This is a genomic window from Bifidobacterium pluvialisilvae, from assembly GCF_019331695.1.
Taxonomy (GTDB): Bacteria; Actinomycetota; Actinomycetes; order Actinomycetales; family Bifidobacteriaceae; genus Galliscardovia; species Galliscardovia pluvialisilvae.
On sequence record NZ_JAHBBI010000004.1, the window covers coordinates 173015 to 230685 of the forward strand.

General features: G+C 63.5%; 36 protein-coding genes (2 of these 36 running past the window's edge). 33 read left to right on the top strand and 3 right to left on the bottom strand.

The genetic code is table 11. The features are described from left to right. From KIH77_RS04835 to KIH77_RS04910, 16 genes are all read left to right on the top strand, one after another. Nucleotides 1–1062, top strand: partial view of a PD-(D/E)XK nuclease family protein gene (locus KIH77_RS04835; protein ID WP_219099974.1) — the 3' portion only. 3420 nt of this gene lie to the left of the window's left edge; the window shows 1062 of its 4482 coding nt (coding positions 3421–4482); its start codon lies off the left edge, out of view; the stop codon is at nt 1060–1062. Beyond that, nucleotides 1059–5138, top strand: a complete 4080-nt coding sequence (locus KIH77_RS04840) for a UvrD-helicase domain-containing protein (protein WP_219099975.1) — start codon at nt 1059–1061, stop codon at nt 5136–5138. The genes KIH77_RS04835 and KIH77_RS04840 overlap by 4 nt, the downstream gene beginning before the upstream one ends. A 139-nt stretch (nt 5139–5277) precedes the next feature. Beyond that, entirely contained in the window at nt 5278–6624 is a 1347-nt protein-coding gene (locus tag KIH77_RS04845; RefSeq protein ID WP_219099976.1) for an MFS transporter, read from the top strand. A 1142-nt stretch (nt 6625–7766) separates the two neighbouring features. Beyond that, nucleotides 7767–9074 carry an MFS transporter gene (locus KIH77_RS04850; RefSeq protein ID WP_219099977.1) on the top strand — a complete coding sequence of 436 codons (1308 nt, stop codon included), beginning with the start codon at nt 7767–7769 and terminating at the stop codon, nt 9072–9074. A 62-nt stretch (nt 9075–9136) separates the two neighbouring features. After that, complete coding sequence (gene dapB / locus KIH77_RS04855; protein WP_219099978.1) at nt 9137–9883, top strand: 4-hydroxy-tetrahydrodipicolinate reductase; 747 nt, start codon at nt 9137–9139, stop codon at nt 9881–9883. A gap of 502 nt (nt 9884–10385) precedes the next feature. Further along, entirely contained in the window at nt 10386–11291 is a 906-nt protein-coding gene (dapA, locus tag KIH77_RS04860; RefSeq protein WP_219099979.1) for a 4-hydroxy-tetrahydrodipicolinate synthase, read from the top strand. Between the two features lie 57 nt (nt 11292–11348). Next, on the top strand, nt 11349–13148 hold the full coding sequence (locus KIH77_RS04865; RefSeq protein WP_219099980.1) for a ribonuclease J: 1800 nt from the start codon (nt 11349–11351) through the stop codon (nt 13146–13148). A gap of 160 nt (nt 13149–13308) precedes the next feature. Continuing rightward, the gene (gene pepN / locus KIH77_RS04870; RefSeq protein WP_219099981.1) at nt 13309–15906 is read left to right on the top strand and encodes an aminopeptidase N; all 2598 of its coding nucleotides are present in this window, start codon (nt 13309–13311) and stop codon (nt 15904–15906) included. Nucleotides 15907–15945: 39 nt separating this feature from the next. Next, the gene (locus KIH77_RS04875) at nt 15946–17619 is read left to right on the top strand and encodes a PucR family transcriptional regulator (RefSeq protein ID WP_219099982.1); all 1674 of its coding nucleotides are present in this window, start codon (nt 15946–15948) and stop codon (nt 17617–17619) included. A 357-nt stretch (nt 17620–17976) separates the two neighbouring features. Continuing rightward, nucleotides 17977–18915, top strand: coding sequence for an ABC transporter permease (locus tag KIH77_RS04880; RefSeq protein ID WP_219099983.1), 939 nt, complete (start codon nt 17977–17979; stop codon nt 18913–18915). Nucleotides 18916–18931: 16 nt separating this feature from the next. Next, nucleotides 18932–19825 carry an ABC transporter permease gene (locus KIH77_RS04885; RefSeq protein WP_219099984.1) on the top strand — a complete coding sequence of 298 codons (894 nt, stop codon included), beginning with the start codon at nt 18932–18934 and terminating at the stop codon, nt 19823–19825. A 1-nt stretch (nt 19826) separates the two neighbouring features. After that, nucleotides 19827–20702 (top strand): ABC transporter ATP-binding protein, encoded by an 876-nt coding sequence (locus KIH77_RS04890; protein ID WP_219099985.1) that lies wholly within the window; start codon nt 19827–19829, stop codon nt 20700–20702. 24 nt (nt 20703–20726) lie between these two features. After that, on the top strand, nt 20727–21659 hold the full coding sequence (locus tag KIH77_RS04895) for an ABC transporter ATP-binding protein (protein ID WP_219099986.1): 933 nt from the start codon (nt 20727–20729) through the stop codon (nt 21657–21659). Beyond that, nucleotides 21656–23212 (top strand): ABC transporter substrate-binding protein, encoded by a 1557-nt coding sequence (locus KIH77_RS04900; protein ID WP_219099987.1) that lies wholly within the window; start codon nt 21656–21658, stop codon nt 23210–23212. Before KIH77_RS04895 ends, KIH77_RS04900 begins: the two co-directional genes overlap by 4 nt. Before the next feature lie 24 nt (nt 23213–23236). Further along, complete coding sequence (locus KIH77_RS04905; protein ID WP_219099988.1) at nt 23237–24295, top strand: phosphotransferase; 1059 nt, start codon at nt 23237–23239, stop codon at nt 24293–24295. Nucleotides 24296–24305: 10 nt separating this feature from the next. Beyond that, nucleotides 24306–25676, top strand: a complete 1371-nt coding sequence (locus tag KIH77_RS04910) for an aspartate aminotransferase family protein (protein ID WP_219099989.1) — start codon at nt 24306–24308, stop codon at nt 25674–25676. Between the two features lie 20 nt (nt 25677–25696). On the opposite strand, the gene KIH77_RS10665 is transcribed toward KIH77_RS04910, so the two are convergent. Then, nucleotides 25697–25771: a DUF7723 family protein gene (locus KIH77_RS10665; RefSeq protein WP_443623252.1), complete on the bottom strand. Its 75-nt coding sequence runs from the start codon at nt 25769–25771 to the stop codon at nt 25697–25699. Further along, complete coding sequence (locus tag KIH77_RS04915) at nt 25764–26066, bottom strand: DUF7724 family protein (RefSeq protein ID WP_219099990.1); 303 nt, start codon at nt 26064–26066, stop codon at nt 25764–25766. The genes KIH77_RS10665 and KIH77_RS04915 overlap by 8 nt, the downstream gene beginning before the upstream one ends. Before the next feature lie 170 nt (nt 26067–26236). On the opposite strand from KIH77_RS04915, the gene KIH77_RS04920 reads away from it, so the two are divergent. The 5 genes from KIH77_RS04920 to thiC all read left to right on the top strand — a co-directional run bounded on the left by KIH77_RS04920 (nt 26237) and on the right by thiC (nt 38527). Next, nucleotides 26237–29488, top strand: a complete 3252-nt coding sequence (locus tag KIH77_RS04920; RefSeq protein ID WP_308283246.1) for a helicase-related protein — start codon at nt 26237–26239, stop codon at nt 29486–29488. After that, entirely contained in the window at nt 29485–30198 is a 714-nt protein-coding gene (locus KIH77_RS04925; protein ID WP_219099992.1) for a DUF4391 domain-containing protein, read from the top strand. The genes KIH77_RS04920 and KIH77_RS04925 overlap by 4 nt, the downstream gene beginning before the upstream one ends. Before the next feature lie 110 nt (nt 30199–30308). Next, the gene (locus KIH77_RS04930) at nt 30309–32279 is read left to right on the top strand and encodes a site-specific DNA-methyltransferase (protein ID WP_219099993.1); all 1971 of its coding nucleotides are present in this window, start codon (nt 30309–30311) and stop codon (nt 32277–32279) included. Next, a complete protein-coding gene (locus tag KIH77_RS04935) occupies nt 32279–35518 on the top strand; it encodes a type III restriction-modification system endonuclease (protein ID WP_219099994.1) in 3240 nt (1079 codons plus the stop codon). Before KIH77_RS04930 ends, KIH77_RS04935 begins: the two co-directional genes overlap by 1 nt. Nucleotides 35519–35794: 276 nt before the next feature. Next, nucleotides 35795–38527 carry a phosphomethylpyrimidine synthase ThiC gene (gene thiC / locus KIH77_RS04940; RefSeq protein ID WP_308283249.1) on the top strand — a complete coding sequence of 911 codons (2733 nt, stop codon included), beginning with the start codon at nt 35795–35797 and terminating at the stop codon, nt 38525–38527. A 1185-nt stretch (nt 38528–39712) separates the two neighbouring features. Here thiC and KIH77_RS04945 read toward each other — a convergent pair. Continuing rightward, entirely contained in the window at nt 39713–40921 is a 1209-nt protein-coding gene (locus KIH77_RS04945; protein WP_219099996.1) for an ATP-binding protein, read from the bottom strand. Between the two features lie 199 nt (nt 40922–41120). On the opposite strand from KIH77_RS04945, the gene glmM reads away from it, so the two are divergent. From glmM to carB, 12 genes are all read left to right on the top strand, one after another. Further along, nucleotides 41121–42491, top strand: a complete 1371-nt coding sequence (gene glmM / locus KIH77_RS04950; protein ID WP_219099997.1) for a phosphoglucosamine mutase — start codon at nt 41121–41123, stop codon at nt 42489–42491. 131 nt (nt 42492–42622) lie between these two features. Continuing rightward, nucleotides 42623–43279, top strand: coding sequence for a peptide deformylase (locus KIH77_RS04955; protein ID WP_219099998.1), 657 nt, complete (start codon nt 42623–42625; stop codon nt 43277–43279). Nucleotides 43280–43716: 437 nt separating this feature from the next. After that, nucleotides 43717–46341 carry a transglutaminase domain-containing protein gene (locus KIH77_RS04960; protein ID WP_219099999.1) on the top strand — a complete coding sequence of 875 codons (2625 nt, stop codon included), beginning with the start codon at nt 43717–43719 and terminating at the stop codon, nt 46339–46341. Between the two features lie 337 nt (nt 46342–46678). Further along, nucleotides 46679–47050, top strand: a complete 372-nt coding sequence (gene rpsL, locus KIH77_RS04965; RefSeq protein ID WP_100510868.1) for a 30S ribosomal protein S12 — start codon at nt 46679–46681, stop codon at nt 47048–47050. 5 nt (nt 47051–47055) lie between these two features. Next, nucleotides 47056–47526: a 30S ribosomal protein S7 gene (gene rpsG, locus KIH77_RS04970; RefSeq protein WP_100510869.1), complete on the top strand. Its 471-nt coding sequence runs from the start codon at nt 47056–47058 to the stop codon at nt 47524–47526. Between the two features lie 28 nt (nt 47527–47554). After that, nucleotides 47555–49684 (top strand): elongation factor G, encoded by a 2130-nt coding sequence (gene fusA, locus KIH77_RS04975; RefSeq protein ID WP_219100000.1) that lies wholly within the window; start codon nt 47555–47557, stop codon nt 49682–49684. A 197-nt stretch (nt 49685–49881) separates the two neighbouring features. Then, nucleotides 49882–51081, top strand: a complete 1200-nt coding sequence (gene tuf, locus KIH77_RS04980; protein WP_100510872.1) for an elongation factor Tu — start codon at nt 49882–49884, stop codon at nt 51079–51081. 207 nt (nt 51082–51288) lie between these two features. Then, nucleotides 51289–51645: an endonuclease domain-containing protein gene (locus tag KIH77_RS04985; RefSeq protein ID WP_219100001.1), complete on the top strand. Its 357-nt coding sequence runs from the start codon at nt 51289–51291 to the stop codon at nt 51643–51645. A gap of 305 nt (nt 51646–51950) precedes the next feature. Further along, nucleotides 51951–52514 carry an elongation factor P gene (gene efp / locus KIH77_RS04990; RefSeq protein WP_219100002.1) on the top strand — a complete coding sequence of 188 codons (564 nt, stop codon included), beginning with the start codon at nt 51951–51953 and terminating at the stop codon, nt 52512–52514. 36 nt (nt 52515–52550) lie between these two features. Further along, the gene (nusB, locus tag KIH77_RS04995) at nt 52551–53012 is read left to right on the top strand and encodes a transcription antitermination factor NusB (RefSeq protein ID WP_219100003.1); all 462 of its coding nucleotides are present in this window, start codon (nt 52551–52553) and stop codon (nt 53010–53012) included. Between the two features lie 67 nt (nt 53013–53079). After that, nucleotides 53080–54315 (top strand): glutamine-hydrolyzing carbamoyl-phosphate synthase small subunit, encoded by a 1236-nt coding sequence (carA, locus tag KIH77_RS05000; RefSeq protein ID WP_219100004.1) that lies wholly within the window; start codon nt 53080–53082, stop codon nt 54313–54315. Continuing rightward, nucleotides 54308–57671, top strand: partial view of a carbamoyl-phosphate synthase large subunit gene (carB, locus tag KIH77_RS05005; RefSeq protein ID WP_219100005.1) — the 5' portion only. 8 nt of this gene lie beyond the right edge of the window; the window shows 3364 of its 3372 coding nt (coding positions 1–3364); the start codon lies at nt 54308–54310; the stop codon falls past the right edge of the window. The genes carA and carB overlap by 8 nt, the downstream gene beginning before the upstream one ends.

Below are 57671 nucleotides of genomic sequence, written 5' to 3' on the forward strand. Positions count from 1 at the left end.
GCCGAACGCGCCAGCGCGGAGCGTCTCGACCTGCCGGGAACGTGGGAGCATCTGATGCGTGACGACGCCGTGCGCATGATTCACGAGCGGATGATGGAACTCTACCGGGAACTGCGCATCGACCCCGACGACGCCGTCACCGTGGCCGACCGATACGCCGCCCTGCGCAAGGACCGCTCCGCCCCCGGACTGCTCCGTCACATCGCCGAATACTTCGTCGACAGCAACGACGTCGCCTACGCGTCGTCGCGGAAGGCGACCGTGGAGGTCGGCACGCTGGTCGGCGCCGAATGCGAGAAGCCGTTCGTCGCACGATTCAGTCTTGACGACATCGTCGCCGCCTACAACGCCGTCCCGGACGCCGAGCCGGTGGGCCGCGGCGACCTGTACGCCATGATAGGGACGCTCGTCGGAGGCTGGCCCGAAGGCATGAGCCCCGACCTGACGGTCCGCATCTCCGGGCGCATGGACCGCGAGGAGATACGCGAACTGCCGGATGGCACACGGCATATACGACTCATCGACTACAAGACCGGCCGCGGAAGGACCGCCAAGCAGTCGTTCAGCGATTTGCAGCTCGTATGCTATCAGCTCGGACTCGTCTTCGACGAGACGAAGGAACGGCGGATGGCCGCCGACCTACCGGACATCGCACAATCCGGCCTGTTCTTCGTGGCCGAACACGCGTGCCCCTCCCACCGTTCCGGACCCGAGGGATGCCACCAGCCGGCATTGTTCCACGACGGGCATCTCAATGCCGAACCGTTCCTGGCGCGCAACGGCGTCCCCGCGCTCTCCCGGCTGTTCGACGATCCCGAACTGCCCGCCGCACGACCCGCCGGCATCGGCGAGACGGCCTGGCGGCGGCTTCTCGGAGAACGCGGCACGCAGACCATGTGGGCGCTGACCATGGTCGCCCGAGTGTTTTACGCGGCGGGCGCCGTCGAATCCCGACGGCTCGTCGCCCACCCCGACCCCGCACACGTCGGCGGCTGCTGGCACAAGGACAGCTGCCCCGCCTGCGCCGACGACATCACATCCGTACTGGAGGTCCGTTCATGACAACATTCACCGACACTGCGGAACAGGCGGCGGTCATCAACGCCCCCGCCGGAGAGAACGTGCTCGTCGTGGCCGGCGCGGGATCAGGCAAGACCTACACCATGACCCGTCGCATAATCTCATTGATCGAACGCGGTGTGCCCGCCGAGCGCATCCTCGGGCTCACCTTCACCCGCAAGGCCGCCTCCGAACTGCTGTCCCGCGTCTCCGCCGCCGTCATGGAGCATTCGGCACAGACGCATGGCACGTCCGACGGTTCCGGCGATGCGTACGATCCGGACCGGGCGTTCCTCAAACCCGACATCTTCACCTACGATGCGTTCTTCCAATCCATCGTGCGGCAATACGGGCTGCTGGTCGGCATGGACCAGAACACGCAGCCGCTGAGCGAGGCCGGCGCTTATCAGCTCGCCGGCGACGTGGTGGGCAGGCACATGACCACGCTGTTCGGCGCGGACGACGACACCGCGGATGATTCCGCGGATGATTCCGCGCCGACCGTGGACGACGGTGCGGATCTCGGCGCGTTCCCCACGCTCACCGGCCAGCTCATGACGCTCTCCCACGCCATATCGGATGCCATGATCGGCGGCGACGTCATGACCTTCCACGACGCCGTCGAACGGGTGCGCCGATGGGACGGCGCCTTCGTCGCACGGCTGACGGCGGTCATCGGCGACGAGCCGGTGCCGTCGGAGAAACCCAAGACGGGCAGACCGCCGCGGCGGCTCAAGAAGGACACCGACGAAAGCTACGCGAAGAAACTCGCCGAATACGAGGCGCGATGCCGCGAAGCCACGCACCAGCTCGCGCTGCACCACTGCGGAAGGCTGCTCGCGTCCACACGACGCCGCGAACTGCTGCTCACCCTGGCCGAGGAGTTCCACACGGCCAAGCGGCAGGCGAACATGGCGGAATTCAGCGACTTCACCATCGCCGCGTTCCAGCTGGTGCGACGGTTCCCCTCCATCGGCGAGGAATACCGGCGTCGCTACTCGCACGTGTTCCTCGACGAATACCAGGACACCTCCACCACGCAGGCCACGCTGCTCGCGGCGTTGTTCCACGTGGAACACGGCGACGACGCCGACGGTCCGCACACGGCCGTCAACGCCGTGGGCGACCCGTTCCAGTCGATCTACGCCTGGCGCGGCGCCAGCCCCGGCGCGTTCCGCATGTTCCAGCGGGATTTCGACATGGACGAGCATCGCCGCCCGTACGCGCTCTCGCAGACCCGACGCAACTCGCGCATCGTGCTCGAGGCCGCCAACGACCTGACCATCCCGCTCCGACGCGCCCCCGGAAGACCCGGCAGCTCGCTCATGCGCGAAGTGGACGTGACGCCCCTGCACCCCATGGACGACGCCCCTCTCGGCACCCTCGGCGTGCAAGGCTACACGAACCTCGGCCAGGAGATCGACGCCGTGGTGCGGTTCGTACGCCAGGCCATCGCCCTGCACGGCGTGGACGCCACGACCGGCGAGCGCAGACCCGGCACCCACGTGGCCGTGCTGTTCCGCTCCAAGATCCCGTTGCCGCTCTATCGTGACGCGCTGGAAACGGCCGGACTCACCTGCGAGGTCGTCGGATACTCCGCGCTGCTCGAACGACCCGAGATCCGTGACCTCATGGCCCTACTGCACGCCGTGGCCGACCACACCGACACCGCCGCGCTCATGCGGCTCATGGCCACGCCGCGCTTCGCCCTCGGCGCCGACGACCTCAAGGCCGTGGCCGCGCTCGCCGACCGGAGGAACCTCGAATACCGGTATCGTGCGCTCGTCGAGGCCGGTCTGGCATCCGGCGACGAGCCGCGCGGCGAATGGCCGGCGGTCGTCAAGGCCCATCGCAACGACGTGCCCAACGGCGTGTTCCTCGCCGACCTGCTCATGACGGAGGGCGTGGAGCGGCTGCTGGAATCCGCCGCGGGCATCTCCCGCCGCGGCGTATCGCTGCTCGTCGAGGTCTCGCGCATGCTGCGGTCCGTCGAATCGGCCACGCATCGTCCGCTCGCCGACGTCCTCCATGTGGCGGTCGAGGCGCTCGGCCTCGACATCGACTGCGTCGTGGCCCAGTCGATGTCCGGCGGGACCGGCCGCAACCCAACCGACGCGCGCGCATCCATCGACGCCATCATCGATTTGGCGAACACCTACCTGCAGGAGCTGCCCGACGGCATCGCCCCGTCCCTGCGGGGATTCGTGTCCTGGGTGGACGCCCTCGGCACGGTGCCGGAGGCGTCGCAGGGGATGAGTTCGGGCAAGGCCGGCGTCACTCTGATGACCATCCATCAGTCGAAGGGCCTCGAATGGGATGCCGTCGCCGTCGTCGGACTCAAAAAGCGCGGTTTCCCGAGCTCGCAGGGCGATAACCTCAACGTCGGCATCGACGGGGAGCGCCTCGGCGGCGTCGTCACGTCGTCCGATGGCCATCGTGTCTGGGATCCGCCGGAATACCATGAGACGGCCCGCACCTGGCTGATGAACCCCACCGCGGTGCCGGTCCCGATGCGCGTGGATGCGGCGATCCTGCCGCGCTTCCCCCACGACATGGACATCGCATCCGATCCCGTGGCCGCGTTGGATGCGATGGGCACGGCCGAACGCGTGGCGGCGGAGGCGTTCGCACCCGAAGTCCCTGACTCAGATTCTGCCGCCGACCGGTCTGCGCGCTTCCTCAGCCAGGAGGAGGAGTATGGCCGGCGGCTGCATGCCGACGAGCGGCGGCTCATGTACGTGGCGCTCACCCGCGCCCGGTACGACGCCCTGCTCACCTTCAGCTCGTGCGGCGACATGGCATGCGTCCCCGACGACGATGCCAAGCCGCTGGACGCGGAGAAGACCGCTTCGAACTTCTGGATGGAGGTGCACGAGGCGTTCGCCACACACGCCGACGCCGTCAGCCGACCGTCGAACGTGGACCCGAAGGCCGACGGCGTCGCGGCATCGCTGCCGGAATCGGCCGTGGGCCTGTTCATCGGCGACCATGCGCGGGAATACGAGAACGCGGTTGTCGGCGAGGCATGGCTGTTTCCGAACACTGACGGCGATGACGAGGGCGACGTGCCCTGGCCACGGCCGTTGGACGCCACCGTATCGGCGGCGCTGCGCCGCAGCGCGCAGGCGGTGGAACATGCACGACGGCGCGCCGCCTCGGAACCCGCGGACGGCCAAAATCCCGAAAACACCCGAAACCCCGGGGCCGCGCTGGACGGCACCCTGCTCGCCCACGCCCGGCGCCTCGTCGAATCCGGTCTGGCGGGGGAGCGGGGCCACGGCGATGCGGAACCGGACGGCATCGCCCGGCTCCGCGCCGAAGGCGAACGCATCCTCGCATCCGGCCGCCAGAACGTCACCGCCATCCAGGCGCGTTCGTCGGCGATGGAACATCACGACGATCCGGAGGCCGAACGCCGGCTCTGGGCCGGCATCGTCCGGCCGATTCCGCGCATCGCCTCGCCGAGCGCGCAGGCGGGCACGATCTTCCACGACTGGGCGGCGCGGTTCATCTGTCCCGATGGCGGCGACGCCATGACCATGTCGATGCGCGACGACATCGCCGCGTCGCGCGCCGCGATGATCGACGACGTCCGTGCGGCGGCGTCGGCATCGGATGATTCGGCGACGCCGTCCGACCGCCGACTGCTCGTCTGGAAACGACGGCTCATCGAATCGCCATGGGCGGCGCGTCGCGCCGCATGGGCGGAACGGTCCATCGTCGCCGCCATCACAGGCCCCGACGGTCGCCGCCGCATCATCAACGGCAAGCTCGACGCCGTGTTCCACGGCGGGCTCGACCAGGACGACCCGTCCAAACGGTTCACCGTCGTCGACTGGAAGACCGGCCGCAAGCCGCACGACACGCAGGACATCGCCAACAGACTTGCCCAGCTCGACATGTATCGGCTACTGTTGTCGCGAATCGAGGGAGTGCCGCTGGCCAGCATCGACGCCACGCTGTACTACCTCAGCGTCGACGACGCCGGGGCGCGAGAACTGCATGCCCTGCCCAAGGAGGAGGCCGAGATCATCGGCGAACTCGACGGCGGCATACCCCCGCAGTCGGACGACGACTAAGCGAGCGGAAGCCAGGCCGCCCCATACGGACGCGTCGCGTACGACGGCCGTCCGGAGGGAATCCCTGCCCATCGGATTGGACGCGGGGCGGCTGGTTCGATGGCGACTCATCCGTATGATCGCATCCGAGGAAACGATTATGTCGAATTCGCAGCCGAACGCATCGCGCCAGACCATCCGCAGGAACCCGTCGGGCAGGCGGCGTTCCCCCTACGCAATCATCTTCCGCACCCCCGGGGCCAAGGCGTTCTCCGCGGCCGCCGCCGTGGCCAGGCTGCCCATCTCGATGATGGGGCTGGGCATCGTGCTGGCCCTCAATCACATCTACGGCAACTGGACCACCGCCGGCGCCATGAGCGCCGTGTACGTGCTGTCGGCCGCGGTGGTCACGCCGTTCTACGCGCGACTGTTCGACCGGTTCGGACAGCGTCGCGTCGGCCGCGTCGCGCTCATGCTCCAGGTCGTGGCCATGCTGTCGTTCGCCTTGGGGGCGTTGCTGCGCGTCCCCATCCCCACACTGTTCGTGCTGGCCGTGCTCATGGGCGTCACCCAGTTCGCGTTCGGGGCGCTCGTGCGCACCCGGTGGGCGTGGGCCCTGCGTGGCGAGAAGGACGATACGCTCCTCAACGCCGCCTACGCCTTCGAATCGGCCGTCGACGAGACGGTGTTCGTGCTCGGGCCTATTTTGGCCGCGTTCCTCGCCACATCGGTGCATCCCGTCTCGCAGCTGGTCGTGCCGGCGTTGTGCGCGCTGTGCGGCGGCATGGCGTTCTTCTCGCTGAAGTCCACGCAGCCGCCGGTGATTGCCACACCGGCCGAAGTGCCGCAGAGCGGCGAGGGCGGCGTGGTGTCGGACGGCGGCAACGTCCGCGACGGCGTCGCCACGCGCAGGATCGGCACCCGCCGCCACGTGCGGAGCGCGCTGCTGTACCCCGGGATCGCCCTGCTCGTCCTCGTGTTCGTGGCGTTCAACATGAGCTTCTCCGCGTTCGACGTGTCGGTGACGGCCATCACCAAATCCATGGGGCTGGAGAGGATCGTCGGCCTGCAGCTGGCCCTGTTCGCCGTCGGATCGCTCGTCGGCGCGCTTGTGTTCGGCTCGCTGCGGCTCAAGGGGTCGCATTGGAGCCACATGGTGATTCTGCTCGCCGTGCTGTCCGTATGGTATGTGGGATTCCGCCTGAGCGCCGACAACCTCGTCGTGCTCGGCATCCTCGAGGTGTTCGCCGGCCTGTTCGTGGCCCCGTCATTCGCCACCGGCAATCTCATCGTCAAGGACATCGTGCCCGACGAGTCCCTGACCGAGGGGCTCTCATGGCTCAACACCGGCAATTCGGTCGGCGTCTCCCTCGGCTCGTCGGTCGCCGGCGTCGTGCTCGACGCCTTCGGCCCCCATGCCGGCATGTGGATCCCGTTCGCCGCCACCGCCTGCTCCGTGCCCCTCGCCGCCCTCGCCTGGCTGCTCGCCCGCCGTCGCCGCCGATAATCGCGCTCGTCACCGTTTTCACCGCGATTGTCGGTTGTTCGTCGAAATCGGACGCAACACGCCGGTGAAGCCCCCTTGTTCGCGGTGAAATCGGCGAACAACCGCAATACGGTGAAAACGGCGAACGATGATCGGTGGCGGTTATCCACATTCATGAGGCGAGGGTGGTCCGTTCGTTCACATCACCGTAGCATCCGTCTGCGCCCGTGCGAACGCATATATGGTTGCCGTATGAGACGCAATGAGGCAGTGGACCGGCTCGTCGACAGGTCACATCGGGAACGACGGTGCATGTATGGTCGCGACGATGCGGAACGCAAACGGCTGCGGAGACGATTGCAGGTCGGGGACCTCATCTCCCCTTTTCCGAAGTTCTATGCGGAGCCACGGTATTGGCGAAGTCTGACGTATCGGGAACGGATACTGCATGTGTTGCGGACCGATGCCTTGTGCCATCCCGGACGAACATACTGCGGTCCTTCCGCCGCGGCGGTATGGGGACTCACCGATTCGATGTCCGTGTGCGAATCCATCCATATCGTCGACGGCCGACGCAGGCGCAACGGTGCCGGCGGACGATACCGCTTCCACTACCGGAGACGATATACCTCGCTGCCATACGACGGCATGCAGGTCACGTCGTTGCCGGAGACGCTGTTCGACTGCATTCGGTATCTGGATTTTCCACAGGCGTTGGCGATATTGGATACGTCGCTTCGCCGGTATCCGACCGACATCGCGCATATCCGTGACATCTTCCGATCATATGGGCATCGCAAGGGGATCCGGTATGCCGTACTGGTGCTTGAATATGTCGACGGACGGAGCGCGAACGGAGGGGAGTCCGTCCTGCGTGGCCATCCACACCACCATGGCCGAGGTGTTCGACGGGACGTTGCGTACCAAGCTTGAGTTGGCCGGCGTGCCACGTGTATCGGTTCCGGAGCCGCTCGCCCGGCGTTGGCGTCGCCGGTAGTCCCGTCTCGTCCGTCACTGTTTTCACCGCGATTGTCGGTTGTTCGTCGAAATCGGACGCAACACGCCGGTGAAGACCCCTTGTTCGCGGTGAAATCGGCGAACAACCGCAATACGGTGAAAACGACGAACGATGATCGGCCACATCGCGTGCGTAGGATGGGCGTATGGAGCAGAATACGAGCGTTGCCGCGGGCGTGACGCGCAAGGGCGGCGCGAAGGCGTACGCGATATGGGGTGCCGCCATGCTCGGCTACGTGTTCGCCGTCACCTGCCGGTCGTCGATGTCGGCCACCGGCATCACCGCGGCCGAACACTTCCACACCACCAGCACCGCGCTGTCGATGTTCCTCTACCTGCAGCTGTTCGTCTACGCGATCATGCAGATACCGGCCGGCGTGCTGCTCGACCGGTTCGGCGCGCGGAAGCTCATCGCCAGCGGCGGCTTCCTCATGGCGTTCGGACAGATGATGATGGCCGTCGCGCCCATCACCCCTCTGGCGATCATCGGCCGCGGCATCGTCGGCATGGGCGACGCCATGACGTTCATCTCCGTCATCCGACTCGTCTCCGCATGGTTTCCCCTCACCCAGGTGCCGCTCATGAACCAGCTGACCTCCATGCTCGGCGGCATAGGGCAGATCATCTCCATCTACCCGTTCGTCTGGCTGCTGGACCTCACCGGCTGGCAGGCGGCCTTCCTCTCCCTCACCGGCGTCGGCATATGCATCGCATCCTGCGTGCTCCTCGGCGTACGCGACGACCCCCGGCAGCGCGGACGCCGGCACGAGCGGCCCCAAGGCGGCATGAGGGCCGCGCTCGACGGCCTGCGCGCCGCGGTGAAGACCCCCGGCACCTTCTGCGGATTCTGGGTGCACGCCACCACATGGTTCTCCATCAACATGATGAACCAGCTCTGGGGATTCCCGTTCCTGCTCGCCGTCGAACACTGGTCCAAGGCGCAGGCCAGCGCCTACCTCGCCATCGGCATGGTCATCAACGTCGCCTGGGCACTCATCATGGGCCGCGTCGCCGGACTCCACCCCATCCACGGCCGCGCCGCCATCGTCTACACCACCGTCGGCGCGCAGATCGTCTGCTGGACGATACTCCTGCTCACCCCCGGACCGCATCCCGCATGGTTCATGTGGGTGCTGCTGCTCGCCATCTCCAGCGGCGGCCCCGCCTCGAACATCGCCTTCGACTTCGCCCGTGACACCAACCGTCCCGAAAACCTCGGCGCCGCCACAGGATTCGCCAACACCGGCGGATTCCTCTCCTCTGCCATCGTGTTCCTCGGCGTCGGACTCATGCTCGACGCGCAGGGCGCCACCGATCCCGGCCTGTACACCGACCATGTGATGCGCGTGGCCGTGCTCATCCAATACCCGCTCTGGGCGTTCGGGCTCATCGCCTTCACCGTCATGCTGCCGCGCACCATGACGGTGTTGCGCCGGCGCTTCCACCGCGACTAATCGTGGTCTTCGGCCATACTGGTACCCAGAACGAAAACAGAACCATATATAAAGGAGCTGTCATGATCAAGGTTTCCGTAGTCGGCGCCAAAGGCCGTATGGGAGGCAACGTCGTCAACGCCGTCAACGACGCCGCCGACACCGAACTCGCCCTCGCGCTCGACGCCGGCGACGACCTCACCCGCATCACCCCGGAGAACACCGACGTCGTCGTCGAATTCACCGTGCCGTCCGTCTCATTGAACAACGTGCTCGCCCTCATCGGCCAGGGCGTCGACGTGGTCGTCGGCACCACCGGCTGGACCGACGAGAAGCTCGACCAGGTGCGCGCCGCCCTCGCCAAGGCCCCGCGCAAGGACCAGGCCGTGTTCATCGCCCCCAACTTCGCCATCTCCGCCGTGCTCACCGACTACTTCGCCGGCATCGCCGCCAAATACTTCGAATCCGCCGAAGTCGTCGAAATGCACCATCCCAACAAGGTCGACGCCCCCAGCGGCACCGCCATCCACACCGCGCACACCATCGCCGAGGCGCGCAAGGCCGCCGGGCTCGCCCCCGTGCCCGACGCCACCGAAACCGATGGCGGCTCCCGTGGCCAGGTCGTCGACGGCATCCACGTGCACGCCGTACGCCTCCGCGGCCTCAACGCCCACGAGGAGGTGCTGCTCGGCAACCCCGGCGAACAGCTCGTCATCCGTTCCGACTGCTTCGACCGCGGCTCGTTCATGCCCGGCGTCCTCCTCGCCGTACGCAACGTGAGCTCCCATCCGGGGTTGACCATCGGACTCGACAACTTCCTCTCCCTGTAGTCGGAGAACAACGGAGCGTCGTCGGCGCTGCGGGGGACTCGACGTATGGCATACGCCTTCGTCCCCTGCGCCTTGACGCCGCACGCGGTATTCTCCGACTAGGCTGTGGAGCGGTCGCGATGGGGTTACTGCGGCGTCAAGCTCTGATTGAGGCGAGAAGGTATCGGAACCACCCCCAGTCCGCCTTGCGGCGGACAGCCCCCGCCAGCGGGGGCGGGCACCATGCTCCCGCTGGCGGGAGCTGTCATGCGCAGCATGACTGAGGGTGGCGGGACACATCCACAGCTCGCAGACCTCGATTCGTCTGACCGTTGGAATGAGGATGCGTTGCTCAAGCGTAGGCAACGGGGAAGTCTGCCAGGCTATGCCAAGCAGACTCCGGAGTGAGGCCGAACGGCCTTGAGCGTCTTGAGCAACGCATACCCCCATCCCCTCCCGCTGCGCATGTTCGCAATGCGGAAACATCGCGTGCTCGTCTTCGGCGGTAGCTAAGTTGAGCAGTATGAGTGACGGTACTATGCATCTCCTTGACCCCGCCCCGTTCGGGCGCATCCTTCCCGCCATGGTCACCCCGATGACCTCCGACGGCAGCGTGGACTACGAGGCCGCGCAGAACCTCGCCAGGCATCTGGTAGCCGACGGCGCGGACGGTCTGGTGGTCAACGGCACCACGGGCGAGTCCCCGGTGACGCATATGGACGAGAAGGTGGCCCTGGTCAAGGCCGTCAAGGAGGCCGTCGACGTGCCGGTCATCTCCGGCGCGGGCTCCAACGACACCGCGCATACCGTCCGCATGGTGGAACAGACCCAGGAGGCGGGCGCCGACGCGGTGCTCGTCGTCATGCCGTATTACTCGCGTCCAAGCCAGGACGGCATCGTCGGCCACTACAAGGCCGTGGACGAAGTGGCCGAAAAGCCCATCATCGTCTACGACGTGCCCGGGCGCACCGGCCTGAAGGTCTCCATCGAGACCTACGACCGTCTGGCCGAACTCGACCACGTCAAGGCCGTCAAGGACGCCACCGGCGACCTCGCCGCCGCCGTGGAGAAGCAGCAGCGCACCGGCCTCGCTTGGTATTCCGGCGACGACGGCCTGTTCCTCCCCTTCCTGTCCATCGGAGCGGTCGGCATCATCTCCGTCATCGCGCATGCGGCAGCCAACCCGATGCGCCGGCTCGTCGAAGCGTTCGACTCCGGCGACATCGCCACGGCGCGCCGCCTCGCCAACCAGCTGGCCCCGCTCGTGCACTCCCTGAACGGCGACGGCTACCAGGCCGTCATGGCCAAGGCCGCATGCAAGATCAAGGGCTACATCCCCAACACCACGATGCGTCTGCCCAACATCGGTCCCAACGCCAAGCAGATGGCCAAGGCCGAGGAGGGCATCCGCGCCGCCGGCCTGCTCTAGGCCGAACCAGCGTCGTCTTCGCAGAGGCGAAGGCAAGAAAACAAGAAAACAACAAGAATGGCAAACGAAACAACAAAGAAGAAAACGAATTCACGCAACGGCCGCCGAGGCGGCTCCCGCCGCGGAGGCCGCCGAGGCGCCCCGCAGAACACCCAGCCGCAGGAGAAGAAGCTCGTCGCCCCGCCGAAGTACCGCAAGGGCTCGATGCGCATCACGCCGCTCGGCGGCCTCGGCGAAATCGGTCGCAACATGAACGTGATCGAATACAACGGCCACCTGCTGCTCATCGACTGCGGCGTGCTCTTCCCCGAGGAGGAGCAGCCCGGCGTCGACCTCATCCTCCCCGATTTCAGCTATATCAAGGACCGTCTCGACAAGGTCGAGGCCCTTGTGCTCACCCACGGCCACGAGGACCACATCGGCGGCGTGCCCTACCTGCTCAAGCTGCGTCCCGACATCCCGCTCATCGGCTCCAAGCTCACGCTCGGCTTCGTCGACGCCAAATGCAAGGAGCACCACCAGAACCCCACCAAGGTGGAGGTCGAAGGCCGCGACCGCCTCAAGGTCGGTCCCTTCAACCTCGAGTTCGTGACCGTCACCCACTCCATCCCCGACGCGCTCGCCGTCATGGTGAAGACCCCGGCGGGCAGCCTCATCGACACGGGCGACATCAAGCTCGACCAGCTGCCGCTCGACCACCGCATCACCGACCTCGTCGAATTCGGCCGTCTCGGCGAGCAGGGCATCGACCTGCTCATGATGGACTCCACCAACGCCGAGGTGCCCGGCTTCGTCAAGCCCGAGACCTCCATCGGCCCCGCCCTCGACCGCGTGTTCTCCGAAGCGAAGCGCAAGATCATCGTCGCCAGCTTCTCCAGCCACGTGCACCGCGTGCAGCAGGTCGTCGACGCCGCCCACAAGTACGGTCGCAAGGTCGTGTTCGTCGGCCGTTCCATGGTGCGCAACATGGGCATCGCCTCCGACCTCGGCTACCTGCACATCCCCGAGGACACGGTCATCGACCTCAAGCAGGCCAACGACGTGCAGGACGACAAGCTGGTCTTCATGTGCACCGGTTCGCAAGGCGAGCCGATGGCCGCGCTCGGCCGCATCGCCGACGGCAACCACCCGTACATCAAGGTCAACGAGTTCGACACCGTCATCCTCGCCAGCTCCCTGATCCCGGGCAACGAGCACGGCGTGTACAAGGTCATCAACAAGCTCGTGCAGATGGGCGCCCGCGTCGTCAACCGCGACAACGCAGCCGTGCACGTCTCCGGCCACTGCAACGAGGGCGAGCTGCTGTACATGTACAACATCGTCAAGCCCAAGTGCGCCATGCCGATCCACGGCGAGAACCGTCATCTCGTGGCCAACGGCCTGCTTGCCGTCAAGACCGGCGTGGACCCGCAGAACGTCGTCCTCGCCGAGGACGGCGACGTCGTCGACCTCTACCATGGCCAGGCCGCCATCGTCGGCTCCGTCCCCTGCAACTACGTGTACGTGGACGGCGACTCCGTCGGCGAACTCACCGACGAGGAGCTCGAGAAGCGCCGCATCCTCGGCACCGAGGGCTTCGTCTCCAGCTTCGTCGTCGTCGACACCGAGGCCCGCGAGGTCGTCAGCGGCCCGAAGATCTACCTCAACGCCGTCGCCGAGGACGAAAGCGAATTCGAGCACGTGCGTTCGCAGATCGTGCAGAACCTCGAGGACGCCATGATGCAGGGCACGAAGAACACGCACCAGCTGCAGCAGATCATGCGCCGCACGCTGGGCAGCTGGGTCGCCCGCAAGCTGCACCGCCGTCCGATGATCGTGCCCGTCGTGGCCGACATCGCCGACGACATCGAAAACTGAACATCATGATTCAAGCCCCCGCCGGCGGGGGCTGGCACGGCAAACGCCGTGACTGGGGGCGGAGACTCCTTCAATGGACGCCACCCCCAGTCGGATTCCATCCGACAGCCCCCGCCGGCGGGGGCGAATTGCAATACAGCACACCAACAGGGGGTAGCAAATGCCGGGAGCAAATCTCACGAAGACGGAGGCCGCCGAACGCGCGGCCATCATTGCGAACGCGAAATACACGGTCGACCTCGACCTGACGAAGGGGGCGAAGACCTTCGGCTCCGTCACGACCATCGAATTCGACGCCGAGGCCGGGTCGTCCACGTTCCTCGACCTGATCGCCGACTCCGTCTCGTCGATCGTCGTCAACGGCGAATCCGTCGACACGGCCGCATACGACGACTCGCGCATCGCACTGGCCGATCTCAAGAAGCGCAACACCGTCGTCGTGAAGGCCCTGTGCGACTACTCCACCACCGGCGAGGGCCTGCACCGCAGCGTCGACCCCTCCGACGGCAACGTCTACCTCTACACGCAGTTCGAGGTCCCGGACGCCCGACGCGTCTACGCCGTGTTCGACCAGCCCGACATCAAGGCCACGTTCGACTTCACCGTCACCGCGCCGAAGTCCTGGGACGTCATCTCCATCGGCACCGTCGACGACGTCGAGGACGTCGACGTGACGACCGAGCCGGGCACGCTCGGCGACAAGCCTGCAGAAACCGCCCGCCGCTGGACGTTCGCCACCACGCCCGTCATGAGCTCCTACCTCACCGCCCTCGTCGCCGGCCCGTACGCCAGCTGGCACACCGAATACGCCAACGAGGACGGCCGCACCGTGCCCATGGGCATCTACTGCCGCCAGGCGCTCAAGGACGCCATGGCCAAGGACGTCGACTACCTCTTCGACATCACCAAGAAAGGCTTCGCCTTCTACGACGAGCAGTGGCAGGTGCCGTACCCGTACGCCAAGTACGACCAGCTGTTCGTGCCCGAATACAACGCCGGCGCCATGGAGAACATCGGCACCGTCACCATCCGCGACTCCTACGTGTTCGAATCCAAGGTGACCGACGCGCTCGCCAACCGCCGCGTGGAGACCATCCTGCACGAGCTCGCCCACATGTGGTTCGGCGACCTCGTCACCATGAAATGGTGGAACGACCTGTGGCTCAACGAGTCCTTCGCCGAATTCATGTCCACGCTCGCCACCGCCGAAGCCACCGACTGGCCGAACGACTGGGCCACGTTCTGCGCCGGCGAGAAGAGCTGGGCGCTGCGTCAGGACCAGCTGCCCACCACACACCCGATCGTCGCGCCCATCAACGACCTCAACGACACCTACGTGAACTTCGATGGCATCACCTACGCCAAGGGCGCCTCCGTGCTGAAGCAGCTCGTGTTCTACGTGGGCCGCGAGAAGTTCTTCCAGGGCATCCACAACTACCTGACCGCCCACTCGTACGGCAACGCCACCCTCGCCGACCTGCTCGGCGAACTTGAGAAGACCAGCGGCCGCGACCTGACCGCGTGGAGCCGCCAGTGGCTCGAATCCGCCGGCATCACCACCATCGCCACCGAGCTGGAGACCGCCGACGACGGCACGATCACCCGGCTCGCCCTGAAGCAGACCGCCCCGGAGGACCATCCCGTGTTGCGCGTGCACCGTCTCGCCGTCGGATTCTACGACGTGGACGACGCCGGCAAGGTCGTGCGCACCAAGCGCATCGAACTCGACGTGGACGGCGAGACCACCGAGGTCGCCGAAGCCAAGGGCCTCAAGCGTCCGGCGTTCATCCTCGTGAACGACGACGACCTGACCTACACCAAGATTCGCCTCGACGAGGAGTCGCTCGGCTTCGCGCTGCGCCGCCTGCCCGACTTCACCGACGCGCTCACCCGCGCCGTCGTATGGCTGGGCCTGTGGGACATGACCCGCGACGGCGAACTGCCCGCCGAGGACTTCATCGACGTGAGCCTGCGCGCCCTCGCCTCCGAAACCGAATCCACCACGTTCCGCTACGCGCTCGCCCAGGTGAGCACGAGCGCACACCACTATGTGGCGGCCCCGCACCGCGACAAGGTGCTCAAGCAGGTCTCCGAGGGACTGTGGCGACTCGCCAACGCCGCCGCCCCCGGCTCCGACAACCAGTTCCAGCTGCTCAAGGCATACCTCGGCTACGGGCACGACGACGCCTTCGCCGGCAACGTGCACGCCCTGCTCGACGGCACGCTCGCCCTGCCCGGCCTCGCCATCGACAACAACCTGCGCTGGTCGCTCGTCCACGCGCTCGCCGACCACGGACTCATCGACGCCGCCGGCATCGACGCGGAGCTCGCCCGGCGCGACACCACCGAGAACCGCGAGTTCGCCGTGGGCGCCAAGGCCGCCATCAACACCGAGGAGGCCAAGCGTCGCGCCTGGGATCAGGCCCTGCACGACGACGACCTGACCAACTCGCAGATCGAGGCCGTGGCCTACGCGTTCTCCGGCACCGACAGCCGCGAACTGGCCGACCCGTACGTGGACGAATACTTCGGCGTCATCGACTGGGTGTGGAAGAACAAGACTTACCACATGGCCGAAACGCTGCTCAACGGACTGTACCCGGGCTACGCCGATCCGGCCGCGCTCGTGGCCTCCGGCGACGCATGGCTCGCCGCCCATGAGGGCGCGGACCGCGCGCTGAAGCGGCTGGTCGTGGAGAACCTCGCCGGCTCCCGGCGCACGCTCGCCGTCCAGCGCTACAACGCCTCGCTGCTGTAGGCAGGGAACGGACCGTAGGCACAGGCACGGGCAACAGACATGATCATGCGCCACGCCTCGTTCTCGCAGCGTGACGACCCCGGCGAGGGCATCACGCTGGAGCAGCTGCTCGCCGCCCCGGCGCTCAGGCTCCGACTGGTATGCCCTGGCGCCCCGGGGGCGTTGAAACGGCACATCTCCTGGGTGCACCCCGCAGAGATCTCCGACATCGCCATGTGGAGCGAACCGGGGGAGGTGCTGCTCACCACCGGCACCAACTTTCCCACGGAATCCATGGACGCCGATGACGACCATGCCCTGCTCGTCAAGGCGCGCAAGGCCGTCGGCCTGCCGGGCCGGTTCTCGTCCGCGTCGGCCGCCTACCGCGAATGGTGCGACGCCTATGTGACGCAGCTGGGACAGGCCGGCGTGCTCGCCATCGGCTTCGGCGTGGCCGTCAAGCATCCGGCCACGCCCATGGCGCTCATCGATGCCGCCAACCGTGCGGGGCTGCCGCTGTTCGAAGTGCCGTTGGAGATTCCGTTCTCCTCGGTGTCGAAGACCGTCTCGCGCGCGCTCAACGATCGTCACGACGATGCGCTGCGCCAGTCGTCGCTGCTGCAGCGGCAGGTGCTCAAGGCCGCGGTGGGCGAGGACTCCGTGCACGGCACCATATCGGGGGCCGCGCGTCTGGTCTCCGGGTGGGCGGCCTATGTGGCCGCCGACGGCACCGTGCTCGACATCTCCAACCGCACATTTTCCAAGCAGGCGCAGGACTGGGCCATGAAGCTCGCCGCCAGGGTGGCCGAGGCGCGGTCCAATCCCGCCATGACCACCGTGTTCGGGTCCGAGGCCGGCAGGGACTATTGCGCCGGCGTCGTCCATGACGCCGAGACCGGGCACGACCGTCTCGTCGGCATCGTGGTGACGTCGTGCGTGAAGGACGACCGGTCCGATGTGCTGCTGCGTTCGGTGACCATGGTGGCCGCCGACGTGCTGTCGCTCATCGTGCCGAAGCTCACGGCCAACGACCGCCGTCTTCGTCGGCTGCGCGACGCCTGCGTCGGTGCGTTCGCCCAAGGGCACGGGGACGCCATGTTGTCCATGGCCGACGAATTGTGGCATGCCGTCCCCCGGCCGCCGTTCCGTCTGATATGCGTGGAGGGGGAGTCGCAGACGCTGGAGCGGCTGTACGGCGAACTGTCCTCCGACGGCATCGTCGGGACGGGCGCGGTGATGTTCGGAGCCTACGATCACCGTCTGTGGATCATCGTCGCCGAGAACGCATCCGAGACGGTCGAGGGGGAGCTGCTCACCCGCGACGGCATTGATTTCGGCTCCTGCTCCTGCTCGTCATGGCAGGCGATGGGCGACCGGTTCCCCGAGGCCGTGCAGGACCTCCACCTGCGGCGTCTGAACGAGGATGGCCGCTCCTTCTCCGACATGTCGGTGCATGAGCTCATCCGCCCCGACCTGGCCGTCGTGTACTCGCGCGAATTGTTGAAGCCGCTGCGGCGCCTGCCCCGGCAGGAGTCCGACGCCCTGCTCGCCACCATGCGCGAGTTGCTGGCCACGTCATTCAACGTGGGTGCGACGGCGAAGCGGCTGGGCGTCCACCGGCACACGGTCGAGAACCGGCTGAACAAGATCGAGCGTCTGCTCGGCATCGACCTGTCCCAGGAGGCGTCAAGGGTGCGGTTGTGGATCGCGTGTTCGTTCATCCGCAGTGAGTAAGTGGGTACATAATTCACGAATCGCGAGATAGGGCAGATTTTCCGCCCAAAACGGCCCTATCTCGCGATTCGTGAACAGAAAACTCGGAATCCCGTTTGTAAATTTCGCGTTATGTTATGCGATTTCCCATGTATGCCGTATGTTACGACGATTATGTGCGACATTGATGACGGCATGACGGTTTTCGTTGGAATTCCAACGAACTTGAACAATCAATGTCGATTGTTTCGTAATTTCGTTACCGTTCGTCGATAGCGGACAATATATCCAACATTATCGAAATATTGGATATATTGTCCATTGTTGGGTTCCGTGAAAACGAGGATATTCCCGTATAGAGAAACGGGGAGGTACCCAATGAACAAATGGCTGTATATCGGCAAGCGGCTCCTGCTGCTGATTCCGACGGTGTGGGGATGCGCCACGCTGACGTTCTTCCTGCTGAAGCTCACGCCGGGCGATCCCGCCGTGCAGGCGCTCGGCCCGAAGGCCAGCAAGCAGGCGCTCGACGCGCTGCGCGAATCCTGGGGGCTGAACGATCCGCTGTGGCAGCAGTACCTGCGGTTCCTCGGCGACCTGTGCACCGGCAACCTCGGCACCTCATATTCCGCGAAGGCCCCGGTGGCCGAGCTCATCGCCTCGCGCCTGCCGGTCACGCTCATCATCATGGTGCTCGCCGCAGTGTTCGCCGTGGTCATCGCCCTGCCATTGAGCGTGTGGGTCGCCACAAGCGGCAACCGCGTCGTCACCGAATTCGTCCGCATCCTCAACGCCGTGGCGCAGGGCTGGCCGACGTTCTTCCTCGGCGCGATCCTGCTGCAGGTGTTCGCCATCCAGCTCGGCTGGTTCCCCATCGGCTCCGTGTCCGGCGGCGTGGACGTGGCCGCGCTCGTGCTGCCGTCGCTCGCCGTGGCCGTGTCGATCGCGCCGATCATCGTCCGCAGCCTCACCCAGTCGCTGCAGGACTCCGTCAACAGCGAATACGTGAACTTCGGCAAGGCCAAGGGCCTGAGCTACCGCAAGGTGCTGTTCGGCTACGCGCTGCGCAACGGATCCATCTCGGCCGTCTCGGTGCTCGGCATCCAGGTGGGCTTCCTCGTCGGCGGCACGCTCGTCGTCGAGAACGTGTTCGCCGTGCCCGGCCTCGGCCAGCTGCTCATGGACTCCGTCATGAAACGAGACCTTCCCGTGGTGCAGACGCTCACCGTCGTGTTCGGCATCATCGTCGTGCTCGTGTACCTGATCACCGACCTCGTGTACGGCGCGCTCGACCCGCGTGCGGCCAAGCGCGGCTGAGAAGAGGAGAGAGACAATGCCCGAAACCAAGAAGATTCCCGTGGCGCAGGCCAGCAAGGACTACGCCAAGATCAAGCTCACCGGATCGAAGCCGCGCAAGCGCAAGCATGCCAACGCCGAGATCGTCATCGGCTGCGTGATGCTCGGTATCATCGCCCTGATGATCATCTTCGCCCCGCTGCTCACGTCCTACGACCCGACGCACCAGAGCCTGCGCGAGGCCATGCTCGGCTCCTCGCCCGCCCACCTGCTCGGCACCGACCAGTACGGTCGCGACATCTGGGCCAGGCTGCTCTACGGCGGCAGGATCGACCTGTTCGTCGCCATCATGGCCGTGTTCACGCCGCTGGTCATCGGCACCATCCTCGGCGCCGTCGCCGGCTACTTCGACGGCGTCGTGCCGACCATCATCATGCGGTTCGCCGACCTCGTCTCCTCGTTCCCGTTCTACGTGCTCGTCATCGTGCTCGTGTTCGTGCTCGGCAACGGCGGAACCTCCATCTTCATCGCCATCTCCGCGGTCTCCTGGGTGCCGTACACGCGCATCAGCCGCGGCGAGACGCTCATCCTGCGCGACCGCGAGTTCATCGCCAGCTGCAAGGCCTCCGGATTCTCCGACGGCTGGGTGCTGTTCCGCCACGTGATTCCCAACATCGCCTCGCAGGGCATCGTCTACGCCATGAGCGACATCGTCGTGAACCTCGGCATCATCGTCACCCTGAGCTACTTCGGCCTGGGCATCGTGCCGCCGACACCCGACTGGGGCCAGATGATGAACGACGGCCAGCAGTTCCTCGCCGCCGGCGTCTACAGCCTCACCGTCATCCCCACCATCGTCATCATCCTGATCTCCCTGGCGCTGTCGTTCATCGGCGACGGCCTCGCCAACGTGCTGAAAGTGAGGCGCTGAAATGACCGCAGCGACAACCGCCAAGACGACCACCGAACCCGATTACGAATACGCGCTCGAAATCGTCGACCTGTGCATCGACGTCGACAAGCACGGCGAACGCGTGCCCGCCGTGAAGAACCTCACCATCCGTGTGCGCCCCGGCGAATCGCACGGACTGGTCGGCGAATCCGGATCCGGCAAGAGCCTCACCCTGCGCGCCGTGATGGGACTGTTCTCCAAGGGCGCCTACTACCGTTCCGGCTACATCAAGATCTGCGGCAAGGAGGTGCTCGGGCCGAACGCCCCGGACTACGACCCCTCCATGCGCGGCAAGGGCGTGGCCATGGCCTTCCAGGAGCCGGCGGTCGCATTGAACCCCATCATGAAGGTCGGCTGGCAGATCGTCGACGCCCTGCGCGAACAGGAGCATCTGAGCCGCGCCGAGGCGCGCAAACGAGCCATCGAACTCATGGACAGCGTCGGCATCACCAATCCCGAGGACCGCTTCGACGCCTACCCGTTCGAACTCTCCGGCGGCATGCGCCAGCGCGTGATGATCGCCGCGTCGATCGCATGCAAGCCCAAGGTGCTGCTGTGCGACGAGCCGACCACCGCATTGGACGTGACCATCCAGGAGCAGATCCTCAAGATCTTCCGCTCCATCGCCGACTCCGGCACCGCGCTGCTGTACGTCACCCACGACCTCGCCGTCGTCTCGCAGCTGTGCGAGACGCTCAGCGTCATCTACCACGGCGAGATCGTCGAGGAAGGCACCCTGCGCAAGGTGTTCGACACGCCGGAGGACGACTACACGCGCCAGCTGCTCAGCTCGACGCCGTATCTCAAGGGCCGCATGAGGGCGGCCGGGTCCGACACCGTCAGGAAAGGGGAGTGACCGATGACCTCGTCATGGAGCGACATGATCGTATCGGCCGAGAACAAGGCCGAGAAGGACGGCACCGAGGGACGTATCGTCAACCCGTTCGGCGCCGACGCCAGGCCGCACGCACACGCCACGCGCCTGCTCGACGTGCAGGGACTCAACATCGAATTCGTCACCAAGGTCCATGGTAGGAAGACCCGGTTCAAGGCGGTCAAGGACGCCGACCTGCACGTCGACCTCGGCGAAATCGTCGGCCTCGTGGGCGAATCCGGCTCCGGCAAGTCCACCATCTCCCGCGCGGTCGTAGGCCTCAACGACAACTACAGCGGCAAGATCGTGTTCGACGGCCGCGAGCTCGGCCACAAGCGCAGCCGCGAGCAGTGGCGCGAGATCCAGATGGTCTTCCAGGATCCGTACGCCTCGCTCGACCCGAGGCTCACCGTGCGCAAGATGCTGCGCGAGGTGATCCTCTACCACAAGGTCGTCATGGTCGCCGAGGCCGACGACTACTGCGAGTATCTGATGAACCTGGTCGAACTGCCGGTCGAGCTGCTCGACGCCCTGCCGGGCGAGATGTCCGGCGGCCAGCGCCAGCGCGTCGCCATCGCCCGCGCGCTCGCCGTGCGTCCGTGGCTGCTCATCGCCGACGAGCCGACCGCCGCCCTCGACGTGTCCGTGCAGGCCGGCATCATCAACCTGCTCATGGACCTCAACAAGCGTCTCGACCTGTCGATTTTGTTCATCTCCCACGACCTGAACATCGTGCGGTCCATCTGCGAACGCACGTACGTGATCTACCACGGCGACCTGGTGGAGGAGGGCCCCACCGAACAGGTGTTCAGCCATCCGGCCAACGCGTACACGCGTCGCCTGATCGACGCGATTCCCAAGCTGTCGAGCGCATACGTCGAACGGCTTTCGCAGCAGGAGAACGCGGAGGCGGAGCACACGAACGAGGAGAAGGCATGATGAGGACGATGCGAGCATTGCGAGTATTGAGGAAGTTCGCGGCGGTGGCCGTCGTCGCGGTGATGATGACGTCGGTCGCGGCCTGCGGTTCGCGGTCCACGGCCGCCGAGACGCAGGACCTTGTGGTGGCCCGTTCGCTCGAGACCACCGACATGCTGCCGGCCACCGGCTACAGCAACGGCGACATCTGGGCCATCCAGCAGGTGTTCCAGACGCTGACGCGCAACAAGACCGACGGCTCCGGCGTGGAGCCGGGACTGGCCACCTCGTGGAAGAAATCCGCGGACGGCAAGTCGTGGACGTTCAACCTGCGCAAGGGCGTGAAGTTCCACAACGGCAAGACGATGACCGCGAAGGATGTGAAGTTCTCCATCGACTTCGCCCGCACCGCGCGTGACGACAAGCCGTGGCAGTTCCTGTTCGTCGCCATCAAGAACGTCGCCATCATCGACGACTACACCGTGCGTCTCGACCTCACCCAGCCGTGGGCCCCGCTGCTCGCCGACCTGTCGATGTCCGCGATCTCGATCATGCCCGCGAACTTCGCCGGCAAGAGCGAATCCCAGTTCCGCAGCGACCCCATCGGCACCGGTCCGTTCAAGGTGGGCGAATGGAAGAAGGGCGACTACATCAAGCTCGTCAAGAACACCGACTACTGGGAGAAGGGCCTGCCCAAGCTCAACTCCGTCACGTTCAAATACGTGGCCGACGCCAACACCCGCAGCCAGATGGTGCAGGCCGGCCAGGCGCAGATCGACGAGTTCCCCACGGCCGTCTCCGTCGCCTCCCTGAAGAAGACGAAGAACGTGCACGTCGATTCGTTCCCGTCCACGTCGCTGATCTGGGTGAACCTCAACAACCGCAAGAAGCCGCTCAACGACGTCCACGTACGCCGGGCCATGGCCTACGCGATCGACAAGCAGGCCATCGTGCGCGCCGTGTACTACGGCCAGGCCGAGGCGGCGAACTCCATGCTGTCGAAGAACCTCATGGGATACGCCAAGGAGACCAAGGACCTGCCCTATGACATGGCGAAGGCCAAGGCGGAGCTCGCCAAATCCAACGCGCCGAAGAACTTCAGCCTGACCATTCAGGTGCAGTCCGGCGATCCGGAGAAGTCGATGCTCGCGCAGGTGCTGCAGGAGTCGTGGAAGGAGCTCGGCATCAACGTCACGCTCCAGACGCTCGACTCCACCACCGTATACTCCAACCGCACCGCCGGCGACTTCGACGTGGCCATGTTCGAGATGACCAACGACATCTCCGACCCGGACGAATGGATGCAGTACATGTTCTCGTCCAGCGCCAACGTGAACTCCGGCTACAAGAACCCGCGCGTCGACGAGCTCATCAAGAAGGCGGCCGCCGACGCCGACACCAGCGCCCGACTCAAGGACTACGCCGAAGTGCAGCAGACCATCGCCGACGAGGCCCCCGAGATCCCGCTTGTGTACAAGCCCGGCCTGTTCGCCGTGCGTGACCAGGTGAAGAACTTCAAGGTCACCACGCTGGGCGAATACAAGCTCGCCGACACCACCATCGCCCAGGAATAGCCAGGAACAGTAAGAGGAGGCATCATGCAGCTGCTCGGCTTCCGCGCCCTCAAGGCGCCATACGCATCCATCGGCGAACAATACGCGCGCGACCTGCTCAAACGCGAATACGGTCTCGACCACGTCACGCTGCGCCGCATCATGACCGAGAAGGACGACACCTTCGCCGTCACCGTCGGCAACGACGAGAAACCCCGGTACGTGCTGCGCATCGAGAACATCTGCGAGGACTACGCGGCCGTGCTGCTGCGCGCCAAGGCCCTGCGGCTGCTCGAGACCCGTTCCCCGCTGATTCCCGCCACCCGCATCGTCCCCAGCGTCGACGACGGTCTCGTCGTCCGCTGCGACACCGACGGCGGCACCCGCTGGGCCACGCTGACCACGTTCCTTCCTGGCCGCGTGCTCTCCACCATCGAACCGCCGTACCGCACCGCGCTGGTGCGCGACATCGGTTCCAGACTCGGGCAGCTGCAGCAGGCGCTCACTGGCCTCGGCAGCTTCGACGACCGGTACGGGCGCATCCTCTGGGACGTGCGCCTGCTGCCCGTCATCGCCGACGAAGCCAGGGATTACCTGCCCAACGACGCCATCCGTGAGCTCGTCGCGAATGTCGTCGACGACTACCGCACCGTCGCCGGGAGGATCGCCGACTGCGACGAGGCGATATGCCACGGCGACTTCCATCCCGGCAACGTGACCGTCGACCCGGCGGACCCCACGCATATCGCCGGCATCCTCGACTTCGGCGACATGCACGCCCAGCCGCAGGTATGCGACCTCGGCACATGCCTGTTCTACATGATCGACCCCTCCGACCTCGACGACCCGTTCGCACAGTGCCGGCTGGTGCTCGACGGGTTCCTCCGCGCCCGCCCCGACTTCGACCGCGGCCAGCTCACCCTGCTGCCGCAGATAGTCAAGGCCCGTTGCGCGTTGACCGTGCTCATCCCCGCGCTCGCCAATAGGTTCGCCGAACACCGCGCCGAGCATTACCTCTCCAGCGTCTCCGACCGCATCAAGGAGCTCGCCCTGCTGCAATCCCTCCCCGCCGAGCAGGTTCTCACCGGCCTGGGCATCGAATAGGAGTCGTTCCATGAATCCACGTTCCGGCATGAAGCGTATGGTCAACAGCTTCGACCCGTCCAAGGGCTCCGCCGACCTCACTCCAGACGAGGCCGCCCTGCTCGCCCGGCGCCAGCGCACGCTCGGCAACCTCGCCCCGGTGTTCTACGAGCATCCGGTGCACATCGTACGCGGTGAGGGCGCGCACCTGTTCGCCGCCGACGGCACCGACTATCTCGACTGCTACAACAACGTCGCCGTCGTCGGCCACGCCAACCCGCATGTGCGCGAGGCCGTCGCCGACCAGCTGACCCGGCAGGACACCCACACCCGCTACCTGCAGGACGAGGTCGTCGACTACGCCGAACGACTGCTCGCCACGTTCCCCGACGGACTCGACCACGTGGCGTTCACCAACTCCGGCTCCGAATCCAACGACCTGGCCCTGCGCATGGCCCGAGCGTTCACCGGCCATCAGGGCGTGGTCGTCACCGGCAACGCCTACCACGGCATCACGTCGCTGGTCTCCTCCGTCTCGCCGAGCTTCGGCACGGGACTGCCCCTGGCGCCGTTCCTTGTTTCCGTTCCCGTCGACGACGTGCTGCGTCGTCCTGACGGCACGTTCGACGATCCCACCGCCGCGGCGGCGGCCCGCACGGAGCTCACCTCCCGCTTCGAGGCCGCGTTCGCGAGACTCCATGATGCCGGCTATGGCGTCTCCGCGGTCCTGCTCGACCAGATATTCTCCTCCGACGGCGTCCTGCCCGGCGCGGTCGGCTGGGTGGCCGACGTCGCCGACGCCGTGCACAAGGCGGGCGGCCTGCTCATCGCCGACGAAGTCCAGTCGGGCTTCGCACGCACCGGCGAACAGTTCTGGGGATTCCGACGTCATCTGGCCGACGCCGACATCGTCACCATGGGAAAGCCGATGGGCAACGGCATACCCACGGGCGCCGTCGTCTACAAGCATGAGATCGGCGACACGTTCGCCGCCTGCACCCGGTATTTCAACACGTTCGGCGGCAACCCCGTCTCCATGCGCGCGGCCGGCGCCGTGCTCGACGAAATCGAGTCACGCGGACTGCAGCGCAACGCCCGCGAGACCGGCGACTACATCGTCGCGGGAATCGTCCGGCTGCTCGCCGATACGCCCCGGTTCGGCGGCATCCGTCATGCCGGCCTGTTCATTGGCATCGACATCGTCGCCCCCGACGGATCGGGTACGCCCGACCCTGCGGCCGCGGCCCGCGTCATCGCAGCCCTGCGCAACCGTCACGTGCTCATCTCCGGTTCCGCCGCCGACGGCAGCGCCCTCAAGCTCCGCCCGCCGCTGGTGTTCGACCATGCCGACGCCGACCACCTGCTCACCGAACTCGACGCCATCCGCCCGCTGTTCAGGTAAGGCGGCAAGACGGCCATCGCCTACCGCACATCGGTAAATGCGTAGCCGTTCACAATCATTCCCGCGGTGCTGGCGATTGATTCGATGTCAGGCATGGGTTATCTTTACCTTCTTGATTGGCGGAAGGAACTGATCAGCATTGATGTAAAGATCGTTGAGCACGGGAACAAGGTCGATGTATTCCTCTTCCGGGGAGGTGTTGTGCTTGTACTTCGCATCCACGACAAGATACCCATTGTCCCATTGTTTGACATCGGTGTATCGTTCCAGAGAGTAGGGGGCGCGGAATCGTATACGTGCCTTGCCGTATTCGAATACCGTGAAGCCGTTTTCTGCACCAAGATATGCGGTGTCGGATTTCGTTTTGGAAGCATCGGCGGTTGCGGGCATATCGGAGTCCCTCCTTCCTTAGGGGAATGCGATTGGCTGCTGATTACGATTATAGGTTCGCTGGGATGCCGACTGTACTCCGCCTATCGTCATAAACGGTCATGTTGCCCCAGTCGGGTTACACTGGCTGGGTGATTGACTCTGGGTTTATCGACAACCGTACTTCGCTGGTGAAGGACGATTTGGTCCGTACGATTCATGTCGGCGACAGGATTTCGGTGGCGTCGTCGTTGTTCTCGATGTACGCCTACCGTGAGTTGAAGGAGCAGCTGGAAGAGGCCGGGGAGTTCCGGTTCATCTTCACTTCGAAGACCTTCACCGAGGATTCCGCACCAAAGGAGCGTCGCGAGTTCTACATTCCCAGGTTGAGTCGAGAACAGGGATTGTATGGTACGCAGCTGGAAATCCGGTTGCGCAACGAGCTGACGCAGAAGGCGGTGGCCCGCGAGTGCGCGGACTGGATTCGTAGGAGTGGCGCGACGTTCATGTCGTTCGGTGATGAAAGCGGCATGAGTGGGTTCCTTTCGGTGGATGACGGCGACAATATCGTGGGATACATGCCGTTCACCGAGTTTTCGACCACCCAACTGGGAACGACCCGCCACGCCGCGTCCCCGCGCGGATGCGCGAAACTGGATTCCGCTCAGACGCGGGGATTCCTCCGGCAGTTCGATCAGGCGTGGAACAGCGGAAGCCTGCATGACGTGACCGACGCCGTGGTGGACGGCATCGAGCGCATGTATCAGGAGAATCCTCCCGAACTCGTGTACTACATGGCGTTGTACCGCATTTTCAACGAGTTCCTTGAAGACGTCGACGAGGATGTGCTGCCCAAGGAGGGCACCGGCTTCCGTGAAAGCCGCGTATGGAACATGCTGTATGACTTCCAGAAGGACGCCGCGCTCGCCATCATCAATAAGCTGGAGACCTATAACGGCTGTATCCTCGCCGATTCCGTGGGCCTTGGCAAGACGTTCACCGCGTTAGCGGTCATAAAGTATTTCGAGTCGCGCAACCGCAACGTGTTGGTGTTGTGTCCGAAGAAACTGCAGGATAATTGGCTGACGTATACGGCCAACGCGACCAATAATCCCCTTGTCGACGATCATTTGCGATACGACGTGCTCTATCATACGGATCTGAGCCGGTCGAAAGGGCCTACCGCTGCGGGGATTCCCATCGAACGCATCAATTGGGGCAATTACGATCTGGTGGTCATCGACGAATCCCATAACTTCCGTAATGGCACGGATTCCGCCGTCAAGACCGACGACCGTGAGAACCGGTATGCCAAACTGTTGGACAGGGTCATCCATCAAGGTGTGCGCACCAAGGTGCTGATGCTGTCCGCCACGCCGGTGAACAACCGGTTCCGTGATTTGGAGAACCAGCTGGCTCTGGCCTATGAGGGCAATGACGACGATTGGACGGCGAAGCTGGGATTGTCCACTGACATCGACAATGTGTTCCGTAACGCGCAGAAGGCCTATGCCGCGTGGGCGAAGCTGGACGTCGAGGAGCGGACCACGGAAAACCTGATGGACCGTTTGGATTTCGACTTCTTCAAGGTGCTTGATCAGGTGACGGTGGCCCGCAGCCGTCGTCATATCCAACGCCACTATGACATGAACGCCATCGGTAGCTTCCCGAAGAGGCTGAAGCCGATAAGTGCACGCCCGAAGCTTTCCACCCGGGAACATGCGGTCTCCTATGACGACATCTACGATAAGCTCGACGAATTATCGCTCGCGTTGTACATGCCGTCGGAATTCCTGTTGGATTCCCGTAGGGCCAAGTATTTCAAGGACGAAGACGGCAGTCTGACCACGGCCGGGCGTGAGACCGGCATACGCAAACTCATGGCCACGAATCTGCTCAAGCGTTTTGAAAGCAGCGTGCATTCGTTCCGTATGACGTTGGAGCGTGTGCTCGGGTATATGGAGAATACTGTAGACGTCATCGGTCGGTACGAGCGGTATCGTGCTGAACACCGTGATTTGAGCATGGTCCCCGACATCGATGCCAGCCGGTTCGATGATGGTTTCGATTTTGACCAGGACGATACCGAGCGGATGGAATTCGATGGGCAGGAGTTCACCACACAGGGCAAGAATCGATTTCTGTTGTCCGATATGAACTGGAAGGATTGGCGACGGTACATTCAGGGCGATATCGACGTCATCCGCAAACTGCTGAACATGATAGGCGGCATCGATCCCGAGCATGATGCAAAACTCAAACAGCTGTACGATACGATTCGAGGCAAGGTGGAGCATCCCATCAATTCCGGCAACCGCAAGCTGCTGGTGTTCACCGCATTCGCCGACACCGCTGACTATCTCTATGAGCATGTGAGCGCCTATGCGAAGACATTGGGCTTGGAGACCGCCGAAGTGACGGGTTCGAGGCCGGGACGATGCACGATGACGAAGGTCGGGGGAGCGATGAGCGATATCCTCGCCTGTTTCTCGCCGGTATCCAAGGAGCGCAGCAAGATCGCCGGCGGCCTGGACGGTCATGACATCGACATTCTCATCGCCACGGACTGCATTTCCGAAGGCCAGAATCTGCAGGACTGCGACATGATGGTCAACTACGACATCCACTGGAATCCGGTGCGCATCATCCAGCGGTTCGGTCGCGTGGATCGCATCGGTTCGAGGAACACGTGCATCCAGCTGGTCAACTACTGGCCGGATATGGCGTTGGACAAGTATCTCAAGCTCAAGGACCGTGTGGAGGCGCGTATGAAGGCCGGCGTGCTCGCGTCCACCGGCAACGACAATCCGTTGAGCGACGACAAACGCGACGAACTGGAGTATCGCGAACGGCAACTCGAGCAGATGCAGAACGAGATTCCCGATCTTGAAGACGTCGAAGGCGGCATCAGCATCACCGACCTCGGCCTCAACGAGTTCCGCATGGACCTGATTGACTATCATCGGGCCAATCCCGACATCGAGCATACGCCCAATGGCATCGATGCGGTGGTGGAAGGCGATGAGCCGGGCATCCTGTTCGTGCTGCGCAATGTAAACGAGGCGGTGAACACCGAAGGTCGTAACCGCATCCACCCGTATTATCTCGTGCAGGTGCGTAGCGACGGCACGATCGCGCGCGGGCATCTGGAACCCAAGGCGTGTCTCGACCTGATGCGGCTGCTGTGCCGGGGCAAGTCGGAACCGAATGCGGACCTGTGCAGAAACTACAACCGAGACACCCGTAACGGGCGGGACATGAGCCATGCGTCGAGGCTGCTGCAGGATGCGGTGGCAAGCATCGTCGAACAGGATGAACAGACCGCGGCGCAAAGCTTCCTCGCCACGGGTCTGGGGGATTTCCTCGACACCGGCGTGCAGGGGCTCGACGATTTCGAACTGGTGTGCTTCCTGGTGATTCGTCCGAAGAGGGAAGAGCAATGAGCACGGGCATCGCATCCTGTGGCCAGGTGACCGCCGTGACCCTTGGCCTGCCCAGCACCACCGCCGTGTCGGCGTCCCGTGCCCGGCTGCCCAAAGAGGGCTTCTACCGCAATACGAACATCACCGCACGTTTGCGTCAACGGTTTGTGGACGAGGTGGAAGCCTTCACCATGCTCGCCCAGATATCGCAGCGGTCCACGGGCATTCCCGCAGGGGAAACGGTGACGGCGATATACGTGATGGGTTTGGAACAACGGTCCGACAGGCTGCCGGTCGAGATCATGGAACATATCGCACGGTCATATGATGAGCAAAGCCGGCATCGGGCGCGCATCCTGTTCGTATGCGTTCGGCAGGACATCTGTACGTTGGCCGTGTTCCGAAACGCCAACGTGGTGCAAGGTCTGATGGAAGGGCGCGTGTATTGCGGTGAGCCGATGGCCGCATCACGCATCCATATCGGTCTGGATTCCGCGAACATGGATGCCACATGGGATGCCATATGTGCGCAGCTGGTGCTCGGAAGCGCGAACCCCGAACACGTGGACCGGCGGATTGCGGCGAAACACAAGGCTGCGGAACTGGCCAAGGAAATCGAACGCCTGCGCAAAGCCCACAACCGTACCAGGCAGATCGCCAAACGCAACGAATTGTGGAACAAGGTACAGGAACTGCGTGCTGAACTAAAAGAGCTGGGCAAGCGAAAGTAACAGGGGCAGGGAATGCCTGCCATTACACTGTTCTTGTATATTTCAAAATACGGCTGTGCAGTATGCCGTTCACACGTCGTGCAATCAGCAAGGATTGGTGGCTCCCTATAATGACTGAAACACAAGCCCCCCCCCTCAACAGGATTGAGGTAGCGACACCGGATCTCACCGAAGAGAACATCGAGAAGATTCTCACACTGTTCCCCGATGTGGCGACGGAAGTACAGGACCCGCAGGCCGGAGAAACCAAACGAACGGTGGACTTCGACGCACTGCGCGAACGACTCGGCGACGTGGCTGAAGGCGCTCGCGAACGCTACCGGTTCACCTGGCCCGGTAAAAGGGCCGCCAAGGAGGAGGCCCGACGGTCGATCGACAAGACCCTGCGACCGGTCAAGGACCGCAGCAAGAACTGGGATGACACCCACAATCTGTATATCGAAGGCGACAACCTCGACGCCCTGAAGATCCTGCGTCAGACCTACGCCGGTCAAATCAAGATGATCTACATCGACCCGCCCTACAACACCGGGCATGACTTCGTGTACAACGACGCCTACGTACGCGATGCCGAAAAGGAACGGGCGGGCAACGCTGCATTCGATGATGACGGCAATCTACTGGATGGCGCCTACAGGGAAAACAAGGAATCCTATGGTCGATTCCATTCCGCATGGTGCTCGATGATTTATCCGCGACTATTGCTGTCTCGCGACCTGCTCACCAGCGACGGTGTGGTATTCATCAGCATTGACGACAATGAAGACGCGCAGTTGCGTAAAATCTGCGATGAAGTGTTTGGTGAGGCTAATTTCATCGTGCAAATGATATGGAAAAAGAGAAGCACCCCGCCGAATGACCAGGTGATCGGTGCTGCACATGAATATGCACTTGTTTATGCGAAGGACTCGAGTAAAGTCAAATTAAATCTTCGCGAACGCTCTGCGGAACAACTATCACGATATAAGAACCCAGATAATCATCCCAAAGGACCTTGGGTGTCCGGAGATTTATCCGCAAACGTAAAAGGTGGACGATACGTCGCTTCGTTGAATTATCCGATAACCAATCCCAACACCGGAGAGGAACATTATCCGCCTAATGGCGGAAACTGGCGGTACAGCCGGCAAACAGTGGAAAAAATGCTGCAGAATAATGAGATTTATTTTGGGGTTGATGGAAAAGGAAGACCGAAGGTCAAGCGTTTTCTACGTGATATCAAGCAGGGAATCACCTATACCTCCTTATGGGATTTCGTTCCTTTCAATGCTCAGGGATCTGCTGAAATGGCGGAGTATATGGGCAATCTGACGGTTTTCGATAATCCTAAGCCGGTGGGATACATCAGAGAGTTGCTGAAATTGGGTTCTTTCCGGGAATCCATTGTCCTCGATTTCTTTTCCGGGTCGGCAACAACAGCCCACGCGGTGATGCAGTTGAACGCCGAGGATGGTGGCAATCGTAAGTTCATCATGGTGCAGCTGCCGGAAGTGTGCGCGGAGAAGTCGGAGGCGGCGAAGGCCGGTTTCCATACCATCTGCGAGATTGGTGAGGAGCGCATTCGTCGTGCGGGCGAGAGGATTAAGACTGAGGTGGAGGAGTCCAATACGCAGTTGGAGCTGGGTGCCGAGCCGAAGCGGGTGCCGGATATCGGGTTCCGTGTACTGCGCGTGGAGGACTCGAACTATCGCGATGTGCGGCGCTCGCCGAACGAGATGACACAGGACATGCTCGACGATCTGGTCGATGTCTCCAAGTCGGATCGCACCACGCTCGACAAGCTGTTCGAATGTCTGCCTACCTTCCAGCTGCCATACGATTCCTCCATCGAGGTATTGGACGCTCCCGCATTCGCCGGCCATACCGTGTATTCGGTGAACGGCGGCCAGCTGGTCGCCTGCTTCGACGCGGAGATTCCCGAATCGCTGATCCGCGGCATGGCGTCCCTCGACCCGAAGCCCTCATATGCGGTGCTTGCCGAAGCGGGACTCAAGAACAGTCAGACGGTCACGAACTTCGCCGAGATCTTCAAACAGGCCGCCAACGCCGACCAGGGCGCCACCCAGGTGCGGGTGATCTGATGCGATTCCAGTTCTCCCGATACCAGTACCAGACCGATGCCGCCAACGCCGTATGCGACGTGTTCGAAGGCCAGCGGAGGCATGAGGGATTCAGCTATATTCGAGACGTCGGCGTACGGCTGCCGCGCGTGTTTGAATCGGTGGATTCATATCGGCAGGATGTTCTCGATGCGCCGTTCGCGATGGAGCCTAAACCGGCACGGCCTGACTCCGACGCCGATTCCGACGACACCGGCTATCGCAACGCCGACATCGAACTCAACGCCGCACAACTGCTGAACAACATCCACGGCATCCAACGCCGTCGCAACCTCGTGGAATCCCCCAAACTATGCCACGGCCACGGCGGCGTGGAACTCGACGTGGAAATGGAGACCGGCACCGGCAAGACGTTCGTCTACACCAAGACCATGTTCGAGCTCAACCGCCGCTACGGCTGGTCGAAGTTCATCATCGTGGTGCCGTCCATCGCCATCCGCGAAGGCGTGTCGAAGTCCTTGGATACGACAGCCGACTACTTCTACACCTCCGGCATGGATGGTGCCCAAGGGTATGGCAAACGACTCGACTGGTTCGTCTACGATTCATCGAACCTCACCCAGCTCGACCACTTCGCCTCATCGCCCGACATCGCCGTGATGGTCATCAACATGCAGGCGTTCAACACGTCGATGAAGGAAGGCGGACGCAGCAAGGAAGCCCGTATCATCTTCACCGAACGCGATGAATTCGGCTCCCGAAGACCAATCGACGTCATCGCCGCCACGCGGCCCATCATCATCCTCGACGAACCGCAGAAAATGACCGGCAAGGCCACGCAAAACGGTCTTGACCGGTTCAAACCGCTGTTCACGGTGAACTATTCGGCCACGCACAAGGTCCACCATGACCTCGTCTACTCATTGGACGCCCTGGATGCCTACAACCAGCGGCTTGTCAAACGCATCGAGGTCAAGGGCTTCGAACTCAACAACATGCGTGGCACCGACGGATACCTGTACCTGCAGGACATCATCGTCGGCAGGAACCATGCGCCAAAAGCGCGTATCGAATACAAGAAACGCACGAAAACCGGTGTCTCCATCAGGGTCGGCACTTTCGACGCCGGCGACGACCTATACGTGGCATCCGACGGCTTGGAAGCCTACCGCGACGGCTGGCGCATCGCACCGGACGGCATCGTTCCCGACGGATTGGACGCCAATGAAACCGGCTACATACGGTTCATGAACGGTACGGTGCTGCGCAAGGGGGCGATTCTCAATGACGGCTCCGAACGCGACCTGCGACGCATCCAGATACGCGAGACCATCCTCAGCCACCTGCAGAAGGAGGAACACCTCTGGGAGCGGGGCATCAAATGCCTCAGCCTGTTCTTCATCGACGAAGTGGCCAAATACCGACGTTACGACGACGACGGCAACGCGGTCCCCGGCGAATACGCACGCATCTTCGAGGAGGAATACGACCGCTGCGTGCAATGGTTCCTCGACGGCCGGCTCGACGACGGCCACGGATACATGGATTTTCTGCGTCGCACCTGGGGCAGGAACGTGCATCAGGGATATTTCAGCATCGACAAGCATCATCGCATGATCGACTCGAAGATCAAACGTGGCCATGACGAGAGCGACGACATCAGCGCCTACGACCTCATCCTGAAAAACAAGGAACGGTTGCTGAGCTTCGAGGAACCCACCCGGTTCATCTTCAGCCATTCGGCGTTGCGTGAAGGCTGGGACAACCCCAACGTGTTCCAGATCTGCACGCTCAAACACTCCGACTCCGAAGTCGGCAAGCGTCAGGAGGTCGGCCGTGGCCTGCGCCTATGCGTTAACAAGGACGGCGTGCGACAGGACGTCCATGCGCTCGGCGAATCACAGGTGCAGGAGGTCAACCTGCTTACGGTCATCGCCTCCGAAAGCTACGAATCGTTCGCGGAATCCCTGCAGAAGGACATCACCGCGGACCTGCGCAAGCGTCCGCTCACCGTGGACAACGCATTCTTCGCACGCATCAGCATACCGGCCGACCGGCTTGGCCCCGAGCACGCCGGTGAAGGCAATATCGATTTCAGCGAGGAGCAGGCTCGGCAAATCTATCGTGTGCTGATGAAACGCGACCTCATCGACGCCGATGACAGACTCACCGACGAATATCGCAAGGACCGGCTGAGCGATGAAACCGTCGCGGCCCTGCCCGAGGAACTGCGAAGCAAGGCCGACGCCATCCGATACGCGCTCGACAGCGTGTGCGAAGGCGCCACCACCCTGATCGTCGGCAACGCGCTGAAAACCAAGATCACCAGCAACCCGATCAACGACAACTGGGATAAGAAGGAATTTCAGGCATTGTGGAAGCGCATCAACCACAAGTACGCATACACCGTCAGCTTCGACGACGACGAACTCATCGGCAAGTCGATCACGGCCATTGATAAGAATCTCGTTGTGGCCCGACTCTCCTATACCGTCACCCGCGGCATTCAGGACGAGAACGCTTCCCGTGAGAAACTGGCTGCCGGCGAACACTTCGCCGGGAAACGTACCAGACGCGTGGATGTGGATGCCGATGCCACGGACGGAGTCTCCTATGATCTGCTGGGAGAGATCGCGCGGCGTGCGGCAATCACCCGACGATGCGCCGCTGCGATCCTGAAGTACATTCATCGGGAGAAGTTCCTGATGTTCCGCGATAATCCCGAGCAGTTCATCAGCAAGGTGTCACGTATCATCGTCGAGCAAAAGGCCGCCATGATCGTGGACCACATCTGCTATGACCGCGTCGAAGGAGAATACGATTCCGACATCTTCACCATGGGTGGTGCCGGGCATGACGAGTCCGACGCCTACCGGGCCGAAAAATGCGTGCAGGATTGGGTGTTCCCCGATGGGTTCGCGCACAACAGCGTCGAACGCCGCTTCGCCGAGAATCTGGACGCATCCGACGAAGTCGCCGTATATGCAAAACTGCCGCGTGGTTTCCGCATACCCACGCCGGTCGGCGAATACGCGCCCGATTGGGCCGTCGCGTTCCGCGAGAGCAGTGGTTTGAGGCACCTGTTCTTTGTGGCCGAGACCAAGGGTGATATGGGCACGCTCGAACTTCGTGGTGTGGAGCAATCCAAGATCGAATGCGCGAAGAAGCTGTTCAACGAATTCCAACTGGCCGGCGACGTCCGCTATGATGTCGTGGACTCGTATGGCGCGTTGCTGGAGAAAATCCAATCGTTGCGGTGATATCGTCGCGAATCGGTGGCAGGTCATGCATCCGCCGATTCGCACGTTTTCCATGACCGGTTGCGCCTACCGCACGTCGTCAACCGCGATTGCATCCCATACCACGAACTTCCGCGACCCGCCAGACCCGTCCGTTGTTTGACCGTGCGTAGTGCTAGCGTGAAAGCCGTAACAACAAATCCACACGGGTGCCCAAATGCGAGGGCTGAGATCGGAAAGCGTCCGAGACCGTAGAACCTGGCCGGGTAATGCCGCCGTAGGAAGTTAGGAAGTTCCATGCAGAGTTCTGCACATACCGCATTCCCATACGTTTCGATGCGTGACAGCTTCGACCTGTCGTCGTCGTTCGTCGTCGGACCGCATACGGTCGGCGACAAGGCGATTACCGACGTCGTCGACGACGCGCTGCGCGGGGGAGCGACGTTCATCCGCCTCTCCGCCCGCCACGTCACCGCCAAGGAACTGACGGGGCTTGCACAGGATCTGGCGCAGATCATCGAGGACAACGACAAGTCCGATTCCGTCGCCCTCGTGATCGACGGCCGTGCCGACGTGGCATGGCAGTGCCGCAACAAGGGCATCAAGGTCGACGGCGTGCACATCGGCGCCAACGACATGGAACCGCGCGAGGTGCGCGCCCTGCTCGGCGATGACGCCATCATCGGCCTGTCCGCCCAGATTGAGGGCCTGGTGCCGATTCTCAACGAGATTCCCGAAGGCTGCATCGACTACATCGCCGCCACGCCGTACCATCTCGCCACTGCCGAGCTCGAGGAGGCCGCCAAGGCCGAGGAACACAGCACGCTGCTCACCCTCGACAAGGTCAACACCATGGCCGAGGCCTGCGTGTACCCGGTCGTCGTGGGCGGGGGAGTGACCGCCGCCGACACCGCCGACCTCGCCGGCACGAAGGCCGCCGGATGGTTCGCCGGCGACGCCATCGTCAACGCCGAGGACCCGGAGGCCGCCACCGCCGCCATGGTCGAGGGCTGGAAGTCCGTGCGCGGCGACGCCAGGCACGGCTACGCCCCACGCGCCGCCAAGCCCGAGACCCCGGCCGAGGAGGCCAAGCCAGCCGCCGAGAAGAAATTCACCAACGCCAAGGACGCCAAGGCCGCGCAGAAGCTCGCCAAGCAGCAGCGCGTGGACATCGCCGCCCGCGACTCCAAGCAGCGCGACAAGGCGCACATCCGCAAGACCAAGACCGTGCACTTCGAGAACCAGCACGGCACCTACGATCTCGAGGTCCCGTACACCGAGATCAAGCTGTCCGACACCCCCGGCGTCGGTCCGAACCCGCCGTTCATCGACTACAACACCGAAGGCCCCAAGTGCGATCCGAAGGAGGGCCTCAAGCCCCTGCGCCTCGGCTGGATCAAGGACCGCGGCGACGTCGAGGAGTACGAGGGACGCCGGCGCAACCTCGCCGACGACGGCAAGCGCGCCATGAAGCGCGGCAAGGCCACCAAGGAGTGGCGTGGCCGCAGGCACGACCCGATGCGCGCCAAGGACCATCCGGTCACGCAGATGTGGTACGCCCGCCACGGCATCATCACCCCGGAGATGCAGTACGTCGCCGAACGCGAGAACTGCGATGTGGAGCTCGTGCGCTCCGAACTGGCCGCCGGCCACGCCGTCATGCCGTGCAATATCAACCACCCCGAGGCCGAGCCGATGATCATCGGCGAGAAGTTCCTCACCAAGCTCAACGCCAACATGGGCAACTCCGCCGTGACCAGCTCCATCGACGAGGAGGTGGAGAAGCTCACGTGGGCCACCAAGTGGGGCGCCGACACCGTGATGGACCTTTCCACCGGCAACGACATCCACACCACCCGCGAGTGGATTCTGCGCAACTCCCCGGTCCCGATCGGCACCGTGCCGATGTACCAGGCCCTCGAGAAGGTGGAGGACGACGCCAGCAAGCTCAGCTGGGAGCTGTTCCGCGACACCGTGATCGAACAGTGCGAGCAGGGCGTGGACTACATGACCATCCACGCGGGCGTGCTGCTGCGCTACGTGCCGCTCACCGCCAACCGCATGACCGGCATCGTCTCCCGCGGCGGCTCCATCATGGCCGAATGGTGCCTCCAGCATCATCAGGAGAGCTTCCTGTACACGCACTTCGACGAACTGTGCGACATCTTCGCCAAGTACGACGTGGCGTTCTCCCTCGGCGACGGCCTGCGCCCCGGATCCCTGGCCGACGCCAACGATGCCGCCCAGCTGGCCGAGCTCATGACCCTGGGCGAGCTCACGCAGCGCGCCTGGGCCAAGGACGTGCAGGTGATGATCGAAGGCCCCGGCCACATCCCGTTCGACACCGTGCGTATGAACATCGAGCTTGAGAAGGCCGTATGCTCCGGCGCCCCGTTCTACACGCTCGGACCGCTCACCACCGACACCGCCCCCGGTTACGACCACATCACCTCCGCCATCGGCGGCGTGGAGATCGCCCGCTACGGCACCGCCATGCTGTGCTACGTCACCCCGAAGGAGCACCTCGGCCTGCCGAACAAGGACGACGTGAAGCAGGGCGTGATCGCCTACAAGATCGCCTGCCACGCGGCCGACATCGCCAAGCATCATCCGCACGCGCAGGACCGTGACGACGCCATCTCCAAGGCCCGCTTCGAGTTCCGCTGGCTCGACCAGTTCAACCTGGCCTTCGACCCGGACACGGCCATCGCCTTCCACGACGAGACCCTGCCCGCCGAACCCGCCAAGATGGCGCACTTCTGCTCCATGTGTGGCCCGAAGTTCTGCTCCATGGCCATCAGCCAGAACATCCGCAAGAAGTTCGGCAACGCGGCCCAGCAGGAGCAGCTCGTCAAGGACACCCTCTCCGGCAAGGTCTCGGCCGTCGACGCGGCCGCGCAGGCCGTCGCCGACAGCGGCGTGAAGTCCGGCGCCGCGATGAGCGCCGACGACATCGCCGCCGGCATGGATGCCATGAGCGAGAAGTTCCGCGCCCAGGGCGGCAAGCTCTACACCAAGGCCACGGAGTAGCCTCCGCATCCGCCCCCGCCGGCGGGGGCGGATGCCGTAAGGCAGACTGGGGGTGGCCGGAACGCTGTATGGGCATCCAACCACCCCCAGTCAGACTATCGTCTGACAGCCCCCGCCGGCGGGGGCGGATTGTGTAAAAACGCTTCTCTGTCATCCTGAGCGAGCACGTTCCTTCCGTCATCCTGAGCAAGCGAAGCGAGTCGAAGGATCTTCCCCGTCCGGGGGGGGGGGGCAAGATCCTTCGACTCCGTCGTTTCACGACTCCGCTCAGGATGACATGGTGGTGGCGTGGCATCGTTATGCGGCCCCACCCAAGATGACGCCTCTACCTCATATGGTTCCGCAGTTCCGGCCTGCGGCGGACGCGGCCGAACGCGGTCGGTCGTCGGCGCGGATGGCGCTGCGCCGGTCCTTGACGGCCACCAGCGCCGCCTCCGTTTACGGAGTATCAGGTTCCGCCGTAATCCATCCCGTTCCATCGGAGGAGTACGAAGGCTCCTTGATTAAGATTAATGACATCGAATCTTTTCCTTGGGGGATTGCGTCATTAACCGGGTGCTGACATAAATATGAGATATTCAGGACGAGCAGCAGTAATTCGTCGTTCTTCTCGATGAAGATGCGATGATTCACTCCTTGTATGCGGACCGTCGTGGGTAGCTGCGAGTTTTTTTCGCAGTCGCATTGCCATCATAAGAGATGCTGATTATCGAGCATCCGGAATAATCGCGAAGGTCACGTTTCACATGTGCTATGGCATTTTTCTTTTCGTGTTTTGTCAAGCCAGCCGAGTCCGGAATCGTGGTGACGGTGTCTGAATAATCGGGCCCACGTTGCCTCCAATACCCATATCCGATAAGGGATAGTGGCAGCATCACAAATATGCAGACAGTGAAAAGTGCCATAATCGTGGTCATAATACGTACCAAGGGTATGACACTTTTCGATAAAGGTGCCGACGATGGCTTTCGGTAAAGGGGCATGATGGTTACAGAGGAATCCAACGTAGTTTTAGCGGATACTAGCGTACATGAGGACTGTCTCGTAATGCAAAAATAGCAATTAATCGTTTCATTCCAAACTCTTTTGTAAGGAATACAACAATTGCAACTCTATCTCATTGAAAAGGTGTTTAGAAGCAATGAGACGGGAGTTTATTTATTGTTCATCTTTATTTCTATCATTCTACCGCGTATGCTGGCGTAGTTCCGGTCGGCGGCGTACACGGCCGAATGCGGTCATGAGGTCGTCGGCTCGGATGGCGCTGCGCCGGTCCTTGGCCGCCACAAGCGCCGCCTCCGTCCAGATGGCGCACACCTCGGCGCCGCTCCAGCCTTCGGTGCGCGCCGCCACCTCGGCCAGCGGCAGCTCGCCCTCGCAGCGCAGCGACCGCGCCTGCACCTCGAGAATGCCCAGCCGGTCATGCTCGCTCGGCATGGGGAACGGGATCTGCCAGTCGAACCTGCCGGGCCTGAGCAGCGCCGGATCCACGTCCTCGATGCGGTTCGTCGCCGCGACCACCACCACATTGCCTTTCGACGCGAACCCGTCCATCAGCGTGAGCAGCTGCGCCACGAGCCGCTTGCCCACGCCGTTCGTGTCGGTGTCGCGCGATGAGGCGATCGAGTCGATCTCGTCGAAGAAGATGATTGCGCGACGGTCGCTTTGCGCCGCCGCGAAGATCATGCGCAACGTCTCCTCGCTGTCGCCCACGTACTTGCTGACGATCGTCGGTCCGGAGACCAGATAGAACTGCGCGTCGGCCACGTTCGCGATGATGCGTGCCAAATGCGTCTTGCCGGTGCCGGGCGCGCCCGTGAAGATCACGCCCTTGATGGGTTTGGCGCCGATGGCGCGCATCTGCTCGCTGTTGCCCAGCTGCGTTTCGATGAGCTCCTTGGCGCGGGATATCACCTGTTCGTAGCCGCTGAACGAGGCGAACGTCAGCGACGGGTCGGCGCTTGGCGTAAGCCGGTACTGTTTGATGTCGTCGTCATGGTCGCTTTCGCCGGGACGGATGGCCGTCGGCCACAGCACCCGTTCGATGCCGAACAGGTCGGTGAACTCCACCGTGTTGCCGGGCATGATGTTCTGCGGATAGTCGCCCTCCAGCATCTCCAGCCCGTCCGACGTCTCCAATATCACGCAGTCGTCGAGCGCGCGCCGCACGATGCCGACGCGCGGCTTGAGCGGCCACACCGATTCCGGCACCTTCGTATAGAAGTCCTCGCCGACGAGCATCACCTCGCCGACCTCCAGCACCTCCTGGTTGGGGAACGTCAGCTGCGTGGTCCGTCCGTTCGGCATGACGCCGTAATAATGCGCGCGCCCCTCGTCGAATCCGGTGATCCGCACCAGCACGCCGTCCTGACGCATCGCGCCGCCGTCCGCCATATCATTCTCCTTCGTCACGTAACCGCTGTGCCCAATATATACAACGGATCTTCGTCGGGGAAGACCGTTCCGATCGCGTCCGTTCGGAAAATGCGATGAAAAAGCGTGGTATTTTCGCCGAATCGGCGTCGCGATAAGACGCAGTGGGTACCATGGTGCTCGTATCAATGCTTCCCTAAGATAGCGAGGATGACAGAACATGCCACGTATGTTCGGAACCGATGGTGTTCGTGGATTGGCAAACCGTGATTTGACCGCGCAGCTGGCGCTCGACCTGGGCGACGCCGCCGTGCGCGTGCTGGGCGACGAACAGACCGAAGGCCGCCGCCGCGCCCTCGTCGGACGCGACACCCGCGTCTCCGGCGACTTCCTCGCCGCCGCCCTGTCCGCCGGCATGAGCGCCGGCGGCTTCGACGTCATCGACGCCGGCATCATCCCCACGCCGGGCGTCGCCTACCTGACCTCCGTGCTCAACGTCGAGATGGGCGCCGTGATCTCCGCCTCCCACAACCCGATGCCCGACAACGGCATCAAGTTCTTCGCCCGCGGCGGCTTCAAGCTGCCCGACGCCAAGGAGGACGACATCGAGGCCGTGCTCGGCCAGGAATGGAACCGCCCGACCGGCGCCGGCGTCGGTCGCATCTCCCACGACACCGACACCGCCACCAAGCTATACATCGATCATCTCGTCGCCGCCGTCGCCCCCATCGACGAGCACAAGACGCAGACCAAGCCGCTCAAGGGTCTGAAGATCGTGGCCGACTGCGCCAACGGCGCCACCTCCGTCGTGGCCCCCGAGGCCCTGCGCCGCGCCGGCGCCGACGTCATCGTCATCAACGCCTCGCCGGACGGCTACAACATCAACAAGCACGCCGGCAGCACCCACCCCGAGCAGCTGCAGGCCATGGTCAAGGCCTCCGACGCCGTCATGGGCGTGGCCTTCGACGGCGACGCCGACCGCTGCCTCGCCGTGGACGAGGACGGCAACATGGTCAACGGCGACCAGATCATGGGCATCCTCGCCCGCGCCAAGAAGCGCGAGGGCAAGCTCAACCACGACACGCTCGTCGTCACCGTGATGAGCAACCTCGGCCTCAAGCTCGCCCTCAAGGACATGGGCATCAAGACCGTGCAGACCAGCGTCGGCGACCGCTACGTGCTCGAGGAGATGCTCAAGCACGACTACTCGCTCGGCGGCGAACAGTCCGGCCACGTCATCAACCGCGAGTTCGCCACCACCGGCGACGGCACGCTCACCGCGCTCACCCTCTCGCTCGAGGTCATGCGGTCCGGCAAGAGCCTCAAGGAACTCGCCGCCGACTTCCCGCAGCTTCCCCAGCAGCTCGTCAACGTGCCCAACGTCGACAAGATGGCCGCCACCACCAACGCCAAGGTGCAGGCCGCCGTGGAACGCGAATCGAAGCTGCTCGGCGACAGCGGCCGCGTGCTGCTGCGCCCCTCCGGCACCGAACCGCTCGTGCGCGTCATGGCCGAGGCCGCCACGCAGGAGCAGGCCGACGAGGTGTGCAACCGCCTCGCCCAGGTCGTCGCCGACGAACTCGCCCTGTAGCCGCAATCCTCTCGCTCCCGCCGGCGGGAGCTGGCAGCCGAAGGCTGACTGAGGGTGGCCGACCGCCGGCACAGCCACCCACCCAATATTCGACGATGTCTCCCCTCTGGGGGAACGGCAAAGGAGCACCCATGTTCGGGAAAAACGCCAAGGTCAACATGGAACTCAACCGCGAGGTCGAGCTCATGCTCAAGGACGCCAAGGCCAACGACGGACTGCTGCCCATCGTGCAGGCCGGCGAGCCCGTGCTGCGCCACAGGACCGCACGCTACAACGGCCAGCTTTCCAAGTCCACGCTGAAGAAGCTCATCGAAACGATGCGCCACACCATGCTCGAAGCCCCCGGCGTCGGCCTCGCCGCCACGCAGATCGGCCTCGGACTGGCGCTCGCCGTCGTCGAGGACCACATCCGTGACGACGAGGACGATCCGCGCGAGGTGGCCGAGTTCCCGTTCCACGCGATCATCAACCCCGTGTACACGCCGGTGGGGGAGAAGACCGCCAGCTTCTACGAAGGCTGCCTGAGCTTCGACGGCTATCAGGCGGTGCGCCGCCGTTGGGTGGACGTCGACGCCGAATGGGACGACGAGCACGGCCAGCGCCACAAGGAGCGGCTGCACGGCTGGCCGGCCCGCATCTTCCAGCACGAGACCGACCATCTGAGCGGCGAACTCTACATCGACAAGGCCGAGATCCGCAGCCTCACCACGTACGAGAACCTCGAGGACTACTGGTGCGACGACCCGGTGCCCACCGACGCCGCCAAGCAGCTCGGATTCGAGCTGTAGCGCGCTGGTTCCCCTCCCGGATAAACCCTGCGACGGCGGAGTGGAAGGATCTTCCTTCCCTCCGCCGTTTGTCGTGGGTATCGTAAACACCCGTCGCGCGGTATCATGGTTGGGAATCCGCAGTGCCGAGGTAGGGGGAAGGCGTGAACCGACAGAATTCTGGCGGCCAGTATCCGAACGGTCAGTATCCGAACGGTCAGAATCCCAATGGTCCGTATGACGGCAATCCCAATGATGGGAGCCGCCATGGCAGACATGCCGGGGGGCAGCGTCCCAATCCCGCATATACGAACGGTCGGACTCCGAATCCGGCGGCGGGGCAGGGGAACCCGCCGTATGGCCCGCCGATGACCCCTCCCCAACAGGGACGTCCTCCATACGGTCAACCGGCCGCATACGGCCAGAGGCAGCCAAACCAGGGGAGCCCGCAGCATGGCATGCCTCAGCGTCCGACGCAGCCGGGTCAGGGCGCCCCGCAATACAACGGACCGCGGCGGAACGGGCCGTCCGGACCCGCGCAGTACGGCCGGCCGGTGCCGCCATACCAGACGGGTCTGCCGCAACAGCCGTATCCGGGAACGCCTCAGCGTCCGCCGTATCCCTCCGTCGGCGATTCCGGCAATGGGGGAGGACGTCGCTCGCGGACGCGCAGGCCCGGTTCCCGGGCGACGCGCGCATATGCCGCGTCCTCGCCGCAGCCGGCGGCGGCCAAGGCGAAGTCGCGCAGGACGAACATCATCACGCTGGTCGTCGCCGCCGTCGTGATCATCGCCATGTACGCCACCTACACGTTCTTCACGAACCGTAACGAGCACGGCTATGCCAGCGGCGACATGTCGGTGTACGGCAACAGCTTCGACACCTCGAAATACGATTTGCAGAAGCCATGGCTCGACACCCCGTCCGACGTCGTGTTCAGTGAGAACATCGGCAAGATGTCGACCATGATGAAGCTGGACACGGAAGGCGTGACCCAGGACGGCGAGCCCATCGCGGCCGTCTACACCGATCCCGCCCTGACCCAGCGGTACAGCATCAACGTCACGCAGGACAAGGAGAAGCCCGGCTACGTCAACATCAACGCCGCCAGCTTCGCGCCCTGCGCCAACTACTACGACCCGGGGAAGAAGATACTGCACGCGCAGTCGTTCACCGACATCATCAAGAACGACTATTACGTCGGCGACAGCTGCCTCGACCGGCAGCTGGACGACGACTACTTCGCCGGCGACGGCTCGGTGGGCGGCAAGTTCATCGGATTCGAACGATACTTCCTCGTCCTCTACTACGGCGAGGACGGCGAGAAGCTCGCCAAGCCCAAGGTCACGTACTTCACCGTCTACGACGACAAGCACGATCTCGACACCCCGCAGAACGTCAGGGTCGACGTCGACAAGAAGGGCAACGTCAACGTCAGCTGGAATCCCGTCGAGGGCGCCACGCACTACAACGTGTATCTCAGGACCGGCGGCAAGATCAAGAGCAAGGACGCCTCCGACCAGGAGAAGAAACGCAACGACACCTCCAGCCAGTCGACGTATCTGCTCGCCAAACCCACCAAGAACTCGGTGAACCTCGCCGACTGGGACCCGACCAAGGCGCCCGGATTCGCCGCATACCTCAGCGGCGCGTTCCACAACGTCGAGGAGGAGGCCAAGAAGGGGCAGGTGTATTCGGACACCCCGATATACCAGAACATGCAGTTCGCCAACCTGTTCAGCGGCGAAAGCGAGGACCAGGGATTCACTCCCGGCAGCAGCAGCCTGGAGAAGCACCACGCCGAATACCAGCGCACGCTGAGCAACACGAGCCTGCTCGTCGTGGCGTTCGGCGACGACGAAAAGGCGTCCAACTCCCAGGTGGCGCAGATCAACATCACGTCGATGCTCTCCCAGGTGCCGCTCGGCCCGGCGTTCAACGCCATGATGGACGATTCGAACGTCAACAAGGAGTACATCACCTACCTCACCGTCGCCGACGGCCTCACCAGAATCGTGCCGCGGCGGTACGACTGGTCCACCGCGAAGGTGACGGCCGAGGGCGTGGAGGTCAAGTTCCATCTCGGCCAGACCAGGATGCAGTCCACCCAGGTGCTCACCGACAAGGGCTCCACGGTCGAGGAGGTCAAGGCCCGCGTCGAGAAGGACACCGAGACCGTGCAGGCGTCCGACAAGCAGACCGGCCTCATGGGCGGCGACGGCTCCGGCACCATCGACTGGAACGACGACACGGGAGACATCTCCAAGGCCGTCGACATGAGCGGCGTCAACGGATCCATCGAATACGTGAAGTTCATCGCGGCGAACCTCATGCAGGACCGCACGTACATGGACGTCACCAAGTACTACGACCAGGCCAGCGCACCGACCGCCCAGGACGCCGTGGACGAGGCCGTGGCGCAGAACCCGCTGATCCTGCACACCTACGCCTACTCCGCCACCAAACGCAGCGGCGACAAGGTGTATCTCAAGGTGCAGTACTATGACGACAGCTACGGGTCGGACACGGCGAACGTGAGGAAGGACCTGAGCGCCAAGGCCGACCAGATCGTGTCGAAGATCATCACGCCGGGCATGGACGCCAGGGCCAAGGCCACGGCCATCAACCAGTACCTCGTCGACAACTTCGAATACGACTACGCGACCTACCGCAATGAGATGCAGACCAACACGACCGGTGGCAAAAGCTTCTACGTGCGGCACAAGAGCAACCAGAACGCCTCCGGCCTGCTCGGCAACTACGCCGGCCAGAACCTGAGCGTCACCGTGTGCGCCGGCTACGCCAAGGCGTACAAGCTGCTCGCAGACAAGGCCAAGCTCGACACCGTGTACGTGACCGGCACGGTGAACACCGGCACCACCAACGGCGGCCACGCATGGAACAAGGTGAAGGTCGACGGCCAGTGGCTGGTGGTGGACTCCACCTGGAACGACTCCGACGGCGGCGCGACGACCCGCTACCTGCTGGTCTCCGACAGCAGCGACGTCATCCGCGCCCGCGGCCAGGTGTACGACCACGACGAGATCGTGGACGCCAAGCTCGCCGACTACGGCATCAGCTGACATCCATCCTCAGGCTCCCCCTCAGAGGGGAGCCGTCGGGACCGACCGAGGGAGATCCGCACTCCGCGCCATCTCCTTACGATGCCACGCCACGCCGATGTCCAGCCATCTGGTAAACTATCTCCTTGTGTGTGCCATTAACGCGGCCTATGTGATCGGCCGTGTTCGAGTGGGACATCCCCGAGTCCGATGACGCGAGCCGGTGACGGCGTGCCGAGGACGGAGGGCCATCGGGCCGGTGGACTGTGGCTGGAACATCCGATTCGCGATGTTCTTCGGGCTGCAGTGTGGCGGCTCCACAGAAGAACAAATTTCCATGTGAATCGGAGAACTTAAGTTGCCTACGATTGAACAGCTCGTCCGTAAGGGACGCAAGCCGAAGCCCAAGAAGTCGAAGACCTTGGCGCTGAAGGGCAGCCCGCTGCGTCGCGGCGTGTGCACCCGTGTCTACACCACCACCCCGAAGAAGCCGAACTCGGCTCTGCGTAAGGTCGCCCGTGTGCGCCTTTCCTCGGGCATCGAAGTCACCGCCTACATCCCGGGCGAGGGCCACAACCTGCAGGAGCACTCCATCGTGCTCGTGCGCGGCGGCCGTGTGAAGGATCTTCCTGGTGTGCGTTACCACATCGTGCGTGGCGCGCTCGATACCCAGGGTGTCAAGGACCGCAAGCAGGGTCGTTCCCTGTACGGAGCAAAGAAGGCGAAGTAAGAGAAATGTCACGTAAAGGACCCGCTAAGAAGCATCAGCTCCTGCCCGATCCGATCTACGGTTCGACGGTGGTTGCCCAGCTCATCAACAAGATTCTGCTCGACGGCAAGAAGTCGATCGCCGAGGACATCGTGTACTCCGCGCTTGATATGGTCAAGGAGAAGACCGATCAGGAGCCCGTTTCCGTGCTGAAGCGCGCTCTTGACAACATTCGCCCGAGCCTCGAGGTCCGCTCCCGTCGAGTCGGCGGCGCCACCTACCAGGTGCCTGTCGAGGTCAAGCCCGGCCGCGCCAACACGCTGTCGCTGCGCTGGCTGACCGACTTCTCCCGCGCCCGTCGCGAGAAGACGATGGCCGAGCGTCTGGCCAACGAGATCCTCGATGCCTCCAACGGCCTCGGCGCTTCTGTCAAGCGTCGCGAGGATACTCATAAGATGGCAGAGGCGAACAAGGCCTTCGCCCACTACCGCTGGTAATCAGTAGAACGAGAGTTAAGGAAAACTCATGGCACTAGACGTGCTCACGGATCTGCACATGATCCGCAACATCGGCATCATGGCTCACATCGATGCCGGTAAGACCACCACCACCGAGCGAATCCTGTACTACACCGGTAAGAACTACAAGATCGGTGAGACGCATGATGGCGCTTCGACGATGGACTTCATGGCTCAGGAGCAGGAGCGCGGCATCACCATCCAGTCCGCCGCCACCACCTGCTTCTGGAACCGTCAGACCCACAACCCTGACGAGAAGTTCCAGATCAACATCATCGACACCCCTGGCCACGTGGACTTCACGGCCGAGGTGGAGCGTTCGCTCCGCGTGCTCGATGGCGCCGTTGCCGTGTTCGACGGCAAGGAAGGCGTGGAGCCGCAGTCCGAGACCGTGTGGCGCCAGGCCGACAAGTACGGCGTTCCGCGCATCTGCTTCATCAACAAGATGGACAAGCTGGGTGCTAACTTCTACTACTCCGTCGACACCATCAAGGAGAAGCTGGGCGCGACCCCGCTCGTCGTGCAGCTGCCGATCGGCGCCGAGAACGAGTTCGCCGGCGTCGTCGACCTCATCCGCATGAAGGCCTACGTCTGGAACGACGTCAAGGATGACATGGGTGCCCACTACGACACCGTCGACATCCCGGATGACCTCAAGGAGAAGGCCGAGAAGTACCGCTCCGAGCTGATGGACCAGGTCGCCGAGTCCGACGAGGAGCTTCTCGAGAAGTACCTCGACTCCGGCGAGCTCACCGAGGACGAGATCCGCTCCGGCATCCGCAAGCTCACGATCGCTCGTGAGGCCTACCCGGTGCTCTGCGGCTCCGCCTTCAAGGACAAGGGCGTGCAGCCGATGCTCGACGCCGTGATCGACTACCTGCCGAGCCCGGAGGACGTCCCCTCCATCGTCGGCTTCGATCCGAGCGACGAGTCCATCGAGATCGACCGCAAGCCGCTGGTCTCCGACCCGTTCTCGGCCCTGGTCTTCAAGATCTCCACCCACCCGTTCTACGGCAAGCTCGTGTTCGTGCGCGTGTACTCCGGCCAGGTCAAGCCGGGCGACACCGTGCTCGACTCCACCAAAGGCAAGAAGGAACGCGTCGGCAAGATCTTCCAGATGCACGCCGATAAGGAGAACCCGGTCGATTCCGCCGAAGCCGGCAACATCTACACGTTCGTCGGCCTCAAGAACGTCACCACCGGTGACTCCCTGTGCGACGAGAAGGCCCCGATCTCCCTCGAGTCCATGACCTTCCCCGATCCGGTGATCGAGGTGGCCGTGGAGCCGAAGACCAAGGCCGATCAGGAGAAGATGAGCATCGCCCTCGCGAAGCTCTCCGACGAGGATCCGACCTTCCAGGTGAAGACCGACGAAGAGTCCGGCCAGACCCTGATCTCCGGCATGGGCGAGCTCCAGCTCGACATCATCGTCGACCGTATGCGTCGTGAGTTCAAGGTCGAGTGCAACGTGGGCAAGCCGCAGGTGGCCTACCGCGAGACCATCCGCAAGGCCGTCATGAACCAGGAGTACACCCACAAGAAGCAGACCGGTGGTTCCGGCCAGTTCGCAAAGGTCCTCATGAACTTCGAGCCTCTCGACACCGAAGAGGGCGAGACCTACGAGTTCGTCAACGAGGTCACCGGCGGCCACATCACCAAGGAATTCATTCCTTCGATCGATGCTGGTGTGCAGGAAGCCATGGAATCCGGCGTGCTCGCCGGCTTCCCGGTGGTGGGCGTCAAGGCGACCGTCACCGACGGCCAGACCCACGACGTCGACTCCTCCGAAATGGCCTTCAAGATCGCCGGCTCCATGTGCTTCAAGGAAGCCGCTCCGAAGGCCAAGCCGGTCATCCTCGAGCCGATCATGGCCGTCGAGGTCCGTACGCCGGAAGAGTACATGGGCGACGTGATGGGCGACATCAACTCCCGCCGTGGCTCCATCCAGCAGATGAGCGACTCCACCGGTGTCAAGGTCATCGACGCCAAGGTGCCGCTGAGCGAGATGTTCGGCTACATCGGCGATCTTCGTTCGAAGACCCAGGGCCGTGCAATGTTCACCATGCAGATGGATTCCTACGCCGAGGTGCCGAAGGCCGTCTCGGACGAGATCATCAAGGCCCAGCGCGGCGAGTGAGCCGTGCTTGACCGTCAGTGATGGCGGTCTCAGCCCGCTGCGGCGTCGTGTCGCCGGCGAACGGTAGAATTTTCTGCTGTGAGCTGGGCGACACGGCGCTAAAGTTGGCGAAACTACCGAAAACCCAGTAATATGTAGCGAGTGTCTTGTGCATGGTTTGCACAGGCAAACTACGAGACGTCCAGGAGGACAAACACATGGCAAAGGAAAAGTACGAGCGTACTAAGCCGCACGTTAACATTGGTACCATTGGCCACGTCGATCACGGTAAGACCACCCTGACCGCCGCCATCTCCAAGGTGCTGCACGAGGAGTACCCGGATGTCAACCCGGAGTACGACTTCAACCAGATCGACTCCGCCCCTGAAGAGGCCGAGCGCGGTATTACCATCAACATCGCCCACATCGAGTACCAGACCGCGAAGCGTCACTACGCTCACGTGGACTGCCCGGGCCACGCCGACTTCGTGAAGAACATGATCACCGGTGCCGCCCAGATGGATGGTGCCATCCTCGTTGTGGCCGCCACCGACGGCCCGATGGCCCAGACCCGCGAGCACGTGCTGCTCGCCCGTCAGGTCGGCGTCCCGAAGATCCTGGTCGCCCTGAACAAGTGCGATATGGTCGACGATGAGGAGCTCATCGAGCTCGTCGAGGAAGAGGTCCGCGACCTCCTCGAGGAGAACGGCTTCGACCGCGACTGCCCGGTCATCCACACCTCCGCCTACGGCGCTCTGCACGACGACGCTCCGGACCACGAGAAGTGGGTCCAGACCGTCAAGGACCTCATGGACGCCGTCGACGACTACATCCCGACCCCGGTTCACGACCTCGACAAGCCGTTCCTGATGCCGATCGAGGACGTCTTCACCATCTCCGGTCGTGGTACCGTCGTCACCGGCCGTGTCGAGCGTGGCCAGCTGGCCGTCAACTCCCCGGTCGAGATCGTCGGCATCCGCCCGACCCAGAACACCACCGTCACCTCCATCGAGACCTTCCACAAGACGATGGACTCCTGCGAGGCTGGCGACAACACCGGTCTGCTCCTCCGTGGCCTCGGCCGTACGGACGTCGAGCGTGGCCAGGTTGTGGCTGCTCCGGGCTCCGTGACCCCGCACACCAAGTTCGAGGGTGAGGTCTACGTCCTCACCAAGGATGAGGGTGGCCGTCACTCGCCGTTCTTCTCCAACTACCGTCCGCAGTTCTACTTCCGCACCACCGACGTCACCGGCGTCATCACCCTGCCGGAAGGCGTCGAGATGGTTCAGCCTGGCGATCACGCCACCTTCACGGTCGAGCTGATCCAGCCGGTCGCCATGGAAGAGGGCCTCACCTTCGCTGTGCGTGAAGGCGGCCACACGGTCGGTTCAGGTCGAGTCACCAAGATCCTCGGCTGATTTCATCAACCGAAATCCTGCGCTTAGCCTAGCTGCGTAACACGAAGCCCCGAGCCGAAAGGCCCGGGGCTTCGTCGTATCTCCGCGCTTTTGGCCCCGCTGGCGGGGGCTGTCATGCGGAGCATGACTGGGGGTGGCTGGTATGCTATATGGCAAAGCGGGGAGAAATGAAAACGGGGGAGACCTTGACCAACGAAAGGTGTCTCCATGCTTCCCTATAACAAGGCCAACGTGCCGCTTGCGAGAGAACTCCGCGCCAATGCCACGCCGTGGGAACGAAGGCTGTGGCATGGATTTCTTCGCAATCATCATCTGCGTTGGCAACGTCAGAAACCCATCCTCGACTACATTGTCGATTTCTACTGCGATAAGGCCAAGCTCATCGTCGAGCTCGACGGCGGCGGCCATTATACGCCTGAGCAGCATCGCAAGGACCAGTCACGTACGGATGACCTTGACGACCTGGGTCTCATGGTGCTGCGCTATACAAACATCGATGTCGATCGTCATTTCCAAGCCGTCTGTGACGATATCGACGCTCGAATTGAGCAGCGCATGCGCTGAGCAGGTGCCCGACCACCCTCAGTCCGCCTTGCGGCGGCCAGCTCCCGCCGGCGGGAGCGCTCTTGGCCCCCGCTCGCGGGGGCTGTCATGCGAAGCATGACTGGGGGTGGCTGGTGCGGCGAGTATTTGTTGCGCTGGAAATCTGGGTTGGCGCATCAGGTGCCCGTCGGCCACCCTCAGTCCGCCTTGCGGCGGCCAGCTCCCGCCGGTGGGAGCGGGACACGGCGCTGTTTATACGTTATGGCATAATATACAAGGCTAAATTTGAGCTTTGCCTATTTTGATATATGAAAAGGTGAGTAATCGTGGCACAGACCAGCAATGACATCAAGAACGGTTCCGTCATCAACCTCGACGGCCAGCTGTGGACCGTCATCAAGTTCCAGCATGTGAAGCCGGGCAAGGGCCCCGCCTTCGTGCGCACCACCATCAAGAACGTGCTCTCCGGCAAGATCGTCGACAAGACCTTCAACGCGGGCATGAAGATGGAATTCGAGACCGTCGACAACCGCACCCTGCAGTACTCCTATGACGACGGCGACAACTTCGTCTTCATGGATATGACCACCTACGACCAGATCCTCATCCCGAAGACCCTCGTCGGCGACGACGCCAAGTTCCTGCTCGAAGGCACCGACTGCATCGTCAGCTTCCACGACGGCACGCCGCTGTCCGTCGAACTGCCGGCCTCCGTCATCCTGACGATCACCCACACCGAGCCGGGCCTGCAGGGCAACCGCTCCAACGCCGGCACCAAGCCCGCCACCGTCGAGACCGGCGCCGAGATTCAGGTCCCGCTGTTCATCAACGAGGGCGAGAAGGTCAAGGTCGACACCCGCGACGGTTCCTACCTCGGCCGCGAAAACTGATCAATCAGACCGACCAACCGCATTAAAGGAATCTTCATGGCACGTTCCACCGCCCGCAAGAGGGCTCTGAACACGTTGTATGAAGCTGACGAGAAGGGACAGGACATCCTGTCCCTTCTTGCTGAGCGCATCGAACACCCCGGCGCGCAGACGCCGCTTCCCGACTACGCCGTCGAGATCATCCGCGGCGTCGCCGAGCACGAACGGGACATCGACGACCTCATCGGGGAATGCTCGAACCGATGGAACGTCTCCCGCATGCCCGTCGTGGACCGTAACATCATGCGCGTCGCCACATGGGAGATCGTCTACAACGACGACGTCCCCACCGGCGTCGCCATCGACGAGGCGCTGTCGCTCGCCAAGACGCTGTGCGACGCGGACTCGCCGAACTTCATCCACGGTCTGCTGACCGCCGTCGCCACCAAGGCCGACGAGCGTCGTTCGGCGGAACCGGAAGCAACAACCAAGCAAACAGAAGAAACAGAAGAAGAGTAGTCACCGGTCCAGCCACGTGCCCCGTGGTAAGGTGATTACGGAATAATCCGCTGTTAAGGGGGATTTAGTGAGCCTCAATGAGTCGGAACCCACTGCAGTGGGTAGCTATGATGCAAACAGCGCCGTCCTCGTTCTTGAGGACGGGCAGGTCTACGTCGGCGAGCCCTACGGCGCCACCGGCAGGACCTTCGGCGAGATCGTCTTCGCCACAGGCATGACCGGCTACCAGGAAACACTGACAGATCCGAGCTACGACCGTCAGATCGTTGTACAGACGTTCCCGCACATCGGCGACACCGGCGTGAACCACGAGGATCCCGAATCCTCCCGCATCTGGGTCGCCGGCTATGTGGTGCGCGACCCCAGTCCGGTCGTGAGCAACTGGCGCGCCACCGGCAGCCTCGACGATGACCTGCAGGCGCAGACCATCGTCGGCATCGCCGACATCGATACCCGCAAGCTGGTGCGTCATCTGCGTTCCGCAGGCGTCATGCGCGCGGGCATCTTCTCCGGCGATGCGCTGACCGACGAAACCGGCAAGGTCGCCGATATCGCCGATCTGCTCGCCCAGGTCAAGGCACAGCCGCAGATGAGCGGATCCAACCTCGGCCCCGAGGTCTCCACCAAGGAGACGTACACCGTGGAGCCCACCGGAGACTTCGAGGGCAAGGACCCGCTGGCCACCGTCGTGGCCGTCGACCTCGGCATCAAGGCCATGACGCCGCACCGTCTCGCCGAGCGTGGCTGCCGTGTGCACGTCGTGCCGATGACCACCACGTTCGAGCAGATTCAGGCCATGAACCCGGACGGCGTGTTCTTCTCCAACGGCCCCGGCGACCCGGGCACCGCCGACGACACCGTGGCGCTGCTGCGCGCCGTGCTCGACGCGGGATACCCGTTCTTCGGCATCTGCTTCGGCAACCAGATTCTCGGCCGCGCTCTTGGCTTCGGCACCTACAAGCTCAAGTTCGGCCACCGCGGCATCAACCAACCGGTCAAGGACCTCACCACCGGCAAGGTGGAGGTCACCGCGCACAACCATGGCTTCGCCGTGGACGCGCCCATCGGGGAGACCATCGTCACACCGTACGACGGCGGACACTTCGGCAAGGCCCGTGTGAGCCACATCGACCTCAACGACAACGTGGTCGAAGGCCTCGAATGCCTCGACATCCCCGCGTTCTCCGTGCAATACCACCCCGAGGCGGCGGCGGGTCCGCACGATGCCTCATATCTGTTCGATCGTTTTGTGAATCTCATGTTGAACACCAAGGATTCCAAGGAAGGTAGTGTCAATGCCTAAGCGCACCGATATTCACTCCGTCATGGTCATCGGTTCCGGTCCGATCGTCATCGGCCAGGCCGCGGAGTTCGATTATTCCGGAACGCAGGCATGCCGAGTCCTTCGTGAGGAAGGCATCCGCGTCATCCTGGTGAATTCCAACCCGGCGACCATCATGACCGATCCGGAGATGGCCGACGCCACCTACATCGAGCCGATCTCCGTACCGATTCTCGAGAAGATCATCGCCAAGGAACGCCCCGACGCCCTGCTGCCCACCCTGGGCGGCCAGACCGCGCTCAACGCGGCCATGGCGCTCGGCGAGGCCGGCGTGCTCAAGAAGTACAACGTCGAGCTCATCGGCGCCTCCCTTGACGCCATCGACAGGGGCGAGGACCGCGAGCTCTTCAAGAAGGTCGTGGACGAGGCCGGCGCCGAATCCGCGCGCTCCTTCATCGCCCACTCCATGGAGGAGGTCGACGCGATCGTCAAGGAGCTCGGATACCCGCTCGTGGTCCGTCCGAGCTTCACCATGGGTGGCCTCGGCTCCGGCATCGCACACAACGAGGAGGAGCTGCACCGCATCGCCGGCGCCGGCCTCCACTATTCCCCGACCGACGAGGTGCTGCTCGAGGAGGGCATCGAGGGCTGGAAGGAATTCGAACTCGAGCTCATGCGCGACCGCAAGGACAACGTGGTCGTCGTCTGCCCGATCGAGAACGTGGACCCCGTGGGCGTGCACACCGGCGACTCCATCACCGTGGCCCCGTGCTTCACGCTCACCGACCGTGAATACCAGAAGCTGCGTGACATCGGCATCGCCATCATCCGTGGCGTGGGCGTCGACACCGGCGGCTGCAACATCCAGTTCGCCGTGCATCCCGGCACCGGCCGCATCATTGTCATCGAAATGAACCCGCGCGTCTCGCGTTCCTCCGCCCTGGCGTCCAAGGCCACCGGCTTCCCGATCGCCAAGATCGCCACGAAGCTCGCCCTCGGCTACACGCTGGACGAAATCCAGAACGACATCACGCAGTCCACGCCCGCCAGCTTCGAGCCGACCATCGACTACGTCGTCACCAAGGTGCCGCGTTTCGCGTTCGAGAAGTTCCCCGGCGCGGAGACCCGCCTGACCACCTCCATGAAGTCCGTAGGCGAGGCCATGGCCCTCGGCGGCAACTTCCAGGAGTCGCTGGGCAAGGCCATGCGTTCCATCGACAAGCGCCACATGGGCTTCAGCTGGGACGGCGAAAAGCCCGACGCCGCCGAGGTGGCCGACCTGCTGGAGAAGATCAAGGTACCGACCGAGCACCGCTACCAGCAGATTCAGCGCGCCATCTGGGGCGGCGCCACCAACGAACAGATCTTCGAGTCCACCAAGATCGACCCGTGGTTCATCGAGCAGCTGCTGCTCATCGACAAGACCGCCATCGCCATCAAGGAGGCCAAGACCCTCACGCCGGCGCTGCTCAAGCGCGGCAAGAAGGCCGGCCTGTCCGACGTGCAGATCGCGCATCTGCGTGGCCTGGGCGACGAAGGCGAGAACACCATCCGCGAGCTTCGCTGGACCTACGGCCTGCGCCCCGTCTACAAGACGGTCGACACCTGCGCCGCCGAGTTCGACGCCGTCACGCCGTACTACTACAGCTGCTACGCCGACGAGTCCGAGCTGCGTCCGCGCAAGCGCGAGGCCGTGATCATCCTCGGCTCCGGCCCGAACCGCATCGGCCAGGGCATCGAGTTCGACTACACCTGCGTGCACGCCGTGCAGGAGCTCGGCAAGGATTACGACACCATCATGGTGAACTGCAATCCCGAGACCGTCTCCACCGATTACGACATGTCCGACCGCCTCTACTTCGAGCCCCTCACCTTCGAGGACGTGCTCGAGATCTACGAGGCCGAGAAGGAGATGGGCCCGGTCAAGGGCGTCATCGTGCAGCTCGGCGGCCAGACGCCGCTGTCGCTCGCCGCGCGCCTCAAGGCGGCCGGTGTGCCGATCCTCGGCACCACGCCCGAATCCATCGACCTGGCCGAGAACCGTGAGCTCTTCGGCGAGGTGCTGCGCAAGGAGGGCCTCAACGCCCCGCGCTATGGCACCGCGCTGAGCCTCGAGGAGGCCCAGGAGGCCGCCAACAACATCGGCTACCCGGTGCTGGTGCGCCCGAGCTACGTGCTCGGCGGCCGCGGCATGGAGATCGTCTACGACGACGCGCAGCTGAAGAAGTACGTGGGCCGAGCCCTCGACGAGGCCAAGGCCGACATGGTCGTCTCCGGACGTCTGCCCTCACCGCTGCTCATCGACAAGTTCCTCTCCGACGCCATCGAGATCGACGTCGACGCCCTGTTCGACGGCGAGGAGCTCTACATCGGCGGCATCATGGAGCACGTGGAGGAGGCCGGCGTGCATTCCGGCGACGCCGCATGCACCCTGCCCCCGAGCACCCTCTCCGACGACCAGATCCGTCGTCTGCGCGAGGCCACGCTGGCCATCTCCCGCGGCTGCAACGTGCGTGGTCTGGTCAACGTGCAGTATGCGTTCATGTCGAACACCCTGTACGTGATCGAAGCCAACCCGCGCGCCTCCCGCACCGTGCCGTTCGCGTCCAAGGCGACCGGCACCCCGCTGGCCAAGGCCGCCGCCCGCATCATGGCGGGGGAGACCATCGCCGACCAGCGCGCCAACGGCCTGCTGCTGCCCCACGGCGACGGTGGTGACGTGCGCATCGGCCAGCCGGTCGCCGTCAAGGAGTCCGTGCTGCCGTTCAAGCGCTTCCGTACCCCGGTCGGCAAGACCGTCGACATCCTGCTTGGCCCCGAGATGCGTTCCACCGGCGAGGTCATGGGCTTCGACCGCGACTTCCCGCACGCGTTCGCCAAGAGCCAGCTCGCCGCCTACGAGGGCGGTCTGCCCACCAGCGGCAACGTGTTCATCTCCGTCAACGACACCGACAAGCGCCAGCTGCCGCTCATGGCCGTGCGCCTGGTCGAGCTCGGATTCAAGATCTGGGCCACCGAAGGCACCGCATCGGTCCTGCGCCGCTACGGCATCGAGTCGAACATCGTCGACAAGATCACCGGCCGTGTCGACACCGATGAGGCCAAGGTGCGTCATGCCGAAGGCAGCGTCGGCAAGAACGTCGTCGAACTCATCGAGGACGGCAAGATCGACATGGTGCTGAACACCCCCAATTCCCGTGGCTCCCGTTCGGACGGATACTCCATCCGCGCGGCCGCCATCGCCGCCGACCTGCCCCAGTTCACGACGATGACCGAGTTCTCCGCCGTGCTGCTGGCCATCGAGGCGGTAAAGAAACAGGATTACCAGATTCTGAGCATTCAGGAACATGCTCAGCAATTGTTTGCATTGGAAGGTG

Excerpts from the sequence above, each read along its gene's own strand:
- KIH77_RS04875 (WP_219099982.1), top strand. The coding sequence starts at position 15,946 with ATGATCATGCGCCACGCCTCGTTCTCGCAGCGTGACGACCCCGGCGAG.
- KIH77_RS04935 (WP_219099994.1), top strand. The coding sequence starts at position 32,279 with ATGCGATTCCAGTTCTCCCGATACCAGTACCAGACCGATGCCGCCAAC.
- dapA (WP_219099979.1), top strand. The coding sequence starts at position 10,386 with ATGAGTGACGGTACTATGCATCTCCTTGACCCCGCCCCGTTCGGGCGC.
- KIH77_RS04900 (WP_219099987.1), top strand. The coding sequence starts at position 21,656 with ATGATGAGGACGATGCGAGCATTGCGAGTATTGAGGAAGTTCGCGGCG.
- KIH77_RS04845 (WP_219099976.1), top strand. The coding sequence starts at position 5,278 with ATGTCGAATTCGCAGCCGAACGCATCGCGCCAGACCATCCGCAGGAAC.
- KIH77_RS04850 (WP_219099977.1), top strand. The coding sequence starts at position 7,767 with ATGGAGCAGAATACGAGCGTTGCCGCGGGCGTGACGCGCAAGGGCGGC.
- KIH77_RS04955 (WP_219099998.1), top strand. The coding sequence starts at position 42,623 with ATGTTCGGGAAAAACGCCAAGGTCAACATGGAACTCAACCGCGAGGTC.
- KIH77_RS04925 (WP_219099992.1), top strand. The coding sequence starts at position 29,485 with ATGAGCACGGGCATCGCATCCTGTGGCCAGGTGACCGCCGTGACCCTT.
- KIH77_RS04945 (WP_219099996.1), bottom strand. The coding sequence starts at position 40,921 with ATGGCGGACGGCGGCGCGATGCGTCAGGACGGCGTGCTGGTGCGGATC.
- KIH77_RS04890 (WP_219099985.1), top strand. The coding sequence starts at position 19,827 with ATGACCGCAGCGACAACCGCCAAGACGACCACCGAACCCGATTACGAA.
- KIH77_RS04915 (WP_219099990.1), bottom strand. The coding sequence starts at position 26,066 with ATGCCCGCAACCGCCGATGCTTCCAAAACGAAATCCGACACCGCATAT.
- nusB (WP_219100003.1), top strand. The coding sequence starts at position 52,551 with ATGGCACGTTCCACCGCCCGCAAGAGGGCTCTGAACACGTTGTATGAA.
- pepN (WP_219099981.1), top strand. The coding sequence starts at position 13,309 with ATGCCGGGAGCAAATCTCACGAAGACGGAGGCCGCCGAACGCGCGGCC.
- KIH77_RS04895 (WP_219099986.1), top strand. The coding sequence starts at position 20,727 with ATGATCGTATCGGCCGAGAACAAGGCCGAGAAGGACGGCACCGAGGGA.
- glmM (WP_219099997.1), top strand. The coding sequence starts at position 41,121 with ATGCCACGTATGTTCGGAACCGATGGTGTTCGTGGATTGGCAAACCGT.
- KIH77_RS04885 (WP_219099984.1), top strand. The coding sequence starts at position 18,932 with ATGCCCGAAACCAAGAAGATTCCCGTGGCGCAGGCCAGCAAGGACTAC.
- fusA (WP_219100000.1), top strand. The coding sequence starts at position 47,555 with ATGGCACTAGACGTGCTCACGGATCTGCACATGATCCGCAACATCGGC.
- rpsG (WP_100510869.1), top strand. The coding sequence starts at position 47,056 with ATGTCACGTAAAGGACCCGCTAAGAAGCATCAGCTCCTGCCCGATCCG.
- KIH77_RS04905 (WP_219099988.1), top strand. The coding sequence starts at position 23,237 with ATGCAGCTGCTCGGCTTCCGCGCCCTCAAGGCGCCATACGCATCCATC.
- KIH77_RS04930 (WP_219099993.1), top strand. The coding sequence starts at position 30,309 with ATGACTGAAACACAAGCCCCCCCCCTCAACAGGATTGAGGTAGCGACA.
- KIH77_RS04985 (WP_219100001.1), top strand. The coding sequence starts at position 51,289 with ATGCTTCCCTATAACAAGGCCAACGTGCCGCTTGCGAGAGAACTCCGC.
- KIH77_RS04910 (WP_219099989.1), top strand. The coding sequence starts at position 24,306 with ATGAATCCACGTTCCGGCATGAAGCGTATGGTCAACAGCTTCGACCCG.
- KIH77_RS04880 (WP_219099983.1), top strand. The coding sequence starts at position 17,977 with ATGAACAAATGGCTGTATATCGGCAAGCGGCTCCTGCTGCTGATTCCG.
- tuf (WP_100510872.1), top strand. The coding sequence starts at position 49,882 with ATGGCAAAGGAAAAGTACGAGCGTACTAAGCCGCACGTTAACATTGGT.
- KIH77_RS04840 (WP_219099975.1), top strand. The coding sequence starts at position 1,059 with ATGACAACATTCACCGACACTGCGGAACAGGCGGCGGTCATCAACGCC.
- KIH77_RS04865 (WP_219099980.1), top strand. The coding sequence starts at position 11,349 with ATGGCAAACGAAACAACAAAGAAGAAAACGAATTCACGCAACGGCCGC.
- dapB (WP_219099978.1), top strand. The coding sequence starts at position 9,137 with ATGATCAAGGTTTCCGTAGTCGGCGCCAAAGGCCGTATGGGAGGCAAC.
- KIH77_RS04960 (WP_219099999.1), top strand. The coding sequence starts at position 43,717 with ATGCCTCAGCGTCCGACGCAGCCGGGTCAGGGCGCCCCGCAATACAAC.
- thiC (WP_308283249.1), top strand. The coding sequence starts at position 35,795 with ATGCAGAGTTCTGCACATACCGCATTCCCATACGTTTCGATGCGTGAC.